This is a genomic window from Aliiruegeria haliotis, assembly GCF_003003255.1.
Taxonomy (GTDB): domain Bacteria; phylum Pseudomonadota; class Alphaproteobacteria; order Rhodobacterales; family Rhodobacteraceae; genus Tropicimonas; species Tropicimonas haliotis.
Genome location: NZ_PVTD01000001.1, coordinates 856231 through 913483, shown reverse-complemented (window position 1 = coordinate 913483; position 57253 = coordinate 856231). Strand labels below are relative to the sequence as shown.

Sequence of the window (57253 nt, the reverse complement as noted above, 5' to 3'; positions counted from 1 at the left end):
ACGGCAAGCCAGTGCCCTGACGGGCATGCCTACGATGCCCAGTCGGGCAGCTGCGTGAAGCTGACCACAAGCTGACAGGTCGGGAACACGAAACCACCGGGGCGCGGTTTCCTCTCGGGGTAACCGCGTCTTAAGACGGGACTTCTAGGGTCGCGGTCGCAGACCATTCGGAGTTCTTCGTGGACACCCCTATCGCTCCCATTCCCATGGCCGGGTTGCCCGGCCTTGCGCCCTTGCCGGCGCTGAACGGGCCCGGTTCAATTCCCTCTCCGCCACCAACCGCCAGAATGTCGTTGTCGCGACGGCAGAAGGCTGCAGTGATCGTGCAGCTTCTGGTCCACGAGGGGGTGAAGGTCCCGCTCGACAACCTGCCCGACGACCTGCAGGAACTCCTGACAACCGAAATCGGCGCAATGCGCACGGTCGACCGGGATACGCTCGGGGCTGTTGTCGCCGAGTTCGCGGAAGAAATGGATTCCATCGGTCTGACCTTTCCCGGCGGCATCGAAGGGGCACTCGGCGCGCTCGACACCTGCCTGAGCCCCGCGACTGCGGCACGTCTTCGCCGGGAGGCGGGCGTTGCGGCGCGCGGCGATCCATGGAAACGGCTGGCCGGGCTTGAGGCGCCTCGCCTCGTGCGGGTGCTGGAGGAGGAGAGCACCGAGGTGGGGGCGGTTTTGCTATCGAAGTTGTCCGTGTCGCTCGCTGCCGAGTTGCTCGGCCAGCTTCCCGGTCCGCGTGCGCGGGAGCTGTCCTACGCGATCTCCCGAACCGGGCGGGTCGAGCCCGAAACCGTGCGCCGAATCGGCCTGTCTCTGGCGGCACAACTTGATGCCGAGCCGGTTTCGGCCTTCGAGGAGGGGCCGGTGCAACGGGTCGGTGCGATCCTTAATTCCAGCCGCGCGGCAACCCGCGATGACGTGCTTGAGGGCCTCGACGAGGCCGATGCCGAATTCGCCGCCGAAGTCCGTCGCGCAATCTTCACCTTTGCGAATGTGCCCGCGCGCATCACGCCGCGTGACATTCCACGCATTGCCCGCGGGATCGATCAAAGCGTGCTCGTGATGGCCCTCGCCTATGCCGGTCAGGACGCCACAACTAAGGACGCGCGGGACTATGTGCTGAACAACATGTCCAAGCGGATGGCCGACAGTCTGCGCGAGGAAATCGAAGAGGTCGGCGCGGTCAAGGAAAGCGATGGCGAGGACGCAATGGCCGCCGTTGTGGGAGAGATCCGACGGCTGGTGGAGGCCGGGGAACTTCTGCTGGTTGCGGAGGACGAATGATCGAAAGGTCGCCGGTACCACAGCCCGGGGGCATGACATTTTCAGCAGTGCGACACCGCACGGCTCGCCAGCCGCCGGCACGGTGTGTAGCCGGTGGCAACGAGCCAGAGGCTTGGACGGGACAGCGGCGCAGCGGGACAAGGCGCCACGTCAATAGTCGGCCACTCCCTTCCTTTTTTTGCGCCAGCCCCCGGTTGCCCCCAACTGCAACAGCACTTGGTTGACCGGAACTTCCATCCGGAATGCGCCCTGCCCGGGCGTATCCGAGAGTTGCCGCGATGATCCAGGGCCGCGCCCGGCTTGTGATCGGACGCCGCTGGCCCTATGTCTCCCCCACAAGCGAGGGGCCATGGCGACAAGCATTCAGAAAGAGCCGGGAACCGGCGGCAGCACCGGCGACTGGCTCCAGGACCGTTCCCTGCGGGCGATGATCTGGTCGGCCCGCCGCCTGCCCTACAGCGCCCGGATCCCTGCATTTGGCGCTCTGGCACGCTCCGCAATTGCGCCCCTGGCGGGCCACTATCGGCGGATCGAGGAAAACCTCGACTACATCTTCCCCGACATGGCGGACGCGGATCGCAAGGACATTGCCCGCCAGTCGGCAGACAACACCGGTCGGGTCCTGATCGAGAACTATTCCAGCGATGAACTTGCCGCCCGATCCGCGCGGATCGAACCGGCGGGCGACGGGCTCGCGGATCTCGAAGCGGCGCGTAAAAAGGGCCGAACCGTCATCCTGCTGTCCGGCCACTATGGGAACTACGAGGCGGCGCGGGGTTGCCTGATTGCCCGCGGCTATACCGTCGGCGGGATCTATCGCCCGATGAAGAACCCCTACTTCAACGCCCACTACATCGAGACGCTTCAGATCCCCGGTGGCGGGCCGGTGTTTCCGACCGGGCGCAGCGGCACCAAGGGATTCGTGGACTACCTGCGGGGCGGCGGCATCGCGATGCTGCTGAACGATATCTATATTGGCAAGGGCGAGGACCTGCCCTTCCTCGGGAAGCCGGCGATGACCAGCCTTTCGGCGGCAGAGATGGCCTTGAAATTCGACGCCGCCCTGGTGCCCGTCTTTGCGACCCGCGCGAACAACGGGCTGGATTTCACGGTCGAGGTTGACGCCGAGATCCCGCACAGCGACCCCCGGACCATGACACTTGCATACAACGCGGCGCTGGAAACCAGGGTTCGGGAGAATCCCGGGCAATGGTTCTGGACGCATCGTCGTTGGAAACGCAAATGGAACAAGGGCGCAGGCGCAGCGCCGGACCTTCACCCGGCCGCGCAATCCACCCGACAGAAATCCCGCTAGCGGTTCAGTCTACTCGGGCCGCACCGAGGATCCGGCCGTGGCCTGCGGCCTGCAGGATCACCGCGGCGGCCTCCGGCCCCGGAACCGGCACCTCCGCCACAAGATCTGCTTCGCCCGACCATTCGCCGACCACATCCCAGGCGGTGACGATGTTGGAATAGGAGATCGTCTTGCCCTGGTTCTCACCGCGATCGATCCGAACCGTCTTTTCGGGCATGAAGCGGACGAGTTGGAGCACGGCGGTGCCACCGGGCAAGGTGACGGCAGGCACCACCACCTGTAGCCGGTCGCCGTCACGTTCGGCCGAAACCCGGGCGATGGGTCCGGACGCTGCGTGTTTCATGATGGCATCGGCGAGTTCCATCGGGCGGGTGCCGACGATCTGCTCATCGCCGGACACGATCATCTGCGGCGTGTATATCGTCCGGCTGCCGGCCACATGGGCATAGGCCTTCTGCCGCTTGGTATGTTCCGGGCGGGCGAAACTGTCCGCCCAGCCGATGTAGTCCCAGTAGTCGACATGTAGCGCCAATGGCAGCACATCATCGCGCGCGGCCATGCGCGTCAGCAACTCGTCGGCCGGCGGGCAGGACGAGCATCCCTGTGACGTGAAGAGCTCGACCACCACCAGGTTGCGGGGCTCTGCCACCGCCGTGGCGACTGCACCGAGGAGCGCCGCGCCCGCGAACAAGCCGGCCAGTAAGGTGTTGCGCTTCATGACTCATCTTTCGTTTGCCCGTGCCCATCACTCTTAGCGGCTGTGCATTGCAACAACCAATCAAGACTCTGTGGGCATGCGTGAGAAGTGTCTTCCCGTGGCAAAGGGGTCAATCCGGGGCGGGGGTCAGTCCGGGTGATAGATCGTCCGGTACGGATCGGGCACCCCGGGCACACCATACTTGTCGTTCCAGTCCTTCGGGATGCCACCACTGGCGCGTTCGTATTCAGCCGCGGGAATGATCCGCATCACGGGCAGCATGAGGTCACGGACAGCCGCGCGAGACTCGACCTCCAGCTTGCGGATCACAGATCCGACCCATTCCTGCACCCGCTCTTCGGAGACGTCGAGGCACACGGAGATTTCGCGGTTGATGCGACCGTCGAGCACCATCTGCAACGCCACATGCTCTGCGGGCGACATCGCGTGGAGTGCCGCGACCAGCCCGGGCGGGACCCCTGCCGCGATCGAGCCGAGCGCGTTGTAGAGGCCCATCATCCGGTCGATCTTCTCTTCTATCCGTTTCATGTGCGCCGCCTGCGCATCGAGCCGCGCCAGTACCGCGCCCAAGTCGGCGGTGTCTTTCGGATGTGGATTGTCTGACATCTGCTCCTCCGGGTGTCGTCCGTGCCGCGCGACCTGCCTACGGTTTCGGCGCAGGCGTCGCGGCTTCCTCTTGCCCGTGTTTTCCGACAGCATCGCGCCACACGCAATGGTCCAGGTCAAAGTGACCGCGCATTCGCACGATTTCCGCGTTTCGGCCGGAGCCACCTGTCCCGCGCCCGGGTCCGCCTGCTGAGCCGGCGGCGAAACGCGGAGGGCGGATCGACCTTGATCGGAGTGCGCCACTCGTGTCACTCCAGTCACAGCAAACCCCGGACCTGAAGGGAGGCCACGCCATGGCGATCAACGTCGGCACTGACACCGCGAATACCCGCAAGGAGCTTGTCGTCGGTGACAAGACCTACGCCTACTACTCGATTCCGGCAGCGCAGGAGGCCGGCCTCGGAGATTTCTCAAGACTGCCCGCCGCGCTGAAGGTGGTGCTGGAAAACATGCTCCGATTCGAGGATGCCGGCTTCACGATCTCAGTCGATGACATCAAGGCCTTCGCAGAATGGGGCGCGAAAGGCGGTCGAAACCCGCGCGAGATTGCCTATCGTCCGGCCCGGGTGCTGATGCAGGACTTCACCGGCGTTCCGGCGGTCGTCGATCTTGCGGCCATGCGGGACGGGATCGTCGGGCTCGGCGGCGATGCGCAGCAGATCAATCCGCTGAACCCCGTCGACCTCGTCATCGATCACTCGGTGATGATCGACGAGTTCGGCAACCCGCGTGCGTTCCAGATGAATGTCGACCGCGAGTACGAACGCAACATGGAACGCTACACGTTCCTCAAGTGGGGGCAGAACGCGTTCAACAACTTCCGCGTGGTGCCGCCCGGAACGGGCATCTGCCACCAGGTCAATGTCGAATACCTCGCGCAAACCGTCTGGACCGACACCGATCAGAACGGCCAGAACGTCGCCTATCCCGACACGCTGGTGGGCACCGACAGCCATACGACGATGGTGAACGGCCTTGCGGTGCTTGGCTGGGGCGTGGGCGGTATCGAGGCCGAAGCGGCCATGCTGGGGCAGCCGATCTCCATGCTGATCCCCGAGGTGGTGGGCTTCAAGCTGACCGGCGAGATGGTCGAGGGGACCACGGGCACCGATCTTGTCCTGAAGGTGGTCGAGATGCTCCGCGCCAAGGGGGTCGTCGGCAAGTTCGTCGAGTTCTATGGCTCTGGGCTCGACCGGCTGCCGCTGGCCGACCGCGCCACCATCGCCAACATGGCACCCGAATACGGTGCCACATGCGGCTTCTTCCCTGTGGACGGCGAGACCCTTCGATACCTGCGCAACACCGGCCGCGACGAGGACCGTATCGCGCTGGTCGAGGCCTATGCCCGGGAGAACGGTTTCTGGCGCGATGGGGACTATGACCCGATCTACACCGATACGCTGGAACTCGACATGGGCACGATCGTTCCCGCGATTTCCGGTCCCAAGCGCCCGCAGGACTACACGTCGCTGGACCAGGCCGCGACGGCGTTTCTGGACGTGGTCAATGAATACCGCGGGATCGACACGACCGACGCGGCGGAGGACATGGCAGCCGAAGGCCCCGCCCCGATCGAACCCAGCGACCCGCGAAAGTCGGCGCCCGTCGAGGGCGAAGCGTACACGTTGCGGGATGGCTCTGTCGTGATCGCGTCGATCACCTCCTGTACCAATACGTCCAACCCCTACGTGATGATCGGCGCCGGTCTCGTGGCCCGCAAGGCGCGCGCCCTCGGCCTGACCCGCAAGCCTTGGGTGAAGACCTCGCTGGCGCCGGGGTCGCAGGTCGTGTCGGCCTATCTGGAGGCCGCGGGTCTGCAGGAGGATCTCGACGCGATCGGGTTCAACCTTGTCGGCTATGGCTGCACCACCTGCATCGGCAACTCGGGACCGCTGCAACCGGAAATCTCGAAGGCGATTGCCGATGGCGATCTGGTGGCGACTTCCGTTCTTTCAGGCAATCGGAACTTCGAGGGCCGGATCAGCCCTGACGTGCGTGCCAACTACCTGGCCTCGCCGCCGCTGGTCGTGGCCTACGCGCTGGCCGGTGACATGAACATCGACATCACGACCGAACCACTTGGGCAGGACAAGGACGGCAAGGACGTGTTCCTCCGGGACATCTGGCCCAGCAATGCCGAGATCGCGGAACTGGTCAAACAGACCGTGACCCGCGAGGCATTCCAGTCGAAATACGCCGATGTTTTCAAGGGCGACGACAAGTGGCAGGCGGTGGAGGTCACCGATGCGGAGACCTACGACTGGCCCGCGAACTCGACCTACATCCAGAACCCGCCCTATTTCCGGGACATGGGGATGGAGACGAAGGCCATCGAGGACATCGAAGGTGCCCGGGTCCTTGCCTTGCTGGGGGACATGATCACCACCGACCACATCTCGCCCGCGGGGTCCTTCAAGCAGGACACGCCAGCGGGCAAATACCTCGTCGACCGGCAGGTGGCGCCGCGGGAGTTCAATTCCTACGGCTCGCGTCGTGGCAACCACGAGATCATGATGCGCGGCACTTTCGCCAACATCCGCATCAAGAACGAGATGCTGGACGGGGTCGAGGGCGGTTACACCCTCGGGCCGGATGGCGCGCAGACCTCGATCTTCGAGGCCTCCATGGCCTATCAGGAGGCCGGCATCCAGCTGGTGGTCTTCGGTGGCGAGCAATATGGCGCCGGATCCTCCCGCGACTGGGCGGCCAAGGGGACCAACCTGCTCGGCGTCAAGGCGGTGATCGCCGAAAGCTTCGAGCGTATCCACCGGTCCAACCTCGTCGGCATGGGCATCATTCCCTTCGAGTTCACAGACGGGGACACGCGCAAGACCCTTGGCCTGACGGGCGACGAGACAGTTTCGATCCACGGCCTCGTCGGTGTCCAACCCCTGCAGGAGGTGCCCTGCACCATCACCCGCGCAAACGGAGAGAGCGTGCAGATCATGCTGAAATGCCGGATCGATACCGCAGTGGAGATCGAGTACATCGAGAACGGCGGCGTCCTGCAATACGTGCTGCGCAACCTCGCGCGTGCGGCTGGCTGACACCGGTCAACACGCGCAAATACAGGCCCCCGGCCCGCATGGTCGGGGGCTTTCTTTCGGCGTGATGAAGGTTGCATGGTCGCCGTTCCGGAGGGTGTTGGCATCCCCACGCCACGGCGATAGCGTCGCGGCATGCGCTTGCCTGTTCTCCTGCTGGCCGCTTCCCTCGGCGGTGTTGCCTTTGCCCTCTACGATCCCGATTTTGCCAACCTGATCTTTGTTGCGGGACTGGCGGCTTTCGCCAGCTTTTACCTGCTCGTCTGGCGCTGGATGTCGCGCGAGCCGCAGCACAGCGTCATCCTCCTCGACGGATCGAACGTCATGCACTGGAACGGGGGCGAAGCCAGGCTGGAGACGGTCAGGGACGTCCTCACGCGGCTGACCGCCCTCGGCTTCACACCCGGCGTGGTTTTCGATGCGAATGCGGGCTACAAAATGGCGGGAAGATACCTAGGCGACCGGATGCTTGCCCGAGAGCTTGGCCTGCCTTTGTCACGTGTCATGGTGGTGAGCATAGGGACCCCGGCCGACCCGGTGCTGCTCGCCGCCGCCCGGGATCTCGGTGGTCGCGTGGTCAGCAACGACCGGTTTCGAGACTGGCGTCCCGACCATCCCGAACTGAGCGAACCGGACCATGTGATTCGCGGAGGATATCGCGATGGGAAGCTCTGGCTGGACGTGGACTCACCCTGACCTGAATCGGGCCGGAGCAGCACCGTCACCCGGAGCACCCGCAGGCTAGACGTCGCGCCGATAGCCGAACCGGGCGGCCAGATCCCAGTCGATCTCTCGGTCAATCAACTCCCATGCCGGGTCAGGAATGTCGTCGCGCCAACGCGCCTTTCCGTAAAAATCAGCGTAGTAGGCCGCATCCTCATCGCCCCCCTTCGTCGATTTCTCCAGGAGCGTCGGGTTTTCCTGCGGGCTGTGCAGGAACGGCGCCAGCCGGGAAAAAACGGCGCGCTGGTCCACGGCGAAGTCTTCGAACAGGATGGTCTGGTGCGCGATCCCCGCCCTGTCGAGTTGAGTCATGAAGTCACCGTAGCTCGTCAGTTTGGCATTGAAGAGCGCCGCGGGATGCATCGGGCGCCCCCCAAGGTTCTCTCGCCGAAAGGTCGGAACCTCGGTACACAGAAACGCTGTCAGGTCGGGTGCGGCCTCTCGCGCAGCCGTCACGTGGTAGGGACTGCGGTAGAGCGCGCGTAGCCAGCTTGCCGGGTGCCGGACGCAAAACACCACAAGCGCACCGTCGAGAGAGGACAGATCGTCAAAATACGTCGCGGCGTGTTTCCATGCAAAAGCAGGCGGTTGTCCGGCGAAGTTCCTGTCCGCCAGACGCTCGACAAAGTGTGTCCCCCAGCCGAACCGGTGCATCGAGTGCAGCAGCAGCCCGGATGGGTTTCGCAGGTCCCGCGCCATCGAGGGCAGCACCCGGGAGGCGGAGTTGCTCTCGATCAGCTGCCTGAGCGCATTGGTCGAGGTGTTCCGCTCCCCGAAGATTTTCACCCGACGCGGCATCCGCCCCGCCCGTGTGCGGCGCGCGTCAGCCGCTTTCCCTGAGCCGCTTGAACAGGCTGGAGGTGTCCCAACGCCCGCCACCCATCTTCTGCACATCCTTGTAGAACTGGTCGACGATCGCCGTCACCGGCAGGCTGGCGCCGGTTTCGTTGGCCGTGTCGAGGCAGATCCCAAGGTCCTTGCGCATCCAGTCGACCGCAAAACCGTGTTCGAAGTGATCGTCCAGCATGGTCTCAAAGCGGTTCACCATCTGCCAGGACCCGGCGGCCCCGCCCCCGATCACGTCAATGACTGCGCGCCCGTCGAGACCGGCCTTTTCCGCGAAGTGCAATCCTTCGGACAGCCCCTGTACCAGTCCTGCGATACAGATCTGGTTGACCATCTTCGTCAGCTGTCCGGCGCCGCTGTCGCCCAGCCTGCGACAGGCCTTGGCATAGGCGTCGATAATCGGCTCGGACCGTTGGTATGCCCCTTCGTCGCCGCCGCACATGACCACCAGTTGCCCGTTCTCGGCCCCTGCCTGGCCACCGGAAATCGGCGCATCGACGAAGCAGACCTGGCGTTCGTCGGCAGCCGCGTACATCTCCCGTGTCACCTTCGCGGAAACAGTCGTGTGGTCCACGAAGACCGACCCGGCCGGCATCGTCTGGAAAGCGCCGTTTTCACCGGTGCAGACGCTCCGAAGGTCGTCGTCATTGCCGACGCAGGACATGACGAAATCCTTGCCCTCTGCCGCCGCCGCCGGGGTGGGTGCACTCTGGCCGCCAAACTCGGCAACCCAGGCCTCCGCCTTCGCTGCGGTCCGGTTGTAGACAGTGACCTCGTGTCCGGCCTTGGCGAGATACCCGGCCATCGGATATCCCATTACGCCGAGCCCAAGAAATGCGACTTTTGCCATGTGTTTGCCCTCGTCCCGTTTGCTGGATCCGGGCACATCGTTCATGTGACCGGAAAAACCGGTTCCCCCGGTTATGGATGCACTTTAGGTTCCACCCAGACCTACCCGGATGCGGAGACGGGTCAACAGGAAGAGGCAGGATGGAACGCGTTTTTCGCTGGACGCTCAGACTTTTTACCGGCACCGCCCTGCTGATCGCGGGCGGGCTGGCGCTGATCTATTTCTTCGCCAGCCGGTCGATCCCGGACTACGACGCCAAGTGGACGGTCGACGGGATCACGGCGCCGGTGGAGATCGTGCGCGACAACGCCAATGTCCCGCATGTCTTTGGCGAAACGGATGCCGATGTCTTCTATGGTCTCGGGTTCGCGCACGCGCAGGATCGGCTGTGGCAGATGACGCTGTTGCGCCGGACGGCGCAAGGCAGGCTGTCAGAGCTGTTCGGCGCGCGCACCGTGAAGACCGACGAGTTCCTGCGGCGGCTGGATCTGTACCGCGCGGCGAACGCCTCCTTCGAGGTGCAGGACGACGATGCCAAGGCGGCGCTGCGCGCCTATGCGGCCGGGGTGAACGCCTGGATTGCCAAGGTCAACTCCGAGGCCCTCGGGCGCGGCGCGCCGGAGTTCTTTCTGTTCCGCCCGGAAATCGCCTTCTGGCAACCGGCGGATTCCATTGTCATCGCCAAGATCATGGCGTTGGATCTCGCGGGGCAGATGCAGGACGAGATCCTGCGTGCGCAGGCTTCGCTCCTGCTCTCGCCGGAGCGCCTTGTGGACCTGATGCCGGATGTTCCCGACGCGGAAGCCGCCGCACAGGACTTTGGCGCGCTTTTTCCCGGCCTGCCGCGCAAACCCGCGGCGCCGGGATGGCAGGGCGCGCCACTTTTGCCGGTGAAACCGGTCGGTATGGGGGGCGCGTCCAATGCCTGGGCCGCGGCGCCCTCCCGATCCGCAGCAAACGCACCCCTGTTGGCCAACGATCCGCACCTCGGTCTGACGGCCCCGACGATCTGGTATCTTGCCCGCCTCGAACTGGAAACCGGCGGCGTGATCGGGGCCACGATCCCGGGAATGCCGGTGGTGCTCGCCGGTCGTTCCGCGAAGCTGGGCTGGGGGATCACCTATGCCTATGTCGACGATCAGGATCTTTTCATCGAGGAACTCAACCCCGCCAATTCGGAGGAATACCGGACACCGTACGGCTGGGCCCCTTTCCGGACTGAGCGATCGATCATCTCGATCGCCGATGCCGATCCGCTGACCATCACCATGCGCTGGACGGAAAACGGCCCTGTCCTTCCCGGCAGCCATTTCGACCTCGACAGGATCACCCCGCCGGGCCATGTCGCGGCGCTGGCATGGACCGCGCTGAGCCCGCATGACACCAGCCTCACCGCCGCAATCCGGCTGATGCGCTCCGGCTCGATCGATGACGCCATAGATGCCACAGAAGGTTTCATCGCCCCGGCGCTGAACCTTGTGCTGGCCGATGCCGATGGGGTGGCAATGCAGGTCATCGGTGCGCAACCCGCCCGCGACCCCGGTCATGTCAGCCAGGGCCGGCTACCGTCGCTTGGCTGGCACATCCGGAACCGCTGGAACGGGCGCCTCGACTACGAGAAGAACCCTCGCGTGCTGTCACCCGAGGGTGGTCTGGTCGGAAACACCAACAACCGGACCTCGACCAAGCCTTTTCCGGAGCATGTCAGCTTTGTCTGGGGCGACACGCAGCGGATCCAGCGGCTCGACAAACTGATGGCCGAACGGGAGGTCCACACGCGGGAGAGCTTCATCGCCGCGCAGCTCGATACGGTGTCTGTCACCGCGCGCAGCCTTTTGCCGCTTATCGCGCGGGATCTCTGGTACACCGGCGAAGCCGCTCCCGATGGCACGCCCGAACGCCAGAGGCAGCGGGCGTTGGACCTGCTGGCGAACTGGAACGGCGAGATGAACGAACACCTCCCCGAACCGCTCATCTACGCCGCCTGGTTGCGGCAGCTTCAGCACAAGCTCATCGAGGACGACCTAGGCCCCTTGTCGCAGGCCTATACCCATGCCGATCCGATTTTCATCGAGCGGGTGTACCGCAACATCGACGGCGCTGCGGCGTGGTGCAACATCAAGCAATCGGCGATGGAGGAAACCTGCGCCGACATTGCGCGGATCGCGCTGGACGAGGCGCTGCTCTGGATCGGCGAAACCTATGGCACGGCGCTTGAAAGCCTCCGCTGGGGAGATGCCCACGAGGCGGTGCACAAGCATCAGGTTCTGGGAGATGTCCCGGGGCTGAAGTGGATCGTGAACATTCGCCAGTCGACTTCCGGGGGCGACAACACGCTTCAGCGGGGCAAGACGAGCGGCACCGGTCCCAATCCCTTCCTCAACACGCATTCTGCCGGCTACCGTGGCGTCTATGATTTCGCCGACCCCGACGCTTCCGTCTTCGTGACGGCAACCGGCCAATCCGGCCACCCCCTCAGCCGGCACTACGATGACCTTGGCGAGTTGTGGCGGCAGGGCGAGTATATCCCGATGACGCTCAACCCCGAACTGGCCCGGGCCGGTGCGGTTGGCATCACGCGTTTGATGCCGCAGCCCTAACGGACACAGGGGCGGCTCGGGCCGTCGCGTTCGGATAAGATCCCATGGTTGATTGAGACTGCGCGCCCTTTGCGAAGACGGTGCCCGGACAGGCTTTGAACCACTATCCGTCCAGTTTCGGGGCGAAGATGTTGCCCTCACCAACGGGATCGGCTCCGACGGCGCGATATCCTTATCCCGAACAGGATCGCCAGCCCTCAGGTCAAGGCAGAACCGAACCGCGATGCCCCGCAACGGGGATCGATCCGGTCATTTGGCCCAAGATGTTGCGAACTCCGGACGACAATCGGGGTGTTGTGTCTGCAAGCAGCAGAAACCGACTGGACCCGGGCCGCGTCCACGGGCGGATCACTTCTCGACGTGCACGCGGCTGCCTAGAGTTCAGCGTAGCGCCGGGCCTGTTTCGCCGTCCAGCGGACGTCCAACTCCCAGCCAAGCTCACCTTGGCGTTCGGCCTCCACGATTTTCTGCTCATGAAGCCAGGCGCGTTTCCGCCCCTCTGCGAAAGCCAGCTGCAGAGTCGCGTCGGTCCGCGCCCCGTCGAGGGCGGCCGTCACCGCTTCGACCAGCGTATCCATCCCGGCACCGGTCCAGGCAGAGAGCGTCAGCACCTCCTCCCGCCGGTCGGCAACGTTCTGCAAAGACTCCCGGTCGGCCTCCGGCACCAGGTCCATCTTGTTCCAGATTTCGAGCCGCGGGATGTCCTCGTCGACACCAAGATCTTTCAAGATGCTCTCCACGTCCGCTGCCTGTGCCGCGGTTTCCACGTGGCTGATATCCCTGACATGCAGGACAAGATCGGCGGAAAGGACCTCTTCAAGCGTGGCGCGGAATGCGGCGACAAGCTGGGTCGGCAGGTTGGAAATGAAGCCCACTGTGTCCGACAGGATGACCTTCTGACCGGTGGTCAGCGTCACCCCGCGCATGGTCGGGTCCAGCGTCGCGAAGAGCATGTCCTTCGCCATCACATCGGCCCCCGTCAGCCGGTTGAACAGCGTCGATTTCCCGGCATTGGTGTAGCCAACAAGCGCGACAACCGGGAACGGCACCTTGGCCCGTGCCGCACGGTGCAGGGTCCGGGTCTTCACTACCTTTTCGAGCTGCCGCCGGATCCTCGTGATCGCATCGTCGATGGCGCGACGGTCGGCCTCGATCTGGGTTTCCCCGGGGCCGCCGACGAATCCGAGCCCGCCGCGTTGCCGCTCAAGGTGGGTCCAGGCACGCACCAGCCGTGTCCGTTGGTAGCTCAGGGCGGCAAGTTCGACCTGTAGCACGCCTTCCCGAGTTGCGGCCCGGTCGGCGAAGATCTCCAGGATCAGCCCGGTCCGGTCCAGGAGCTTGACGCCCCATTCCTTTTCGAGATTGCGCTGCTGTACCGGCGTCACCGGTCCGTCGATCAGGACGAGACCGACATCCAGCGCCTCGATTCGCGCTTTCAGCTCTTCGAGCTTGCCCGATCCAAAAAGCGTTCCCGGTTGCGCCTGCCGTACAGGCACGACCTCGGCTCCCGCCACTTCGAGCCCCGGCAAGGCAACGGCAAGCGACACAGCTTCATCGAGACCGGACTGCGCGGGGCGCCGGTCTGGATCGGTCTGAATGTCGGGGTGCAGGACGAGGGCTCGTTCCATCGGGCCCGAGGCCCCCTCCTCCCCGGAGTGATGCTGGCTCAGTCTTCGTTCTCGTAGAGGCTGATGGGTTGTGCCGGCATGATTGTCGAAATCGCGTGCTTGTACACAAGCTGCGACGCTCCGTCGCGGCGCAGGAGCACACAGAAATTGTCGAACCAGGTGATCACGCCCTGCAATTTCACGCCGTTAATTAAAAAGATTGTCACCGGAACCTTGGTCTTGCGAACGTGGTTCAGGAATACATCCTGCAAGTTCTGCTTATCTGCAGCCATTATTCTTGCCTTGTTTTGTTATACTTGGCGTAATGCCAGTCTCGTTTTCCGGGCGGCAAACCACCCGTCAGACCTCACTATGGTATGTGTTGCTGACAGATTCCAGCCCGAACCGACACTCCCACCGCGGCGATTTGCGCCCGCAGCAACACCGCCCGGTCAATTGCGCCAGAATTGCGGGTTGAACAGCGCCAGAAGCGCCAGAGTTTCGAGCCGCCCCAACGCCATGGCCATCGCGAGGATGATCTTTCCCGGATCGTTCAACGCGGCGTAGGTGACCGGATGATCCAGCACCACGCCCGCCGCCGGTCCGGTGGTGGAAAGCGCGGCGACACTCATCACCATCGACTCGTCGAATTCCGTACCGGTCGTGGCCAGCAGCATCGCCACCACGGCGAGCGTCAGCGCAAACAGCATGAAGAAGATCCAGGCGACGTAGGCGCCTTGTGTGCGGATGCGACGGGCGACCTTGCCCGACCCTCCGACGGACGACGGGTAGATCAGCCGCTCCATTTCCCGTTCGGAATGCTTGTAGAGCGCGTAGACCCGCAGCAGTTTCACCCCGCCCGCGGTTGTCGCGACACCGCCGCCGATCAGCCCCAGCGCAAGCAGGACGATCCCCGGTGTCTGAAGTCCGGACCAGGCCGAGGACACGTCCCATTCCGCGCTGACGAACCCCGCTGTCGACAGGAAGGACAACACCGAAAAGGCCGCCCCCCACAAGGCCCGCGTGGCGGAGGGCAGCTCGCCCACCGTATCGACCTCGTAGGCGCCGACCCAGTGGCGCAGGAACAGGAAGCTCGGTACCAGAATCAGCAGGCCGAGGCCGATCCGCGCCTCCGGATCCTCGAACAGGCTGCGCGCGCCGTAGGGGGTGAAATCGCCGGAGAATGTCACGCGTGAGATCGCGAAGGCGAAGAAAATGAAGATCAGAAACTCTCCGGCCAGACCGGCCTTCGCATATTCCATTCCACCAACCGGGCTGATCCCGGAGGTCGAAAGCGTCGACATGGCGTGGCAGACCGCGACCAATGGTGTTTCACCCAGCATCACGAGACCCAGCCAGAGTGCGGCGGTCAGCCCCGTGTATATTGGCAGGAGTTGCACCGAGTATCGCAACAGGCGATCACGCGGGTCGCCCATTCCGATCCTGCCACGGCGGCCGCCGCGTGTGGCGGATCCCATGCGCATGGGCGAAACCACCTCGAAACCGCCGAGGTTCATCGGCGCCAGTATGGCGATTGCCGCAACCCAGATCAGAAACCCTCCGAGCCACCCCACTAGGGCTCGCCACAGATGCACGGCCGGGGGCAGGCGATCGGCAGGGAACAGCGTCGCGCCGGTCGTGGTGATGGAGGACACCATCTCGAACCAGGCATTCAGGTAGGTTGTCGATCGCACGGCCTGCTCAAACGGCACCGCGAGGATCAGCGGAAGCAGTGTGTAGGCCGCAACCAACGCGGCAAGGTGGCTGCGCGCAAGACTGCGTGGCTGGTAGTTCAGCACCGCAATGGCGAGGATCGCGGTCACGAAGGTGCACAGCACCCCGGACAGGCCGAAGGTATGGGCCAGCCGGAAATCCCCGGTCCACATCGCATATCCCGCCGGCACGAACATCGCCAGCGACCCGATACCGGTCAGGATCACGATCAGGGGCAGATCGAGGAGCCTGCGCATGGTTCAGAAGAAATCCACCGTGACCTGCAGGAGACGTTCCACCTCCGGCACATCGTCGGCCAGTGCGAAGATCATCACGATATCGCCTTCGAGGATCCGGGTGTCACCGACGGGCTTGATGATGTCCTCGTCCCGCTTGATGGCCCCCATCAGGGCGCCTTCGGGGAAGTCGATTTCCCGGATCGCCTTGCCGGAGATCGGCGAGGTCGAGAGCACCTGTGCCTCGATCACCTCCGCCTCGGCATCGCCGATGGAATAGACCCCGCGTACACGGCCATGCCGAATATGCCGCAGGATCGAACTCACCGTCGTGGCGCGCGGATTGATGTAGGCGTCGATATCCAGCGGCTCCATCAACGTCACCAGTGTCGGGTCGTTGACCAGCGCGATGGTCATCTTGCAGCCCGCCGTCTTGGCCCGCACCGCCGCGAGCAGATTGACCTTGTCATCGTCGGTCACACAGATCACCGCGTCGGCGCGGTCGATGCTGGCCTCCGCCAGCGTTGCGCTGTCCATGCCATCGCCATGCAGCACGATTGTCCGTTCCAGCGCGTCGGCGGCGCGTTCGGCCGCAGCCCGATCCCGCTCGATCATGCGGGCGCGGATCCGCGTCTCCGAGCGTTCCAGCGACTTGGCCACGGAGAGCCCCACATTGCCTGCACCGATAATGACCACCCGCTCTGCCTTCTGGGTCAGCTTCCCGAAAATATCGAGGGTTCGGTCCACGTCCTCATGCAGCGCAGCAAGGTAGACCTGGTCGCCGGAAAACAGCTGGTCCCGCGGCTCCGGAGCAAACAGGGTGCCATCCCGGCGCACGCCGACAACGACCGCACGCAGCGTCGAGAACAGGTCCGTCAACTGGCGCAGCGGGGTGTTCAGCACCGGGCAATCATCGTCCAGCGCAATCCCCAGCAGCTGCACCCGATCATCGAGGAAGCTCTCGGTGTCGAAGGTCGCCGGCGCCGCAATCCGTTGCAGGGCGGCCTCTGCCACCTCCCGCTCCGGGCTTATCACTACGTCGATCGGCATGTGATCGCGCTTGTAGAGGTCGCGGTAGATTGCCTCCAGGTAGCTTTGAGCCCGCAGGCGCGCGATCTTCCGCGTAACGCCAAAGACCGAATGGGCCACCTGACAGGTGACCATGTTGACCTCGTCCGAGTGGGTTGCGGCGATGACCATGTCGGCATCCTCCGCCCCTGCCCTGTCGAGCACATCGGGATAGCTGGCGTGACCGACAACGCCCTGGACATCCAGTGTGTCCGTCGCCCGGCGCACCAGTTCCGGGTTGTTGTCGACCACCGTCACATCGTTCTGTTCGCTGGATAGGTGCCGGGCGATCTGCCAGCCTACCTGGCCCGCCCCGCAAATGATGACCTTCATGGTCGTGCCCCGGCTTCATCTCGGATGTGACAGCCATGGCAGAGCCCGGGCGGAGCGTCAACGCCGCCGGGCGCGCCCGTTCGGTCTGTGTTGCGCTTATTCGGCGGCCTGCGCCGCATCCTCTATGTGGGCGACACGGCTGCCCGCCTTGGAAGATGTGACGACGCCCAGCGACTTCAGCTTCCGGTGCAGGGCCGACCGTTCCATGCCAACAAAGGTCGCGGTGCGGCTGATATTGCCACCGAAACGGTTGATCTGTGTCAGCAGGTATTCGCGCTCGAACAATTCCCGCGCTTCGCGCAGCGGCAGGGTCGCAAGGGCGCCGGACAGCACCACACGCCCGTCTTCCGTCTCGCCCCGTTCCACGCCTTCAAGCTCCCGAGGCAGGATTGGGTCGGAATTTTCCCCAAGGATCAGAACGCGTTCTATGACGTTCTTCAATTGCCGAACATTGCCCGGCAGGTGCATGGTCTGCAACAGCGCAACCGCGTCATCGCTCAACTCCCGCTGCGGCAAACCCTGGCTGGTATTGAACCCCTCGATGAAATGCACAGCCAGTTCGGGAATGTCCTCGCGCCGTTCCTCAAGCCCCGGCACGCGGATCGGCACAACGTTCAGGCGGTGGTAGAGTTCCTGCCGGAAGGACCCCGCCTCGATCTCCGCCTCCAGATCGCGATTGGTCGAGGAGATCACCCGGATATCCACGCGCACTTTCTCGCCACCACCGACGCGCTGGAACTGCTGGTCCACCAGCACCCGGAGGATCTTGGATTGCGTGCCCATTGGCATGTCGGCGATCTCGTCGAAATAGAGCACACCGCCATGCGCTTCCTCCAGCAACCCTGGTTCAACCCCGCGTTCGTTGGTTTCGCGTCCGAAGAGGACCTCTTCCATCCGCTCCGGTTCGATGGACGCGGAATTGACCGAGACGAACGGCGCGGTGGAGCGGTTCGAATTGGCATGGATATAGCGTGCGGCCACTTCCTTGCCGGCGCCGGCCGGACCGGTCAGCATCACCCGGCCATTGGACTTGGTCACCTTGTCGAGCTGGGATTTCAGCGCTTTGAAGGCGGCGCTGGTCCCGATCATTTCAGCGGTGGAAACGTCCTTGCGCCGCAACTCTGTGTTTTCCCGCCGCAGGCGCGACGTTTCCATGGCGCGACGGATGACCACCAGCAACTGGTCAATGTTGAACGGCTTTTCGATGAAATCGTAGGCACCCTGCTTGATCGCAGCGACTGCGATCTCAATGTTGCCATGGCCCGAAATGATCACGACCGGGATTTCCGGATGATCGCGCTTCACCGATTTCAGGATGTCGATCCCGTCCATCGCGCTGTCTTTCAGCCAGATGTCGAGGATCATCAGCGCCGGCTTCTCGTCATCGATCGCGCCCATGCATTCCTCGGAATTGGCCGCCAACCGGACAGAGAACCCCTCGTCGCGCAGGATATCGCCGACAAGTTCGCGAATGTCCCGTTCGTCATCGGTGATAAGAATGTCGCCCATGCTCTTGATCTCCCTCGTAATCTACTCGGCTGCCTGGCCGAGTCCGACTGCTGCAGGCAGCCGGATGATTGCCTGCGCACCGTGATGCGCGTTGCCTTCGAACACCGGGGCGTCGACAAGTTCCAACGTGCCCCCGTGTTCCTCGATGATTTTCTTGACGATGGGCAAACCCAGACCGGTGCCCTTCGCTCGCGTCGTGACATAGGGTTCGAACAACCGCCCGCGATCTTCGGGCAATCCGATCCCGTTGTCCGAAACCCGCACCTCGGCCTGGCTTCCCAGCCGCTCCAACGTCACGCGGATTTCCGGGACAAAGCCGCTGGGAGCCCCTTTTTCTTCAAGGCTCTCGATAGCTTCGCCGCCGTTCTTGATAATGTTCGTCAGTGCCTGGCCAATCATTGTCTCGTCCACGTGCACCGGTGTCGGGCCGTCGGGCAATTGCCAATGCAGCGCCTTGCCCAGTTGCTGTTTCTGCAAGGTCACCGCGTTCTCGACCAGCTCCGTCAGGTCAGCGTCGCGACGGTCCGGTTCCGGCATCCGCGCAAACTTCGAGAACTCGTCGACGATCCGGCGCAGGTCGTTGGTCTGGCGCACGATCACGTCGGTCATCGTGCCGAGGCTCTCGGCGTCTTCTTCGTCCAGTTTGCGCGTGAACTTCCGCTTCAACCGCTCGGCTGAGAGCTGGATTGGTGTCAGCGGGTTCTTGATTTCATGGGCGATGCGGCGGGCGACATCGCCCCACGCCGCCATCCGCTGTGCCGTGACCAGTTGCGTGACATCGTCAAACGCCACGACGTAGCCTTCCAGCTCGCCCTCCGACGACCGGCGTTCGGCCAGCCGCACCAACAACGTTTCCATCGCCCGGTCCCGGGTAATCTTGATCTCTTCCTGGGTCACGCTGCGTTCGTCCACGCGCAGGCGCGCCAGCAGCCCGGCAAACTCGGGCACGGTCTTGGCCAGTGCATCGTGGTGGTCGCCGGCATCCAGCGGCAGGTTCAGCAGGCGGATCGCGGCCGGGTTCATGAAATCGACCCGGCCCTCCGCATCCAGACCGATGACGCCCGCGGTGATCGAGGTCAGGACCGCCTCGAAGAGCCGCCTGCGGGTTTCGATCTTTGCGTTGGTTTCAAGGAGTTCGTCACGCTGAACCTTCAACTGGCGGGTCATCTGGTTGAACACCCGGCCAAGGATGGCGATCTCGTCGTCGCCGCTTTCCTCGCGAACCTGAACGCGCAGGTCGCCTTCGCCCACCTTCTCCGCCGCCGCGGCAAGCCGCCCGATCGGCCGCGACAAGCGTTCTGCGAACCACAGCCCGAGCCAGATCGCGGCAAGGATCAGGATCAGCGCAAACCCGAGGTACAGAAGGCTGAATTCAAACAGAATTCTCCCCCGCTCATCCTCAAGCTGGTTGTAGAGCAGGATGGATTCCGTCGTCTCGTCGAGAAGTGACAGGATATCGCCATCCACTTCCCGGCTCACGTAGAGGAATCGATCGAGGAAGGATGTCAGCTTGATCAGGGCGCGGAATTCATTGGTATCCCAATCCTCGATGATCACGACCTCGCCGTCGGCGGCACGCTGCATCTCCACGGGGCTCGGTTTCTCGAAGTCGAACAGATAGGACCGTTCCCCACGTGCCCGAATTTCTCCTGACCCATCAATGACATATGCCTCGCGCAGGCCCCGCTGAACCTGCTGCTGGCCCTGGGTCAGAACCTGCCGGATCTCCCCATCGGAGAGTGTGTAGCGGGCGGAGCGTGCGACATTCAGATAGCCCGCGAGCACCGCCGTGTCCTGCCGAAGGTCGCGCACGTGTTCCTGTTCATAGGCCTCCGCCGCCGACAGCGAAGCGCCAACGACGTTCCGGACCCGGTCGGAGAACCACCCCTCAAGGCCAATATTGATCGTCAGGCCGGCGAAGATCGCCACCAGCACCGTCGGGACAAGCGCGATGGCCGTGAAGACCCCGGTCAGGCGCATGTGGAGTTTGGACCCCGCCGACTGATCGCGGCGTGCGCCGATCATGGTTGCAACCCGGCCAAGGACCAGCGCCGCAACAACAAGCACGTAAACGATGTCGGCCAGCAAGATCAGCCGGAGCGAGGGCGAGTTTGCCCCCTGCTCCAGCGGGCCGAGCATCAGGAAGGTTGAAATGACGAGGATGGGGCCGAGCACCACGAGGGCAAAGCTCGCCGCCGTCTGAACCCGTCGTCTCCGACGCAGACGCGCAACGCCTTCCCAGTTCAACCGCCTTAGAGCGCCTGCCAAGGTTTGCCTCGTGATGTTCCTGCCACCCAGATCTGGTGGATCCGGGCAGCGCTACCGCCATATTCCGTGATCGTTCCCCAGGGCGTGCCCCGGATGCCACGGCTCTGTTGCGGTTTTACATCAACTTGCGGCGTCGTGTCACGCGAATATCGAGATCGGTGATCTTCTTGCGCAAGGTATTGCGATTTATGCCAAGAAGGTCGGCGCATTTCGCCTGATTGCCGCCAGTTGCATCCAGCGCGATCTCGATCAGCGGGATTTCCACCTCCTTGAGGATTCGCTGATAGAGACCCGGCGGCGGCAAAACACCACCGTGCAGGTCGAAGTAGCGGCGCAGGTGTTTCGCGACCGAGGCAGACAGCTTTTCGCCGTCGCCCCCGCCGACCAGCGGCTCGATTTCCGGCTGGTTGCCCAGAACAAGCTCCACCTCCGAGCGGCCAATCTCCTCCTCCGAAGAGGTGATGACCAACCGGCGAATGGTGTTCTCCAACTGGCGCACGTTGCCCGGCCAACTGTAGGCCCGCACCAGATCCATCGCGGAGGAGGACAACCGGCGCGGGTTGGCCCCGTCGCGTTCCGCGCGGGCGAGGAAGTGTTCGGCCAGAAGCGGGATGTCATCCACCCGTTCTCGCAGTGACGGGACATTCAGCGTCACGCCGCCAAGGCGGTAGAACAGGTCCTGTCGGAACGTCCCCGCCTCCATGCGCGGCATCAGGTCCCCCTGGCAGGTCGCCATGACCCGAGGGGCCGTGTCGGACAGCGCGTCCAGCATCCGGACGATGCGGCCCTGCGTCTCCATGTCGAGATCGGCAACCTCGTCGAAAAGCACCGAACCGCCGCGGGCGCGGGACAGGATCGTTGCCGGGCCGTCGAGCGTGGCGAGTTCCTCTGCCCCGGCGACCACGAAGGGCAGCGTGCGGCGGTCGGAGAAGTCGTGGATCGCTCGCGCGATGAGCGACTTGCCGGTGCCGGACTCGCCGGTGATCAGTACCGCGAGATCGGTGTTCATCACCCGCGCCACCAGCCGGTAGAGTGCCTGCATCACCGGCGTCCGGCCCACGAGCGGCAGGTCGTCGGTCCCCTCGGGCACAACCGCAGGCTCGTTGCGGGCGATAGGCGCGCGGCGTTTGGTCTCCAGCGCCTTGGCCGCCCGTTTCATCAGATCCGGCAGGTCGAACGGCTTGGGCAGGTAGTCGTAGGCATCCGCCTCTGCCGCCTGGATCGCCGTCATGATCGTGTTCTGCGCCGAGATCACGATGACCGGCAACCCGGGCCGCTCCTCGGATATCTTTGGCAGCGTTTCCAGGCCGTTGCCGTCTGGCATGATCACGTCCGAGATCACCAGGTCGCCCTTGCCTTCCTCGACCCAGCGCATCAGCGTCACGAGCGACGAGGTGGCGTGCACCTTGCAGCCCGCGCGGGTCAGCGCCTGGGTCAGAACGGTGCGGATTGTGCGGTCGTCATCCGCAACGAGAATGGTTCCGTCCATCGTAGTTACTCCTCGTTGCCCTTCTTCTTGTTTGTCACGGCCACCGGCAGGGATACGCGGAAGACCGTCTTTCCGGGCACGGATTCTACTGAAATCCAGCCTTTGTGTTCGGCGATGATCTTGCTCACCAGCGCCAGTCCGAGCCCGGTGCCGTTCTCACGGCCGGACACGAACGGTTCGAATATGTCGTCGGAGATCTCGGGCGGCAGGCCGGGACCGTTGTCCACGATCTCAACTTGCAGGGGCACGCGCGCAGCGTCCTCCCCGCCACGCCGCACCCGGAGGCTCGGTTCGTAGAAGGTGCGAATCCGGATCTCGCCCGCCTCGTCACCGGCGGCCTGCGCGGCGTTCTTGAGCAGATTCTGGAACACCTGAAGCAACTGGTCGCTGTCGCCCAGGGTCGGCGGAAGGGAGGGATCGTACTCCTCCTTTATCTTCATATGCGCGGCGAATCCGACCATCGCGGACTTGCGGGCGCGATCCAGCACGTCGTGGATGTTCACGTCCCTGACCTGCGGGGGGCGCAGGTTGCCGAACTGCTCCACCTGGTCGAGGAGTTTCACGATCCGGCGGCTCTCAGCCACGATCAGGTCGGTCAGCTCCAGGTCTTCCGCCGGAAGGTTCATCGACAGCAGCTGTGCCGCGCCGGTGATGCCGGCCAGCGGGTTCTTGATCTCGTGGGCCAGCATCTCCGCCATGCCGATCGCGGATTTTGCCGCTTTGTCGGCGGAGATCGAACGGCCAAGCCGGCCGGCAATCTCCCGCGGGGAAATCAGGAACAGGGCCCGCTCCGTATCGTTGGAAATCGGGGCGATCTGGATGTTGCATTGCACCGGCGCCTTGTCGCCCATGCCGACATCGACGTCGTTGATGAACAGGGGCGAGCGGTTGGCGCGCACCCGGGCAAGCGCCTCCTCGACGGGGGCATTGATGGCGATGCGATCATAGACGAGGTCGCCCTCCAGCGCCTTGATCGTCTTGTTCAGGAACAGTTCGGCTGCCGGGTTGATCGCGGTGATGCGGTCGTCCGGGGCTAGCACCAGTGCCGGAATGGGCAGCGAGGCCCAGATGGTTCCACTGCCTGGCATCAGGCGGCCTCCCTTTCGTTCGCCCCGAAGGCCTCCGGCAAGAGCCGCAGGACTTCCGCGCTGTCGGTTTCGGTCTGGAGCCGGCGGCGGAGCCCGGCAGGATCGCCGGCCCGATCGAGGTACCAGCCGAGGTGCTTGCGGGCAATCCGGTTGCCCAGCACCTCGCCATAGAAAGACAGCATGGCCTCGTAGTGCCCACTCACCAGATCCGCCAGGGCATCGCCCTTCGGGATGGTTGGCGCCGGGGTGCCGAACAGGTCCGCCGCGATCCCGGCCAGCAGCCACGGCTGACCCTGTGCGCCGCGCCCGACCATCACACCATCGGCGCCCGATTGCGCCATCGCCGTGCGCGCGGCGTCACTGTCGATGATATCGCCGTTCGCGATCACGGGGATGGAGACGGCGTCCTTTACCTCCCGGATCGCGCGCCAATTGGCCTGCCCCTTGTAGAACTGCTGCCGGGTGCGGCCGTGGATGGTGACCATCCGGATGCCGGCATGCTCCGCCCGGCGGGCAAGCTCGGCGGCATTGCGGGTGTCATCGTCCCAGCCCAGCCGGGTCTTCAGCGTCACCGGCACCGATACCGCCCCCACGACCGCTTCGATCAGGCTCAGCGCATGGTCGAGGTCGCGCATCAGCGCCGAGCCGCTGGCGCCTGCGCCGGAGCTGCTGGTGACCTTCTTGGCCGGGCAGCCCATGTTGATGTCGATCACGCGGGCGCCGTTCGCCTCCACCATGCGGGCGGCTTCGGCCATCCAGTGGGCTTCCCGCCCGGCGAGCTGCACCGAGGTATTCGCGATCCCGAATCCAAGCTCCGCCCTTTCGCGGACACCGGGCTTGGCCTGCACCATCTCCTGGCTGGCCACCATCTCCGACACCACCAGCCCGGCACCGAACCGCGAGACCAGCTGGCGGAACGGCAGGTCGGTGATTCCCGCAAGCGGGGCCAGCAAAACCGGAGGTGTCAGGGGCAAGTTTGCCACGCAAACCGTCAAATGATTAATCCTTGTGCATCACCAGCGGGGATAGCCCGAAGCGCGGCCGGGTTCCAAGGTTGATCCTTTTACAAATTTGCCCAAAAACAAGAATTGCACAATTTTTGATCACTCAGACCCGGCGCAGGCTTGCCCGTTGCCCTGCTCGCAGTCACCTATTAGACGGATCGCATGACGCAGAGCCAGACCACAGGGGCGGAAGCTGCCGCGCCGCGCGAGATAGCCGCCGTGATCGTTGCGGCTGGTAGGGGTGTTCGCGCAGGAGGTCCTGTTCCAAAGCAATATCAGAGTGTTGGCGGCAAGCCCGTGCTGTTGCATACGGTGGAGCGGTTCCGTGCTCACCCCGGTGTCAGGTCGATGGTCGTGGTGATCGACCCGCAGCAATCCGACCTCGCGGCGGCCTTTTTGCCTGCAGATGTGGCATCTGTGCCCGGCGGTGCCAGCCGGGATGCCTCTGTCGCCGCGGGCCTGGCCGCATTGCCTGACTCGGCGACTCACGTTCTGATCCACGATGGCGCCCGTCCGCTGGTGCCGGCGGAGGTCATCGATCGCGTCCTTGCTGCGCTGGAGGACGCCCCGGGAGCGGCCCCTGCCCTCGCAGTTACCGATGCGCTCTGGAAGGGCGAGGACGGCTGCGTCCTGCACCCCACGGCCCGCGATGGCCTCTTCCGGGCGCAGACACCGCAGGGCTTCGACCTTGCCGCGATCCGCGCCGCCCATGCCGCCCATCCCGGCGGTGCGGCCGACGACGTGGAGGTCGCTCTCGCCGCCGGGCTGGAGGTTCGGATCGTCGAGGGGCATGAAGACAACATGAAAGTGACGATGCCGGGCTGTTTCGCCCGCGCGGAACGGATCCTCGCGAAAGGAACGACGATGGATGTGAGGTTGGGCAACGGCTACGACGTGCACCGCTTCGGCGCAGGGGACCACGTGGTGCTTTGCGGGGTCGAGGTGCCACATGCGAGGGGTCTGCAGGGCCACTCCGATGCCGATGTCGGGATGCATGCAGTCACGGACGCGATATACGGCGCGCTGGCGGATGGCGATATCGGCCAGCATTTCCCGCCGTCGGACCCGCAGTGGAAGGGCGCTGCCAGCGAGATCTTCCTGCGCCATGCCGTGGATCTTGCCGCGGAACGCGGCTTCCGCATCGGCAATGTCGATTGCACGCTGGTCTGCGAGCAACCCAAGATCGGCCCTCATGCACCTTCAATGCGCAATGCGCTGGCTCGGATCATGGGGTTGGACGTCACGCGGATATCGGTCAAGGCGACCACCTCGGAACGGTTGGGTTTCACCGGCCGGGAGGAAGGCATCGCCGCCATCGCCACCGCAACGCTGGTGTCCGAATGACCGCGCCACGGTTTGTCGCCACGTTCTTCGGTGCGGGCCTTCTGCGCCCCGCGCCCGGCACATGGGGGACACTGGCAGCCCTGCCCTTCGGGTACCTGTTGCACGGGCTGGGCGGGTTTCCCCTGCTGGCGGCCGCCACATTCGCGCTGTTCGGGATCGGCTTGTGGGCCACGGCGGCAGAGACCCGGGGCCGCGACGATCACGACCCGTCGGAGATCGTTATCGACGAGGCGGTGGGAATCTGGATCGCACTCTGGCCGCTGTCTGCTGGTCTGTGGCATGCCGGCGCGGATCCGTGGCTTTTTCCCTACCCGGGCTGGGTCGGCGCCTTCGTCATGTTCCGGCTTTTCGATATCTGGAAGCCCTGGCCCGTGTCCTGGGCAGACCGCAAGCACACGCCGTTGGGCGTCATGCTGGACGACGTGATCGCCGGGGGCATGGCGGCTGTAGTTGTTGCCGCGGCGGCGGCGGTCTCACATGGTGTTTTGATGCAATGACAGAACTGACCCATGCCGTCGAAATTGGCGTCCTGCATGCCGAGACCCTTCTGGAAAAGGCCCGGACCAAGCGTCACCTCGTGGCGACGGCAGAAAGCTGCACCGGCGGGTTGATCGCTGGCGCGATTACGGAGATCCCAGGGTCTTCCGATATCTTCGATAGAGGCTTTGTCACCTATTCCAACGCCGCCAAGCGGGAGATGCTGGGCGTCAGCGCAGACACCCTGGAGGCGCATGGCGCCGTCTCGGAGCAGGTCGCGCAGGAGATGGCAGAGGGGGCGCTCGCGGCCTCCGTGGCGGATATCGCGGTCTCCGTCACCGGCATCGCCGGTCCGGGCGGCAGCGAACACAAACCGGAGGGCCGCGTCTGTTTTGGCCTGGCGCGGCGCGAGCACATCACGGTGACCAAGACCATCGATTTCGGCGCGCCGGGCCGCGTTGCAGTGCGTCAGTTCACCGTGAACCACGCGTTGGAGCTTTTGATTGGAGGGTTGGACGACGCCCCGCCGCCGAGGGATCGTCCGCTGCTGAGCCGGGAAGGCTGAGTTTCCACGCTCACTGTCGGCCCCAAGCCACTGAATTGGCGATAAACTTACCCCTGACGCGCATTCCGTTCAACGATTGCGCGAGTCTAGTCACCCTTTGGCTTTTGGTTGGCACGGATCGCATCGGCTTGGGGATTGTCCGCACGCGCGGTTGCGGTGCCCGCCGATGATATGGTCACCGACGCTGCCTTTGCCATCGATCACCAGAATCGCAGCAGGGTTCAAACGTAGTGAGTCGCAGCCGACCATCCACCGACCCGGTCAACGGTTGCAGCCGGCCCCTGCCAACCCGACCGCACGCGGTCGATGAAAGTCAGCGGTAGAGCACTTTTGCCCGCTTCTCGAACGCGCCCATGATCTGCCGCTGAGCATCGGTAAAGAACACACCGGCCGCCTTTTGCAGGATCTTGTTCTTGAACTCGAACTCGACATGGTAGTCGACCTCGCAGCCGCCTTCGACGTCCTTGAAAGCCCATTTGGAGATCAGGAACTTGAACGGACCGTCGATGTATTCGCTGACGATGGTATGCGCTTTCTTGTCCAGCGTCACCTTGGTGCCGAACTTCTCCCGGAACACCTTGAAGGAGATGACCATGTCCGCGATCTCGACCATCTTGTCGCCGTCTGGATGCCGTCCGCGAATGCGCGTGGCAGCCGTCCAGGGCAAAAATTTCGGATAGGACTGGATATCCGCCACCAGATCGTACATCTGCTGTGCGGTATACGGCATGACGCGGTTGTCGGAATGAGTGAGCATCGTGCGGCGATTGGCCTCTGTCGCTTCGGGTCTTCTGGTTGGGCATTCATGTCGTAGACTTCGCAGGCAAGTTCAAGGGAAGCCTATGTCCTCGCGACCATACGTCATCGACCAATTGATCTCGGCAAAGTCCATTGCCGCCAGAATCGAGGATCTCGCACGCGAGATCGAGGAGAATTTCGCCGACACCGATAAACTTGTCGTGGTTGGCCTTCTGCGGGGGTCGTTCGTCTTCATTGCCGATCTCGTGCGCGAACTGGACCTTCCGGTTGAAGTCGACTTCCTGGAGGCGTCGTCCTACGGCAACACCATGAAATCGAGCCGCGAGGTGCGGATCCTGAAGGATCTGCGCGGAGAGGTCGAGGGCCGCGACGTTCTGGTGGTGGAGGACATCATCGACACCGGCCACACCATGACCCGTGTCGCCGCCTTCCTGGAAGCCCGCAATCCCAAGCGGCTGCGCACCATTTGCCTTCTGGACAAGCCCGCCCGCCGGGAGGTCGACTACAAGGCAACCTGGACTGGGTTCGAGATCCCCGACAAGTTCGTCGTCGGCTACGGGATTGATTTCGCCCAACGAAACCGGAACCTCCCATATATCGGCGCCGTCCGCTTCATCGACGAACCGGAAGCGGAATAGGCACCCCTCCACACTCTCCGGCGGCCAATGCCACGGTGCGCGATGGTCGCGGATAGCGCAACCACGATTGACGTGGCGAAACCTTCACCCCAGCGTGCGGTTGCCGGAATTGGTCGGATGGGAGGGATGGATCGCGACAGCTGTATTTGATGGCCTGCTTTTGGGCGTGTCCGAAGAAAACATCGGCGCTGTCCGCGATGCCCGGATTGAAAAGAGCGTGCACACCGGTCTCGACGACGTCGTGGTGGCAAACGAGAGCGGCGACACGACCTAAGCTTCAGACCAGCTATCGGTCCGTGTCTGGTCAACGACGAAACCTGACCCTTTGGGCCGCTACGAATACGAGGTGTCAGCCACGGACTATGGCTGCGACTGGAGCCGTTTTCACGTCCAGTACCTGACCTGGGGATAGGATAGTGCGGCCACAGTGCTGACGTTCGAACGCTATGGCGGTCACCGCGATACGATCGCCATTTGGCGGGTCGACGGGGACTCGCTTCCTGACAGGCAGGACAAGGCCGCGGTCGCGTCGTTCCTCTCGTCCCTGAAGAATGCAGACACATTCGGTGGGCCCTATGATGTGGGGACCGCTCAGCGGTTTGCCCAGCCTCGGCGGTCTGTTGGAGGACGACCTCTTCCCGCCGACCCGGTCCGGCGACGAAGGGCCACAAACCTTGGCAGGCGGCGGTGGCGCCGACATCCTCAAGGGACACAATGGAATTGACCTGCTGTTTGGTGGGCGCGGGAACGATCACATCATTGGCGATGGGGACATCCACAAGGGCGGCACCTATCGTCCTGGAGACGATCGCATCTGGGCGGGCAAGGGCAACGATCAGGTCTTCGCCGGTGCGGGATCGGATATTGTCCAAGGTGGCGCGGGTGCCGACGTCATTTTCGGCGACACGGACGGACGTCCTGACGGCTAGACCTCCTTCATCTACAAGGCATGGGAAAACGGTGAAGTGCTGGATTTTATCGAGCAATCTCCGAGCGTTTTCTTCGACTTCAATTGTGCCTCGCCCCATGACACACACCAACACGCTCTATGGCGGAGCGGGAAGTCATCGTCTGTTCGGCATTGTTGGCAACGACAGGCTTGTCGGCGGTCGCGAAAAGGACTGGCTTGATGGTGGCAAGGGTGCGGACAAACTGGATGGCGGCAGGGGTCGCGACGTTCTGATCGGGGGCAAGGGGAACGACATTCTGGCCGGCGGTGCCTACCGCGATGCTTTTGTCTGTGACCGGAGATCCGGCAAGGACATCATCCGCAACTTCGACGTGGCGAACGACAGGTTGGTGTTGTGGCTGGAGACCCGTGTGATGGAGAGCGATGTCTACGAAACGTGGTACGCCAAACCTTGGCTGGCCCCCAATGGTCTGGAGGCAATCAAGTCTTCGCCAGTGGTTACGGCCAGCCAGGTCGCAAAAGGTACGCTTGTCGATTGGGGCAACGCCTATGTCCTGCTGGAGAATATCGCGCTGGACGCGTATCTTGCCTCGGCAAACGTCGTGGTTGCCTGATCCCGTTCGGGGACGGAGCGCCGGGGGGAGAAGGATATGTTCGGACCGCACTGGCTCTTTCGCATGAGGCGTTGGGTACACTCCCCGCCGTCAACGCGCCGGGTGCTGATCGTCCTTGTCGCGGTGGGTCTCTGCGTGGCGCTCTACGCGCTTGAGCACTTCGGGTTCTGGCCGGAAGGGCTGACCGCTGACCGCGCGCCGCATCGTTTGCGCTTCTGACGCCGGGACAATCAAGTTTCGACTGCAGTTGCAGCATCCCTTTGCCCTGACTTGCCAAAACGCCTAGGGTCGCACCAGACGAGGCATGGCCTCCCGACCGAAATCCACAGCCGAGGCACCAATGGGCCGCTTTCTTTCCCTCCTCCTGCTGGCCTGCGTGCTGGTTGGCGGTGCGCTTTTCTGGATCTCCCGACCGAAACCGATCGCCGATGGGGATTTGCCCGCCATGACCGGAGACGCGGAGCGAGGGCGCGATGTCTTCCTCGCCGCGGGATGTGCGTCCTGCCATGCCGATCAAGGATCGGAGCCGGTCGCGAAGCCGCTGCTGTCCGGCGGGCGTCGGCTGACCACCCCTTTCGGCACTTTCGTGGCGCCCAACATCTCCCAGGATCTGCAGCATGGAATCGGTGGGGCGAGCCTCGCCGAGCTTGCGAGTGTCCTGCAGCGCGGCGTCGGCCGCGACGGGCGCCACCTCTATCCGGTGATGCCCTATGCCTCCTACACGCGAATGACGCTGCCGGATATCGCCGACCTGAAAGCCTACCTAGAGACGCTGCCGGCCGATGACACACCCGACGGACGGCACGACCTTCCGGTTCAATACTCCATTCGTCGGAGTATCGGCCTCTGGAAGGAACGTTACATGGATCCGACCTTTGTTGGCGCCGCGCCCAGCCCGACACTGGAACGCGGACGGTACCTCGTTGAGGCGCTCGGCCATTGCGCGGAATGCCACACGCCAAGGGATCGGTTCGGCGGGCTGGACCGCACCCGGTGGATGGCGGGCGCGCCGGAGATTTCCGGGCGGGGGGCGGTCCCGAACATCACGCCCGCGGCGCTGGACTGGAGCGCGGATGAAATGGCCTGGTACCTGGAAAGTGGCTTCAACCCCGACCACAAGGAGGTCAGCCGCGACATGGAGGCCGTCATCGCCGGGATCAGCCAGCTTCCGCGTGAGGATCGCGACGCGATAGCGGCCTACATCGGTGGGCTGGCCCCGGTACAGTGAGTCGTGTCTTCGTTGGCAAACACGCTGCTGACATGAACGCTGAGAGCGTCGTCGCCAACGTGACTGCGATGACACCCGCGCCCGTTTCTCGCAGCCAGACGACGCCCTGCGACGGGATCGGTTGCACTGGGTGTCAGATCGGGGCGCCGACACATTCCGGTGGGCTCAATGGTAAACTTGCCGTGGTTCCGTGACCTCATACCGACAGGTTGGACGAACAGGCCGCACCTGCCTCGCGTCCTGCCCGGCGGACGCGTGGTCCGCCCCACCGGGGCGCGAAAGGTAGCGCGTCGTCAGCTTTGGTTGTGCTTGCGCAACCGTGCTTCGCGCAGCCGCGCGAAATCGTCCCCGGCATGATAGCTGGAACGGGTCAGCGGCGTGGCGGAGACCATCAGGAACCCTTTGCCAAAAGCCGCCTTTTCATAGGCCTTGAACTCCTCCGGTGTCACGAACCGTTCGACCGCGTGGTGTTTCGGCGTCGGTTGGAGGTACTGGCCAATGGTCAGGAAATCGATGTCGGCGGCCCGCATGTCGTCCATGACCTGCTGCACACCCTGCTTGTCCTCGCCCAGACCGACCATGATGCCCGACTTGGTGAACATCGTCGGGTCCAGTTCCTTCACCCGCTGCAACAGCCGCAGGGAATGGAAGTAGCGCGCGCCGGGCCGCACCGTCGGATAGAGCCCCGGCACGGTTTCCAGGTTGTGGTTGAAGACATCGGGCTTCGCCTCGACCACGATCTCCAGCACGGAAGGATCGCACTTCAGGAAGTCCGGCGTCAGAATCTCGATCGTGGTCTCCGGAGACCGATGGCGAATGGCGCGGATTGTCTGTGCGAAATGGTCGGCGCCGCCATCTTCGAGGTCATCGCGGTCCACCGAGGTGATCACGACATGCTGCAGGCCGAGTTTATGTACCGCGTGGGCCACCCTGCCCGGCTCGAAAACATCAAGCGCGTCAGGTCGCCCGGTGGCGACGTTGCAGAAGGTACAGCCCCGCGTGCAGATCTCTCCCATGATCATCATGGTCGCATGACCCCTGCTCCAGCATTCCCCGACATTGGGGCAACCCGCTTCCTCGCAGACCGTCGAGAGACCATGATCCCGCATGATCTTGTGCGTGTCGTTGTAGCCGGGCCCGCCGGGGGCTTTCACCCGGATCCAGCTGGGTTTCTTCGGCTGGGCATTGTCCGGGCGGTGGGCCTTTTCGGGATGGCGTTCGCCGGGGATCTTCAGGTCGCGCATCGTTTCACCTCGCAATTCAGGTAAACATATAGGCTCGGGTCACTGAAACCAATTGCCATATACGCCGCGCATGCCTGCTATGCGATGTACCCGGGGTCACGCAGGTCCGGGACCGGCGCTTGGAAAACCGGCATCAAGGCATAGGTACTGTCCGGGCACAGGGTTCGCTCGCTGGCCGACGGTGGTTTTATTCAAGTGCAGCACCGCGGCGGGACGGGAAAGCCCTGTGTTCGGCCCTTCCCATTTCTCCGTTCCCGCACGGGATCACCCCATCGCATCCTCGACGCAGGAGAGCGTCTCTCCAACCCCCGTCAGCAGCGTCGCCTCCTTGCCCTTGACCCAGAAGGAGATCGTTTTGCCGTCCCAGTTATCGGTCTCGTAGTGGCTGCCGGACCCGGATTCGACCCGCGGTAGCACGACGGCCACATCTCTCCAGCGCAGGGTGACCAACGGTTCGGATGTGTTGACAAAGACCGCGCTGACCAGAGCGCCGAACCCCTCGCAGGCATAGGGGAAGGGGCCGAGCGATGCGCCCTCCTCGCTCCGGGCATCCGCGTATCCGGTGCGCAACTCGTCTATTCGGAAGGCGTATTCATTTGCGATGCAGGTCTCCAGCGGGAAGCTGGATTTCCAGCATTCGTCCCGCCCCTTGATCCAGCCGCGCTGCGTGGCCTTCAACTCGTCCAGGCGGTCGGCCGTCATGTTCGGGCCTTCGACCGCCAGGGCGTAGAGGCGCGCCAACTCCCGGTCGAGTTCACCCAGCGCCTCCGACCCGCAAATCGCCACCTCTGCGTCGCTTTCAGCCTTGGCGCAATCGAAGGCTGGCTCCGCAGCGGCCATGCCAGCGCCGATGCCAAGCGCGACAACAAGGCAAGAAATCCGAAGTTTCATCATGTTTCTCCATTCCCTCGCGCCGAAGGTGGACTCGCACGGCTGCGAATGCAACGCCCACCGCACCCGCTGTCAGCCCCCGCACCCGGCGGCAAGCCGCTTGACCACGCAACCGGACCACTCATCCGCATGACCGCAATCCAGATGCACGCCCGTGTTGCCATTGATCGCCAGCGTTGTCCGAAAGACCTTCATCTTCGGATGATCGAGCGACAGTCGCCATTTCCCGGCGCCAAGGTTGGGAAACTGTACACGCCCAGCAACCGGGCGGCTGCTTTGGCTGGCCTGCCCGGAGGCCGACAGTCGCAGCCGGGTTTCCTTTCCGGCTGGCTGGTCGTTGACGGTGACCCGAAGGCAGAGATCCGCAGCCCTGACCGGGTCGGTCGAGGCAAACACAAGCAACAGGACCGCTGCCAGCCGTGCCGTTCCGGAAAATGATCTCTGCACCACCTGCATTGCTCCTTCGAGGGTTTCAGAAAGCCTAGCCCATCGCCCCGACGCGCCGGGAAACATCTGCGTGATCAGATCAGTGGTCGTCAGGCGTGGCGAAACGCCGTTGCCGCAAATCGGGGGCGCAGCGCAATTGGTGCCCGGGATTGCATACCTGACGTGCCGTCCCGAGGTGCAGGCCCCTCCCCGGCTGATCCCCGCCGCGAGGAGCGCCAGCTGTTGGGCCGTGCCAATACCAAATCCCTGTGTCTGCACGCGGCCATTGTAAGGTCGGTTCGCGCCACGAAGGCCGTCAGGGCCTCGCTCCTGCGGCCGCATCAGGATGAGCAACACGCCCCACGACCCGGCAGCCCATAAGCAAACGGGCGCCCGGTTGCCCGGACGCCCGCTTGATTTCAGGTCAGACTACCGGCGTTCAGCCGATGATCGCGTTGAGCGTTGCGCTCGGGCGCATCACCTTGGCGGTCTTGGCCGGATCCGTGTTGTAGTACCCGCCCAGATCGGCCTCTGGCCCCTGTGCGGCGGCCAGTTCTCCGAGGATTGCCTCTTCACCATCGGCGAGGGCCTTGGCAATCGGCGCAAAGTGGTTCGCCAGGTCGGCATCGTCGGATTGCGCGGCCAGGGCCTCGGCCCAGTAGCGCGCGAACCAGTAATGGCTGTCACGGTTGTCCGGCTCGCCGACCTTGCGCGAGGGCGACCGGTTGTGGTCGAGGATGCCCTGCGTGGCGGCCTCGGCCGCGGCGCCGAGCACGGCAGCCTTGGCGTTACCCTTGGTATCGGCGAGGAAGTTGAAGCTCTCCCCCAGGGCGCAGAATTCCCCCATCGAGTCCCAGCGCAGGTGATTCTCGGCCACCAGTTGCTGCACATGCTTGGGCGCTGAGCCGCCGGCGCCGGTCTCGAACAGGCCGCCACCGTTCATCAGCTTCACGATGGAGAGCATCTTGGCCGAGGTTCCCAGTTCCAGGATAGGGAATAGATCGGTCAGGTAGTCCCGCAGCACGTTGCCGGTGATGGCGATGCTGTCCTTCCCGGACGTGATCGTTTTCAGCGACTGGGCCGTGGCTTCGCGCGGGGCCATGATCATGAACTTGTCAGCAACGCCAGCGGCTTCCAGCGTAGGCTTGACGTATTTGATCAGCTCGGAATCATGTGCGCGGTTCTCGTCAAGCCAGAAGATCGCCTCGGATCCGGTCAGGCGCTGACGGTCCATGGCAAGCTGGATCCAGTTCTCGATCGGGGCTTTCTTGACCGTGCAGGCGCGCCAGATATCTCCGGCTTCGACCTTGTGCACATGCAGGGTGTCGCCATTGGCAAGCACGATGCGGATCACGCCATTGCCCGGAGCCTCGAAGGTCGTCGGATGGGAGCCATATTCCTCGGCCTTCTGTGCCATCAGGCCGACGTTGGCGACCGATCCGGCCTTTGTCACATCCAGCGCACCGTTGGCTTTGAAGAAATTGATCGCCTCGTCATAGACTGGCGCGTAGCAGCGGTCGGGGATCACACAGTTGGTGTCGCCCTTGGCGCCGGTCTCGTCCCAGCCCTTGCCACCGGCGCGGATCACCGCCGGAATGGACGCATCGATGATGACGTCCGACGGGACGTGCAGGTTGGTGATGCCCTTGTCGCTGTCGACCATGTACATCGACGGGCGCTCGCCGGCCACGGCCTCGATGGCCGCCATGATGTCGGCATTGCCCTTCACACGCTCCAGCAGATCGCCCATGCCGGAATTCGGGTTCACGCCAAGCGCTTCCATCTCGGCGCCGTACTTCTCGAACACCGGGGCGAGCCAGGCTTTCACCGCGTAGCCGAAGATGATCGGGTCGGAGACCTTCATCATCGTCGCCTTCATGTGCAGCGAGAACATCGTGCCATCGGCCTTCGTGTCGGCGATGGCCTCGGCCAGGAAATCGGACAGCGCACGCACCGACATGAAGGTCGCATCGGCAACCGTGCCCTCCTCCAGCGGCCAGCCGTCCTTGAGCACGGTGACCGCGCCGTCTTTGGCCACGAACTCGATCTTCGCGTCGCCGGCCTGCGCCGCGGTGATGGTCGCGGATTTCTCGTTGGCGAAGAAGTCGTTGCCGGACATCGAGGAGACCTTCGTCTTGCTGTCGGCGGACCACTTTCCCATGGAATGCGGGTTGGCCTGGGCGTAGTTCTTCACGGCCCTTGCGGCGCGGCGGTCGGAGTTGCCCTCGCGCAGGACCGGATTCACGGCGGAGCCCTTGATGGCATCGTACTTGGCACGAACCGCCTTCTCTTCATCCGTCGAGGGTTCTTCCGGATAGTCCGGCACAGGGAACCCCTGAGACTGCAACTCCGCGATCGCGGCGGTCAGCTGCGGCACAGAGGCCGAGATGTTGGGCAGCTTGATCACGTTGGCGCCAGGGGTTTTCACCAACTCGCCCAGTTCGGCCAGGTCATCGGACACGCGCTGCGCTTCGGACAGGTATTCCGGGAAGGTCGCGAGGATCCTGCCGGCAACGGAGATATCCTTGGTTCCGACCTTGATGCCGGCGGCATCGGCGAACTTGCGAATGATCGGAAGCAGCGAGGCGCTGGCGAGCTCGGGGGCTTCGTCTACCTTGGTATACAGAATGTCCGGTGTCACGTTTTCGGCCATGATTTTAGTACCTTTCAGCGATGTTCTCTGATGCGTGGCGGCGTTGCGACATCCCGCGCAATCTCCGTCTCGTCCCCCCATATCCACTGCCGGCGACCTCTAATGGCGTGCCGGGAGCAGCATTCCGCCCGTTCTTTAAGGGGTTATTTCGACGTTTGCAATTCGCTGCGGTGCAACAGGACGCCCGCGCCAAAACCGAAACTCCATGCGTCGGACGCAGATCCGCCATATCCCGCTTGCATGTCCCTGTTTGGAGATATCAAACCGCCTTGAACCCGAAACGAAACGCCACTCAAGAGATGGCGGCGGTCACTGCTACACAATGGCGCTGCGCGATATTGTTCTTTTTATTGCGACAATGTTCTCAATGTGATAGCCGGTTTCGACTGCCCACACACTTGTCCGGTGTTTGTCTCAACCGATCGCACAACGATAGTGTCGACGTGGCCCGATGGCGCATAGACACGGACCGTCGACTGACGCGATACGTCATCGCGAACCCATAGGCTTCGGCCCCAAACAGGACGCACACCATGGATCCTGCCACGCTCGCCACGAATTCGCCGCACCGCCGTTTCAACCCGCTCAAGGGGGAATGGGTGCTCGTCTCTCCGCACCGCACGCAACGCCCCTGGCTTGGACAGGAGGAGGACACGGCCGGAGAGGAAAAGCCGCGCCACGATCCAAAGTGCTACCTGTGCCCCGGCAACACCCGGACCAGCGGCGCGGTGAACCCGGACTTCGTCGGTCCTTTCGTGTTTCCCAATGATTTCCCGGCGATGCTGGACGACACACCCAAGGGAGGAACGTCCGACAACCCGTTGTTCCAAGCCGAAAATGTACGCGGCACCGCGCGGGTGATGTGTTTTTCCGAACGCCACGACCTGACCTTGCCGGAACTGCCCGTCGATGCCATCCGCAAGGTGGTCGATACTTGGGCCGAACAGATCGAGGATCTTGGCGCCACCTATGATTGGGTCGCGGTGTTCGAGAACAAGGGCGCGGTAATGGGCTGTTCGCAGCCGCACCCGCATGGGCAGATCTGGGCATCCGACTTCCTCCCGAACGAAGTCGCGACCGAGGACGAGACCCAGTCGCGCTATCTCCGGGAGCACGGCCAGAACCTGTTGCTGGAATACGCAACCGCCGAATCCGCGGCGGGTGAACGCACCGTGGTAGAGAACGAGCACTGGATCGCTGTCGTGCCCTACTGGGCGATATGGCCTTTCGAGACGCTGGTGCTGCCCAAGGCACATGTGCTGCGCCTGCCCGACCTGTCGGGGGAACAGCGACAGGCACTCGCCGACCTGCTCAAGCGGTTGACGACCCGCTATGACAACCTGTTTCAGACAGAGTTTCCCTACACCATGGGCTGGCACGGTGCCCCGACCCGCGCGGGCACGTTCGACCACTGGCAATTGCATGCCCATTTCTATCCGCCGCTCCTGCGCTCCGCGACGGTGCGCAAGTTCATGGTCGGGTTCGAGATGCTGGCGGAGGCGCAGAGGGATCTGACCGCCGAAACTGCTGCGGAGCGGCTGCGCGACCTCTCCGATGTTCACTACAAGGCTGCGCGCGCCCTGGGAGGACAGGCATGACCGGACCGGATCAACTGAGCGCGGTTGCCACCGCATATCGCGGCCATTTCGGGGACGAACCGGAGGTGCTGGCCTCCGCCCCGGGGCGGGTGAACCTGCTGGGCGAGCACACAGACTACAACGGCGGCTATGTCCTGCCGATGGCCCTGAACGGGCTCGGGGTGTCGATTGCCATCGGACGCGGCCCGGCGCCGGGTGTTGTGGAGGCCTATTCCGACACGTTCCACGCATCGGAGACCCGCAATATCACCGACAGCAAGGAAGGCCGCTGGTCGGACTACGTCCTAGGCTGCCTGAAATTCGCAGCCGAAACCGAGGTTGCGAAGACCGGAGTGCGCATCGCGCTGATCACCACGCTTCCGATGGGCGCCGGGCTGTCGAGCTCTGCGGCGCTGGAGGTGGCCAGCATTAAGGCCGTCACCGAACTCTATGGCAAACAGATGTCGGCGGTCGACACTGCCATCATGGCCCGCGCGGTGGAGAACGACTTCGTCGGCATGCCCTGCGGAATCATGGACCAGTTTGCCTCCGCCGTTGGCGACCCCGGCACGGCCCTGTTCCTCAACACCCGGACGCTGGCGTTCGATCCGGCCCCCTCGCCCGTTGGCGCCAGCTTCGTGATCGTGCATTCCGGCGTCAGTCACCAGTTGACCGACGATGGCTATGCAACCCGCGTCGCCGAATGCAATGCCGCCTGCGCCGAACTGGGGGTCGATATCCTGAGCGACCTCGGACCGGCGGATCTGGAGCGTATCAACGCGCTTTCCGACCCGCTCGACCGCCGTGCCCGGCATATCATCACCGACAACCAGCGCGCACTCGATGGTATCGCGGCCCTGAAAGCCGGCGATCTGCCTGAATTCGGCGCGCTGATGGTGAGCAGCCACGCCTCTCAGCGGGACGATTTCGAGATCACCGTGCCCGAAACCGATGCCCTGGTCGAAGCTGCGATGGCGCTTGGCGCGATCGGCGCGCGCCAGACCGGCGGCGGTTGGGGGGGATCGGTCGTCGCATTGGTGAAGGATTCCGATATCGAGCGGTTCAGCGCCGGGATCGTCGAAACCTCCGAACAGGCACGCGTACTCGCCGTCACCTGACGGCCCCGCGCGCAACCGGGAGGGCACCGACCGGCTTGCGCCTGGCCTCTGCGCGTGGCTTGTTTCAGGAAATACGGAAACGCGACGAGGCCGCCATGACACCGCCCTTCCTCACACCCTTGTCGGCACAGGACCTTCGCGCCGCTGGCGTCCCGCCGGAATGGCGCTACGGGATCCGAGACCGCGTCCGGTTCTCTGAACTGGACGCACTGAACCATGTGAACCACACGGCCTACCTGCGCTGGTTCGAAAGCCTGCGGTTGCCCTATTGCCGCGCGTACGGCATCTCCGACTATGACGAGGCCTCTCCGGATCTGGTGCTGAAATCCGTCGGCGCCACCTATCATGCGCCGATGTTCATCAACGAGGATTACATCGTCACCGCCCGAACCACCCGGTTTCGCCGCACGAGCTTTCGTATGGAATACGCTGTTTTTGCACCGGAATGTCGGATCGAGGGATTCGCGCTCGTAGTGTTGCTTCAACGAAATGGCGAGGGGCGTTTTCCACTGACCGACACCATGAAGCAAACGCTCATCGAACGTGATGGTGCCGTTGCAGAGGCGTGAGCCCTCAATATGCGGTCACGTCATGGGTGTAGAGCCACTCGAAACGGTCCACCATGAAATCGGGTGAGGCTTGGCCGATCATGCGCAAGCCGGTATGCGCGATGGCCCGAATCGGGGCCGCGCGAAGGTGGTAGTTGCGGGCGTTGCTGGTTGCGGCATCCACGATCCGGCGCGCCCGCGGTGCACGGATATCCTGATACCAGGCCAGCGCGGCGGCGACGCTGTCGTGGGTCGCGAGGGCATGGGCGAGAACCCAGGCATCCTCCAGCCCGAGACACGCGCCCTGTGCCAGGAATGGCAGCGTCGGATGCGCGGCGTCGCCGGCCAACACTGCATTCCAGCCATACCATTCCGTGGCGACAGGATGCTTGAACAGCCCCCAGACCATCACGTCCTGAACCTGCTCCAACCAACCGCGCACGGGGTGACCAAAATCCGAGAACACCTTGCGGAAGGTGTCCGGGTCACCGCGATGGTTCCAGCCCTCTTCTGCCCATTCCCGGCGCTCCTGCACCCCGACAAGGTTGAGCAGCGTACCGTCCCGCAGCGGATAGGCCACGAGATGTTTGCCCGGCCCCATGAAAACGTGCGCTTCCGGCGCCACCGACCCCTTTTCGATCGGCAACAATGCTCGCCATGCCACGTGGCCGGTAAACTCTGGTGTGGACTCTCCGGACAGCGCCGCGCGCAGGCGAGAATGCAACCCGTCCGCCGCGATCAGAAACGGGAGTCGTTCCGGATCCTTGCCATCCACGAAGATGACCGGCTCCCGGCTGTTGAGGTGAACCGAGGCGACGTGCACGCCAAGGTCGAACCGAACGCCCGCCTCCCGCGCGCCCTGCTCCAAGACCCCGATCAGGTCGGCCCGGTGTACCAGCCCGAAACGGCCGAATTTCGCCAGGTCCAGCCGCAGCACCTCCGCGCCACGGGCATAGTCTCGCAGGACCGCCCCCCGCGACGCGGTGGAGATCTCTTCGAAGGCCTTGCCCAGGCCGAGCGCTTCCAGAACGACCCCGCCATTCGGGGAAATCTGCAACCCCGCGCCAACCTCTGTGACCTCCGGTGCCTGTTCGATCACCCGCACCGACGCGCCACGCATGGCCAGCGCCCGCGCTGCCGCCAGCCCTGCCACGCCGGCACCCAGAATGGTGATCTCGCGTCCAATCAGATTCATCCTGCCTCCAACAGAAAACGCCGGGTGTCGCGCCCGGCGTTGACCTTCGAATGCTTCAACATCCGGTTCTGGAAGTCTTACAGGCCGCTTTCCGGCCGCGCCACAGCGCTCAATCGTCGCGGTGGACCTTCTCGCGCCGCTCGTGGCGCTCCTGCGCCTCAAGGCTCAGCGTGGCGATCGGGCGTGCGTCGAGACGCTTGAGCGAAATCGGCTCGCCCGTGTCCTCGCAATAGCCGTATTCGCCCTCGGCGATCCGGCGCAACGCGGAATCGATCTTGCCCACGAGCTTGCGCTGGCGATCCCGGGTCCGCAGCTCAAGCGCGCGATCGGTTTCCTCGCTGGCACGGTCGGCGACATCGGGAATGTTGCGGGTGCTGTCCTGCAAGCCCTCGATGGTGTCGCGACTATCTGCCAGAAGGTCTTCCTTCCAGGCCAGAAGCTTGCGCCGGAAATACTCCAGCTGCAGCTCGTTCATGAAAGGTTCGTCTTCTGCGGGACGGTAGTCGTCCGGCAAAAAGGTTTCCTGTTTCATCCCTGCTCCCTCTCGCGCTGGATCCTGCGGTACGGGGTCTTCACCGTTGTCCGGCTTCAATTCTGGCACTTGGTCTTCCGTCACAGGCATCGTGGCTCCCTTGGCGCGGTTCCTACTCCAAGCGTAGCGGGTTGTCACTGACAAAAAGCAAAGGCAGTGTAGCGCAATCGCGTGACGGGGTCCGCGTGAGGTTTGTCAGTCAAAAGGCCGGAAAGTCACATGAAATTCGCAGGCACCGAGTCGTATGTCGCCACGGAGGACCTCAAGGTCGCCGTGAATGCCGCAGTCACTCTCGAACGGCCCCTACTGGTGAAGGGCGAACCGGGCACCGGAAAGACCGAACTCGCCCGTCAGGTCTCTGCCGCGCTCGGTCTGCCGATGATCGAGTGGCATATCAAGTCGACCACCCGCGCCCAGCAGGGATTGTACGAATACGACGCCGTCAGCCGGTTGCGCGACAGCCAGCTCGGCGAAGAGCGGGTGCATGACGTCGCCAACTACATCAAGCGCGGGAAACTTTGGGACGCCTTCGCGGCAGACGGCAAGGTCGTCCTGTTGATCGACGAGATCGACAAGGCCGATATCGAGTTTCCGAACGACCTTTTGCAGGAACTCGACCGGATGGAATTCCACGTCTACGAGACCGGCGAGACCGTCCGTGCCGTCAACCGCCCCATCGTCATCATCACCTCCAACAACGAGAAGGAACTGCCTGACGCCTTTTTGCGCCGCTGCTTCTTCCACTACATCCGCTTCCCCGACATGGAGACGATGAAACAGATCGTCGAAGTCCACCATCCGGGCATCAAGCAATCGTTGCTGACCACGGCGCTGACGCAATTCTACGAGATCCGGGACCAGCAGGGACTGAAGAAAAAGCCCTCGACCTCGGAGGTGCTGGACTGGCTGAAGCTGCTGCTGGCAGAGGATCTCGACGCGGGCGACCTCAAGCGGGACGGGGCCGAAACCCTGCCACGGCTCCATGGCGCGTTGCTTAAGAACGAGCAGGACGTGCACCTTTTCGAGCGGCTTGCCTTCATGGCGCGGCGCCAACGCTGAGCCGGACAGGCTGCCCGCCATGCCACCGGGGGTCGGGCCCGGTCCCGCCGCGCAGCGGGTTTTCCTCGCCGGAGCGATCCGATAGTCTGCACCTTCGAGAGCAAGGGTTTGAGAGCATGAGCGTGTCGATTCTCGACAGACTGGAGGCGAAGGGCCTTCGCATGACCGGGCAGCGCAAGGTGATCGCAGAGGTGCTCTCCTCGGCGACGGATCATCCCGATGTGGAAGAACTCCATGCCCGCGCCACAGCGCGCGACCCGCGCATTTCGATCGCCACGGTCTACCGGACGGTCAAGCTCTTCGAGGAGGCCGGCATCCTGGACCGGCTGGAATTCGGGGACGGGCGCGCGCGCTACGAGGACGCCGACCGGGAACACCACGACCACCTCATCGACATGAATTCGGGCGAGGTGATCGAGTTTTGCGACCCCGAGATCGAGGCCTTGCAGGAAAAGATCGCAGAGCGCCTTGGCTATGACCTGAAGGGCCACAAGCTCGAACTGTACGGCGTGCCACGCAAGCGGCGCACCTGACGGCGCCTGCCAAGCGCATTGTACACGCCGGTACTTGCTGTGGCCCAAGCCTATCTGGACCTTGTCAGTGATCGGCACGCCGTCTTGCCCGACATTCGGTGCTGTTTTTCAACGTCCCTGCCCCAAATATCTTCCGTCCTGTTAGCTACCCCGCCGCAACAGAGGATCCAGGGTCAGCCGGACCAGGTCCTTGCGGCCGTTGCACGGAGAGGCACTTTTGCAGCGTTCGACAGCGGGACCGTTGCATCCCATGCAGGGCGGGTTTTCAGGCCCAGCGGCGCTTTGGCGCTTTGTTATCGCCCCCAAACCGGTCTAGAGAGCGCTAAAACGCGGTTTCATGGCCCAAAGGTCCCGGATTTTCCGAATGAACAACCTGCGCGGTGCGCTTCTGATGATCGGTTCCATGGCCGGGTTTGCGCTCGCCGACATGCTGATCAAACAGGTCTCCACGCGGCTGCCCGTCGGACAAATCCTGCTGATGGTCGGCGCCGGCAGTTCGCTGCTCTTCGGCGCGCTGGTCCTCTACAATCGGCAGTCGCTTGTGCCGCGCGAGATCCTGCATCCGGCCGTCATCATCCGGAACCTGGGCGATGTCGTGGGTCCGCTCTGCTTCATCACGGCCCTGACGATGATACCGCTGTCCGTCGCGACGACGATCCTGCAATCGGTGCCGCTCCTCGTGACATGTGGTGCCGCCCTGATCCTGGGCGAGTCGGTGGGATGGCGGCGGTGGGCGGCAATCGGTGTCGGGATGGCCGGTGTCCTCTGCATTGTCCGCCCGGGCTACGAGAGTTTCCAGCCGGCGACGCTTCTTGCGGTGATCGCAGCCGTCGCGCTGGCCGCCCGCGATGTCGTCACGCCGCTTGTGCCGCCACGGCTTTCGGCGCTCCAACTGTCGCTCTGGGGCATCCTGATGATGATTCCCACGGGTGCCGCGCTGCTGGCAACCGGCACGCCGCCGATCCCCGTCGCCCCGGAGCTTGGCCTGTCCCTGGTCGGAATCATCCTTCTGGGAGGTGCGGCCTACATGATGATCACGCAGGCAGTCCGGATCGCCCAGCTCTCCGCCGTGGCGCCGTTTCGCTACTCGCGGCTCATCTTCGCAATGGCGCTCGGGATGCTCGTGTTCGGCGAGCGACCGGATGCAATGACCTTCCTTGGTGCCGGCATGATCGTCGGCGCCGGGCTCTACACGCTTGCGCGGGAACGCGCACTTTTCACGGAGGCCCGACAAGGGTAAGAGGGCCTCAAGTTTCATGACCTTACGGAAAGGACCGTCGCAATGAGCACCATCATCGACATTCACGGACGCGAGATTCTTGATAGCCGGGGCAACCCGACCGTCGAGGTCGACGTCACTCTCGAAGACGGCACCATGGGCCGCGCCGCGGTTCCCTCGGGCGCCTCGACCGGCGTGCACGAAGCCGTGGAAAAGCGGGACGGTGACAAGTCCAAGTTCGGTGGCAAGGGCGTCACCCAGGCCGTGGCCGCAGTCAACGGCGAGATCGCGGAGGCGCTGCTCGGCTTCGATGGCCTCGACCAGATCGGCCTCGACAGCGCGATGATCGAACTTGACGGCACCGAGAACAAGGGCCGCCTCGGCGCCAACGCCATCCTCGGCGTCTCGCTCGCCACCGCCAAGGCCGCGGCCGAGTATTCCGGCCAGCCGCTGTATCGCTACGTTGGCGGCACCGCTGCCCGCACGCTGCCGGTCCCGATGATGAACATCATCAACGGCGGCGAGCATGCGGACAACCCGATCGACGTGCAGGAATTCATGATCATGCCCGTCTCTGCCACGTCGATCCACGACGCCGTGCGCATGGGCTCGGAGATCTTCCACACCCTGAAGAAAGAGCTTTCGACCGCGGGCTACGCGACCGGCATCGGCGACGAGGGTGGTTTTGCCCCGGCGCTGTCCTCCACCCGTGACGCGCTGGACTTCGTGCTCAAGTCGATCGAGACCGCCGGCTACAAGCCCGGCGACGACATCGTGCTGGCACTGGACGCTGCCTCCACCGAGTATTTCAAGGATGGCAAGTACGAGATGGCCGGCGAGGGTCTGTCGCTGAGCTCCGAGGAAAACGTCAAGTACCTTGAGGCGCTCTGCAACGACTACCCGATCTTCTCCATCGAGGACGGCTGCGCCGAAGACGACTGGGATGGCTGGAAGCTGCTCACCGAGGTTCTCGGCGACCGCGTGCAACTCGTCGGGGACGACCTCTTCGTGACCAACCCTGCCCGCCTGAAGATGGGCATCGAGAAGGGCGTCGCCAACTCGATGCTGGTGAAGGTCAACCAGATCGGCTCGCTGACGGAGACCCTGTCGGCCGTGGAAATCGCCCACCGCGCCAAGTACACCAACGTCATGTCGCACCGCTCCGGCGAGACCGAGGACGCCACCATCGCCGACCTCGCCGTCGCCACGAACTGCGGCCAGATCAAGACCGGCTCCATGTCGCGTTCCGACCGCCTCGCCAAGTACAACCAGTTGATCCGGATCGAGGAACAGCTGGGCGAGACCGCTCTCTATGCCGGCAAGTCGATCCTGAAGTGATCTGCCGGGGGCGTCTCTCACGGGCCGTCCCCACGCCACGCTGAACACGTCCCGAAAGGGCCGGTCTCCGATCCCGGGACCGGCCCTTTTTGCGACCTCCCGTCCGGTATGATGTCGACGGGGTGCCCACACTTCGGAACAGACTGGTCGTCCAACCGGACGCACGGCCCGATTCTCCCGTTTTGGCTGGGGCCGGAAGGCGCGAGTCTGTCCCGAATGACATCAACCGGCCACCCGATGGGCCCGAAGCGACGGCAGCAAGGTGGGCAGGCTGCCACGCCTTGCGTTTCAGCCCATCTGAGAAAGGCCACTGTACAGGTTTGCCCTCTGCGGGCAGGTCCAACAAGGGAAGTGGCGGCGAGAGCCGGCAATGGTCCGCAGGCGCCATCACAAGATGCGGTCGCCCCCGCCCACGGGCCTTGAGCGTGGCGCTCACCAAATCGCGTGACCCGATGCGGGATCGCGCCTCGCGCGCGGACCACGACGGCAAGCGGGTTTGCCTCTGCCTGCCAGCAACGGCATATTCTGCCCAGACCTTTTGTCACCGCCCCACGCCGGAATCGCACTGGCCATCGGCACCGCCGCCACGAGGAACCCCACATGCGAACCACGGCCGCCCCCTGCCTTCACGTTCTGCGACCCAGCCGCGGCGACGGTCCCCTCAGCCCCATGAGCGTTCACGAACACTGCTTTCTCAAAGCACCCACCCATGGCTGAGCCACTCTACAACGATGCCCGGATTGCCTCCTTCTACGATCTGGAGAACCGCTGGGCACCGGACTTCGACCTCTGCACGGCGCTGGCCGACGGCGCGGGGTCGGTCCTGGATCTTGGGTGCGGCACCGGAGAGCTGGCCGCAGCCCTTGCCCCGGGTCGCCGTGTCGTCGGTGTCGATCCGGCGCCCGCCATGCTCGCGATCGCAGCCAGTCGCCCCGGCGGCGGTGCCGTGACCTGGATCGAGGGCGACGCCCGGAAGCTCTCTCTCGGGGGCACATTTGAATTGGTGTTGTTGACCGGACATGCCTTTCAGGTCTTCCTGACCGAAGCTGACCAACTCGCGGTCCTGAAAACGATCCGCGACCACCTCGCACCGGGAGGGCAGTTCATCTTCGACACACGAAACGCAGCACTTCAGCCCTGGGAGCATTGGCAGAAGAACGACCGCAAGCGCTTGACCCATCCCGAGCTCGGCCCGGTCACGATCTGGACGGAAACCACTTTCGACGCCGCACGTTCGGTGGCTCGGTACGTGAAACATTTCCACATCGAGTCCACCGGGCAAACCCTTTCTGCGCCATCAGAAATCCGGTTCGACGATCAACCGCATATTGCCGATGTCCTCGCCCGATCCGGGCTTGCGCCCACCCGATGGCTCGGCGACTGGTACGGCACCGATTGGCGGCCGGACAGCCCCGAGATCATTCCCGTCGGAACGCTCGGATGATCAACACCAACGCGCATCCTTCGCTCGCGGGGTCGGGCGCCGGTGCCCGGCCCTACCCCACGGAGACCCGACATGACGCCTGAACAGATCATCACGCGCCTCGGCCTTGAGCGCCATCCCGAAGGCGGTTGGTATCGCCAGACCTGGGTGGAGGGCGGCACCTCCGGACGCCCTGCGGGAACCGCCATCTACTACCTGCTGGACCGCGATCAACGCAGCCATTGGCATCGGGTCGACGCGACCGAGATCTGGCACTTCTATGCCGGCGCACCGCTGATCCTTGCCCTGAGCGAAACGGAGGACGGCCCCGCGCAAGAGCATATCCTCGGCCCGGCGCTTGCGGATGGTCAGGCCCCGCAGGTCATCGTGCCCGCCAACCACTGGCAGTCGGCACGACCGGAGGGAGGCGGCTGGACACTGGTCGGCTGCACCGTCTCTCCCGGGTTCCGTTTCGATGGGTTCACGCTCGCGCCGCCGGGGTTTGACATTCCCCGGCGCTGAACGGCATCGCTCCCCGCTCGCGGAGAATCTCCGCCCGCTCTCGCGCCGTCCGCGGGAACGGCCGAGACCCGGCACACCGGATCCCGCGCAGGCGCCGGTTTATCCCCGCGCCAGGAACCCGTGCATCCGCTCCACCGCGCGCTCGATATCCTCCTGGCTCGCGGCGTAGCTCAGGCGTATGTATCCCTCGCCGAGAACCCCGAAATCCGGTCCGCCGATTGTCGCCACCCCGGTTTCCTCCAGCAAAGAAGAGGCCAGGTCCTTGGCCTTCCATCCTGTCTCCGAGATGTTCGGGAAGGCATAGAAGGCCCCCTTGGGCGTGATGCAGCTGACCCCGGGCAAACCGTTCAACAGCTCGACCACCAGCTTCCGCCGGGCATCGAATGCCGCCACCATCTCGCCCACGGCATCCTGAGGGCCGGTCAGCGCCTCCAGCGCAGCGAACTGCGCCGGCGCGTTCACGCAGGACCAGGCATTGACCGCGAGTTTCCGGGCCTTGTCATAGAGGTCATCGGGCCACACCGAATACCCCAACCGCCAGCCGGTCATCGCGTAGGTCTTCGACCATCCGTTGAGTAGGATCAAACGGTCGCGGATCTCGGGGTAGCGCAGCAAGGTGACGTGTTCCTCGCCGTCATAGAGCATCTGGTCGTAGATCTCGTCCGACATCACCGCGACTTGCGGGTGCTCCGCCAGGCCGGCGACCAGCTTGTCCACCTCGGCTTTTGGCGTGACGCCTCCACAGGGGTTGGCGGGGGAATTCACGATCAACAGCCGTGTCTGCGGCGTGATCAGCGACAGTGTTTCCTCCGCCGAGAAGCCAAACCCATTCTCCTCCCGGATCGGGACCGGAACCGGGCGCGCGCCGGTGAACTCGATCATTGAGCGGTAGATGGGAAAGCCCGGATCGGGATAGAGGATGTCGACGCCCGGTTCGCCGAACATCAGGATGGCGGTGAACATCGTCACCTTGCCCCCCGGCACTACCAGCACGTTGTCGGGCGAGACCTCTTCGCCGAACCGCCGATCTAAGTCGGCCGCGACCGCCTCCCGCAGCGCCGGGATGCCCACGGCCGGCGTGTAGCCATGCTGCCCGTCCCGCAGCGCCTTGATTGCCGCCTCCACGATATTGGGCGGGGTCGGGAAGTCCGGCTGACCGATTCCGAGGTTGATGACATCCATTCCGCTCGCGGCCAGCGCACCTGCTCGCGCGAGGACGGCAAAGGCGTTCTCCTCCCCGATCCGGTCGAATCCAGCGATTGTCTGCATGCCTGCCCCTCCGAATTTCTGTTGCCCTCACAGACCCTTTCCGGCCCCGGTCGTCAAGCCGATGGCTCAGCGCTGCAGGATCGCATCCTGCCATTCCGACAGGAACCGTTTCCGCTTCAACGGATCGAGAAAGACCAGCAGCCCCGGACCGATCCGGATGGGGCGCCGCGCGCCCGGATCGCCCCCTTCGCCGCTCGCAAGGATCGGGGCAAAGGGCGTGCCATCGCCCTGTTCCAGCCACTCCCAGTTCGCCGCGATCAGGAAATCCACAAAGCTCCCCGCAAGCGCGGGGCTTTCGGCGCTGGTGGGGATGACCGCAGTGCGCAACATGACAGTGGTGAAATCCTGCGGCTCGACCACAACGATCGGATCGCCCAGTGCCTGCCGCGCGCGCGCGTAGCTACCGAGCACGTTGTAGGCCACGGCGATGTGCCCCTCCGCCACGTCCTGGATCATCTGCGAGGAGCAGCAATAAAGCTCGGCCCCCATCCGGCCAAAGACCTCCGTCAGGCGCCAGTAGATCTCCGAATTCCGGGAATCCTGCGTGGCGAAAAGATATCCCAGCCCGCTCTCGCGCACGTCATAGGTTCCGATACGGCCCTGAAAACGCTCCGAATGGCTCCGCAAGAGCGAGATCAACGCCTGTCGGGTGCGCGGAACCTCCAGCCCGTCGAAGGCGCTCGGAGAGACGACGATGGTCGCGGGCTCCTGCGTGAACGCAAAGACCTGGTCGCGCCAGTTGGCCCAATCGGGCAGCCGCTCCGTATCCGCCGACCGATGGGTACGGACCAACCCGTCGTTCGCCAGCTTGGTCTGAAGATCCATCGCCGAGGACAGGGCGATGTCGAATGCCGCCCCCTCCACGCGGAGCGCCCGGTCAAGCTCGGCGCTGCTGACCACGGAATAGTCCACTGCAACTCCCGGCGCCTGCGCCTGAAAGGCCGATGCTAGGGGGGTGAAGATCTCGGTATCGGTGGTGGAAATCACCTTCAGCACGGCACCGTCTGTGCCGTCGGGCGACGGGAAGAGCCGCTGCTCCTCGATCTCGAACGCCTGTGCGGCGGCCGTGACCACGACGCTCAGCGCGATGCCAAGACCAACGAGACGCATGCGCCCTTCTCCCCTGTACGGTTCCGGAGGCCCAGCCCGCCGCCATGGGCGCGGGCCACATCCTCCGCGATGGTCAACCCGAGGCCGGATCCCACTGTGCCTTCCGAATTTCGACCGCGCGCGAAACGACGGGTCGCATTGTGAAGGTCTTCATCGCCGAATCCCGGCCCCTCGTCCAGCACCCGCACCACGGCACGCTCCGACCCCGCCTCAAGCTCTACCTCGATGTCGCTTTCTGCAGGCGAATACTTGATCGCATTGTCGATCACGTTGCCGATCGCGCTCTGAACGAGGATCGCGTCGCCCGGGATCGACAGGCGATCCGGCGAGGTTACCGTGACCACGATATCCTTCAGACCGGCCACCGGTCGCAGCCGCTCGACGGTTTCCATCACCAACTCTCGCAAGTCGATCTCCCGATGTTCGAGCTGGTCCGATCGGAAGGTGATCATGGCGTGGTCGAGCAACTGCCCCGCCGCGCGCGAGCTTTCGTCGATGGCCCGGATCATGTCCTTGAGCGACTGGCGGTTCTCCGGTTTCTCCACCCTTTGAAGCGCTACCTCGGCCTGCGCCCGGACTGTCGCCAGAGGCGTTCGGACACGGTGCGCGGCCTCCGCGATGAAATCCTCCGACCGGCTCAGCGTGATCTTGAGCCGCGCGATGAACCGGTTGAGCGACCGCACAAGCGGCACCATCTCGCTGGGCACCGAGCCGGTCACCGGGCGCAGGTCCTGTGGCCCACGACGCGACACCGATCCGGTCAGAACATTCAACGGCCGCACCGTCGATTGCGCCGCCAGAACGGCAAAGAGCGCGGCAATGGCGAAGAAACCGATCCCGAGCACCAGCGAATCGCGCGAGATCTGCCGGATGCGCCGCATGTGGCCGCTGCGGGTCTGCGCGACGGAGACGACGACCTCCACCGGCCCTCCTTCAAGCGCGATGCGGCGACTGGCCGACACCATTCGAACCGACTCGCCGGCATAGGTTCCGGTTGCCGCCACGCTGCCGATCTCACCCTCCGACAGCCCCATATCGGGCAGATCCGCATAGCCCGTCAACATCTCTCCATTGGCAAGAATGCGATAGAACACCCTGTCATCGCTCACATTTCCCAACATCGACAGCGCCGAATAGGGGATATCGGCTACGATTTCTCCTTCCTGGACCGTCACTGCATCAAGGATCGACGTGACCGAGGCCAGCAGTACGCTGTCCTGCGATTCCTCGGCCACCTCGCGGGCGAAATTCTGCACCACGGCAAAGAGCAACCCCGCGAGAAGTGCGGCACTGAAGAGAAGTTGCAGCGTCAGGCGTCGGCGGATCGATCCACTCGGTTGGACGTCGGCGGTCATGCCCAGGGCCCCTCAGATCCGACAACAGGCAGCGCCAATGCGGGCACACCTTCCGGAGCAACAATGGTCACGCCCTTGCCCACAGCGAACGCGGCCAGGCACGAATGCTGATTCGGTCGGCCGTTGAATTGGCGATACACACCATTCTGATGTGATGCTTCCACCCCACAGACAATCATGGCAGGCGTCAGAATCGCATCGGCTGCGCCGGTGGGAACGCCTCTCGCACCCCGCGATCCAGTTGAAGACGCCGGAAAGGAGATGCGCGGGGAGCTCGGGAACAGCGGCACTCCTACTCGCTCAATCCTCGGCCCTGCTTCGGCGCGCTCCATGCAATTAATTATTACTCTTTCACAATGACCTGAAAGTATTTCTTCACGTTGATCAGAATTCGCTCCGATCCCCCCGACCGGCGCGGGGGATTGCCCGTATTCCCTCGAACGAAGATGGCCCATCGCTCCTCCCCCTCGCAACCTGACACTCCGTGACAGGATCGTGTCAGGTTCACGTGTTTGCCTAGGGCATTCCGAAAACGGCGGCATCAGACCGCCATGCGTACCATAGTGGGAGGACACCATGACGCAATTCAACCTGACCCGCCGGGTCATGATGGCAGCGACCGTCGCCGCGTTGTCGCTGGGCGCCAACAGCGCGACCGCCGAACAGGTCGTCGACAGCATTCACTTCCTGATCCCCGGCGGCGCCGGCGGCGGCTGGGACGGCACCGCACGCGGCACCGGAGAGGCGCTGACCAAATCGGGCCTCGTGGCGAATGCGTCCTACGAGAACATGTCCGGAGGCGGCGGCGGCAAGGCCATCGGCTTCCTGATCGAGAATGCCGACAGCCAGCATGGCACGCTGATGGTGAACTCCACCCCCATCGTGATCCGGTCGCTGACGGGTGTCTTCCCGCAGAACTTCCGCGACCTGACACTCGTGGCCGGCACCATCGGTGACTACGCCGCGATGGTCGTGGGCAAGGACAGCCCGATCAACTCGATGACCGACCTCATCGCGGCCTACAAGGACGACCCGCGCGGCACTGCCATCGGCGGCGGCTCCGTTCCCGGCGGGATGGACCATCTCGTGGCGGCGATGGCGTTCAAGGCGGCGGGCGAGGATCCCACGGCGGTGAAGTACATTCCCTATGATGCCGGCGGCAAGGCCATGGCGGCACTCCTGTCGGGAGAGATCTCGGCACTGTCCACCGGCTTCTCGGAGGCTGTCGATCTGGCTAATGCCGGCGAAGTGAAGATCATCGGCGTGACCGCTGACGAGCGCGTTGACGCCTATGCCGATGCGCCGACGATGAAGGAACAGGGTATCGACACCACCTTCGTCAACTGGCGTGGCTTCTTCGCCGCCCCGGGCCTGCCCGAGGACAAGCTGGCCATGTACCAGGACGCGATCGCCAAGATGTACGACACTCCGGAGTGGGAAGAGGTCCGTGGCCGCAACGGCTGGGTCAACATCCACAACAATGGCGAAGACTTCCGCACCTTCCTGGAGGAGCAGGAACAGGTCATTGGCGACCTGATGAAGGAACTCGGCTTCCTCTGATCCGTCACGAACAACCCCTGGCGTGCCCGCCCCCGGCGGGCGCGTCGACCGTCCTGACCGCCTCGGCTGAACCAATCGAACCGCCGCGCATGCAACAGGACACCGGGACAACGTGTGGGCGGCTGCCGCCCACGACATGCCCAATCACCAACACAACGAAACGGGAGGGGACCAATGGCGCTGGATCGCTGGATCGCGCTGATCATCCTGATCATCTGCATGGCCTACGGATACGCGGCCTTCTTCACCATGGACGCCGACCTGCCGCCCTTCATGAGACACAACCCGATCTGGCCGAGCACCTTTCCAAAGGTCCTGTCCGTCATGGCCATTCTGACCTCGCTGGTCATCCTGCTCGGGCTTGAGAAACACTCGGGAGAGGCCAAGGTCCCCGACATCGATCATACCCGTCTGCTTGAGTACAACCTGGCACCGGCGCTGGCATTGCTCGTCCTCATGGTCGCCTATGCATTACTGCTGCGACCTGCCGGGTTCATCCTGTCCACCTCCGGCTTCCTGATCCTTGGAGCGGCGATCCTCGGCGAGCGAAAGTTCCAGTACCTCATTCCCATCGCGCTCCTTGCCACCGGCGTCGTCTGGTACCTTGTGCAAGGCGTGCTTGGCATCTTCCTGCGGCCATTGCCGTACTTCATGGGCTGAGGAGAGAGACATGCTCGAAGGAATTCTCATCGGCCTGTCGACGGCCCTCTCGATCACCAACATCCTGATGGTCATTGGCGGATGCCTGATCGGCACCTTCATCGGCATGTTGCCGGGGCTGGGGCCGATGTCGATCATCGCCATCATGATCCCCGTCGCCATCTCCATGGGCGACCCGGCGGCCGCGCTGATCCTGCTTGCCGGGGTTTACTACGGCGCGATCTTCGGCGGCTCGACATCCTCGATCCTGCTCAATGCCCCGGGGGTGGCCGGCACGGTCGCGTCGAGCTTCGATGGCTATCCGATGGCCCGCGCCGGGAAGGCCGGCAAGGCCCTCACCATCGCCGCCATCGCCTCCTTTGCCGGGGGCACCATCGGCGCGCTGCTGTTGATGGTCTTCGCGCCCATGCTCTCCTCTGTCGCGCTGCTGTTCCACTCTGCCGAGTATTTCGCGCTGATGGTCGTCGGGCTGTCCGCCATCGCGGCCTTCGCCGGAACCGGGCAGGTCGCGAAGGCACTTCTGATGACGCTCCTGGGCCTGATCATGGCCACCGTGGGCGAAGGCGCGCTCTTCAACATGCCGCGTTTCACCATGGGTATCATGGACCTCCAGTCGGGCTTCGGTTTCATCACGCTCGCCATGGCGATGTTCGCCCTGCCGGAAGCAATCTTCCTCGTTCTGAAGCCCGCGGATGCCCATGGCGACGGCGGCAAGATCACCGAGTTGCGGATTTCCCGGGAGGAAGGCCGCAAGATCGCACCCGTCATCGGCCGCCAGTCATTGCAGGGATTCTTTATCGGAGTACTGCCGGGCGCCGGCGCCACCATCGCCTCTTTCCTGGGCTACGCGGTGGAGCGCAATATTGCCACCAAGGAGGAACAGGAAGAATTCGGCAAAGGCTCCATCAAGGGGCTCGCGGCGCCGGAATCCGCAAACAACGCGGCCTGTACCGGCTCCTTCGTGCCGCTGCTCACGCTCGGCATTCCGGGCTCCGGCACGACTGCGATCCTTCTGGGGGCGCTGATCGCGCTCAACGTCACCCCCGGCCCGCGCCTGATGATCGACGAGCCGCAGATCTTCTGGGCGGTGATCATCTCGATGTACCTGGGCAACCTTGTTCTGCTGATCCTGAACCTGCCCTTGATCCCCTACATCGCCAAAGTGCTCGAAGTGCCGCGCAACTACCTGATACCCTTCATCCTCTTCTTTACGTTGATGGGGGCCTATATCGGGCAGAACAACGCGACCGAACTTCTGATCCTCGTGGGGTTCGGGGTCTGCGCCACGGTGCTGCGCTTTGCGGATTACCCGCTCGCCCCGCTGCTGATCGGGTTCATCCTGGGGTCCATGCTTGAGGACAATTTCGCCCGCTCCATGCAGCTCTTCGACGGTGTCAGTTTCATTTGGGAACGCCCGATGACACTGGGTCTGCTGGTGATCGCCGCCCTTCTGGTGGTGCTGCCGAGCTACCGGGCCCGCCGGGCCCGCGCCCGACAGCAAGGCGTTGCCGACGGCGATTGACATCTCCGGTGCAGGCGGGAAACTTCCGCCTCGCCATCCACCGCCCGCACCCAGACCACGGGCGCCAAGCAGCGCGAGGCAGTCCCCTGCCCGGCCAACCACCCGAGTGATCCATGACGCCCGCCCCCCTCTCCGGTATCCGCGTGCTCGACCTGACCAATGTCCTGGCCGGTCCCTATGCCTGCTACCAACTTGCGCTTCTTGGCGCCGAGGTGATCAAGGTCGAGCGCCCCGGCACCGGCGATCTCGCCCGGCAACTGGGTGCCGATCCGGCACGCAATGCGGCCAACATGGGCATTTCCTTCCTCGCCCAGAATGCCGGCAAGAAATCGGTCACGCTCAACCTCAAGGCAGAGGCCGGGAAGGACCTGCTCAAGCGGCTTGTCCGGGAGGCCGACGTGTTGGTGGAAAACTACCGTCCCGGTGTGATGGATCGCCTCGGGCTGGGCTATGGCCCCCTCTCTGCCGAGGCCCCCGACCTGATCTACTGCGCGATCACCGGGTTCGGACAGGCCGGCCCGTGGAAGGACAACCCGGCCTATGATCAGATCGTGCAGGGCATTTCCGGTGTGATGTCCATCACCGGGGACGCCGACAGCGCACCGCTCCGCGTGGGCTATCCGCTGGCCGACACGATCGGCGGCATGTCCGCCGCCTTCACCATCGCGGCCGCGCTGAACGCCCGTCCGCGCGGGGCCTTCCTCGATATTTCCATGACCGATTCCGTCATCTCGACGATGGGATGGGTGGTATCCAACCACCTCATTGGCGGGGTTGAACCGGCGGCGAACGGGAACGAGAACACGACCTCAGCCCCCTCCGGGACCTTTCGCACCCGGGATGCGCCGATCAACATCGCCGCAAACCGGGACGAGCAATGGCAGAGCCTGGCCCGGCATCTCGGACGGGAGGACCTGCTGCATCACCCCGACTATCGCACCCGGGAGGACCGCAAACGCAATCGCCATGCCTTGCGCGACGAACTGGAGCGCGTCCTGATCACCCGTCCGGCCGCCGATTGGGTGGCGGACCTGTCCGCGCTTGGCGTCCCCGCCGGCCCGGTGCATACGGTGCCGGAGGTGCTGGCCTCCGAACAGATCGCGGGGCGCGACCTCCTGGCCCGATATGACAGCCCAGAAACGGGCGCGATCGAGGTCACAGCAGCCCCGGCGCTGATCGACGGCATTCGCCCCAAGGCGCTGGCGCCGCCGCCTGAACTGGGCCAGGACAACGCCGCCATCTACGGCGCGCTCGGCCTCTCCCCCCGCGAAATCGCCGAGCTTTCAGAAAAGGGCGTGATATGAGCTCCGACACTGCCTCCGGGCGCAATGACGTCGCCGATTGGTGGCGCACCTCGATCATCGACATGGAGCCGGGACGCATCGCCTTTCGCGGCACCGAGATCCAGGACCTGATCGGAAAGGTCTCCTTTCCGGAGATGATCTGGCGCATGACCCGCACCGACATCCCTACGCCCGGGCAAACCCGCCTGCTGGAAGCCGCCCTCGTGGCTGCCGTGGATCACGGGCCGCAGGCGCCCTCCATCGCCACGGCGCGCATGGCCGTGACCTGCGGACTGCCGCTCAACAATGCCATGGCCAGCGCGGTCAACACGCTGGGTGACGTTCACGGCGGCGCCGGGGAACAGGCGGTGGAACTTTATGCCCATGTAGAAAGCTACGACGGCCCGGTGAGCGCGGCGCTCGACGCATGGATCGCGGCGCGCGGCAAGATCATCCCCGGCTTCGGGCATCGGTTCCACAAGCCGGTCGACCCGCGGGCGCCCCGCTTGCTGGCCCTTGTCGAGGAGGCTCGCCAGCAGGGCGCATGCGACGGGTGCCACGCCGCGATCGCCACCGCCATCGAGGCCGAACTAGCCGACCGCAAGGGCACGCCCGTTCCGATGAACATCGACGGCGCCACCGCCGTCATCTTCGCTGAACTTGGGTTCGCCGCACCGCTGGCGCGGGGGATCTTCTGCCTGTCGCGGTCCGTCGGAATCCTCGCCCATGCGTGGGAACAGATGCAGCAGGGGGGCCGCAACAAGGGTCCGACACCGCCGGCCTACCGCTGGACATACGATGGCGACTGACCGGGGTGCGCTGCGCGACCTCGGCGTCACGTTGGCACTCTCCGGTCTCGGCGCGGGTCTCTTTGCCGTTGTCGGCATGCCCGCCCCTGCCCTGACGGGGTCGGCGACGGCGGTGACACTCGCGGTGCTTGCCGGGCTGCCGATGCGTATCCCGACGTGGCTGCGCGATCTCTGCTTTGTCACGCTCGGCCTCAATATCGGGTCCTCGGTCACTCCGGACGTGCTCAGGGCGGCGGCCACATGGCCGCTCAGTTTTGCCGTGCTGGCGGTGACCCTGTTCTGCTCCCTTTTTGCCAGCCGGGCCGTGCTGGAGCGTGGTTTCGGCTATGACCGCACGACCGCCACGCTCGCCTCGACCCCGGGTCACCTCGGCTATGTTCTGGGCCTGACGGCGGATATGAAGGCGGATATCGTCACCATCAGCCTTGTCCAAAGCACACGGGTCCTGTTCCTGACCCTCGTTGTGCCACTTGTCGTGACGCTGCTTTTCGAGCCCACCGGCGCAACGGTGTTGCCGCGCAGCGTGGTCACCCCTCTCTCTCTGGGTCTGCTCTATGTCGCCGCATTCG

52 protein-coding genes (2 of these 52 running past the window's edge) are annotated in these 57253 nt (G+C 64.1%); 29 read left to right on the top strand and 23 right to left on the bottom strand.

All coding sequences use genetic code 11. The features are described 5' to 3' along the window. The 3 genes from CLV78_RS23770 to CLV78_RS04130 all read left to right on the top strand — a co-directional run. Positions 1–75, top strand: the final stretch of a protein-coding gene (locus CLV78_RS23770) for a hypothetical protein (protein ID WP_158263414.1). The gene continues 99 nt to the left of window position 1, outside the view; 75 of the gene's 174 nt are visible here — the last part of the coding sequence; the start codon falls outside the window, past its left edge; its stop codon occupies positions 73–75. A gap of 104 nt (positions 76–179) precedes the next feature. Next, positions 180–1286 (top strand): flagellar motor switch protein FliG, encoded by a 1107-nt coding sequence (locus CLV78_RS04135; protein ID WP_245924824.1) that lies wholly within the window; start codon positions 180–182, stop codon positions 1284–1286. 349 nt (positions 1287–1635) lie between these two features. Beyond that, a complete protein-coding gene (locus CLV78_RS04130) occupies positions 1636–2601 on the top strand; it encodes a lysophospholipid acyltransferase family protein (protein WP_106203468.1) in 966 nt (321 codons plus the stop codon). Between the two features lie 4 nt (positions 2602–2605). Here CLV78_RS04130 and CLV78_RS04125 read toward each other — a convergent pair whose 3' ends face one another. Both CLV78_RS04125 and CLV78_RS04120 read right to left on the bottom strand, forming a co-directional pair. Then, positions 2606–3319, bottom strand: coding sequence for a DUF1223 domain-containing protein (locus tag CLV78_RS04125; RefSeq protein ID WP_106203467.1), 714 nt, complete (start codon positions 3317–3319; stop codon positions 2606–2608). 126 nt (positions 3320–3445) lie between these two features. Then, positions 3446–3925, bottom strand: a complete 480-nt coding sequence (locus tag CLV78_RS04120) for a LuxR C-terminal-related transcriptional regulator (protein ID WP_158263413.1) — start codon at positions 3923–3925, stop codon at positions 3446–3448. Between the two features lie 293 nt (positions 3926–4218). Between CLV78_RS04120 and acnA the strand changes: the two genes are divergently transcribed. Then, positions 4219–6972 carry an aconitate hydratase AcnA gene (acnA, locus tag CLV78_RS04115; RefSeq protein ID WP_106203465.1) on the top strand — a complete coding sequence of 918 codons (2754 nt, stop codon included), beginning with the start codon at positions 4219–4221 and terminating at the stop codon, positions 6970–6972. 132 nt (positions 6973–7104) lie between these two features. Continuing rightward, complete coding sequence (locus tag CLV78_RS04110; protein WP_106203464.1) at positions 7105–7665, top strand: NYN domain-containing protein; 561 nt, start codon at positions 7105–7107, stop codon at positions 7663–7665. A 45-nt stretch (positions 7666–7710) separates the two neighbouring features. Here CLV78_RS04110 and CLV78_RS04105 read toward each other — a convergent pair whose 3' ends face one another. Both CLV78_RS04105 and CLV78_RS04100 read right to left on the bottom strand, forming a co-directional pair. Further along, complete coding sequence (locus tag CLV78_RS04105) at positions 7711–8478, bottom strand: hypothetical protein (protein ID WP_146136629.1); 768 nt, start codon at positions 8476–8478, stop codon at positions 7711–7713. Between the two features lie 37 nt (positions 8479–8515). Continuing rightward, complete coding sequence (locus CLV78_RS04100) at positions 8516–9388, bottom strand: NAD(P)-dependent oxidoreductase (protein ID WP_106203761.1); 873 nt, start codon at positions 9386–9388, stop codon at positions 8516–8518. A 140-nt stretch (positions 9389–9528) separates the two neighbouring features. On the opposite strand from CLV78_RS04100, the gene CLV78_RS04095 reads away from it, so the two are divergent. Continuing rightward, positions 9529–11988, top strand: coding sequence for a penicillin acylase family protein (locus CLV78_RS04095; protein WP_106203462.1), 2460 nt, complete (start codon positions 9529–9531; stop codon positions 11986–11988). 374 nt (positions 11989–12362) lie between these two features. Here CLV78_RS04095 and hflX read toward each other — a convergent pair whose 3' ends face one another. From hflX to dusB, 9 genes are all read right to left on the bottom strand, one after another. After that, complete coding sequence (hflX, locus tag CLV78_RS04090; RefSeq protein WP_106203461.1) at positions 12363–13616, bottom strand: GTPase HflX; 1254 nt, start codon at positions 13614–13616, stop codon at positions 12363–12365. A 38-nt stretch (positions 13617–13654) separates the two neighbouring features. Beyond that, positions 13655–13888, bottom strand: coding sequence for an RNA chaperone Hfq (hfq, locus tag CLV78_RS04085; RefSeq protein WP_106203460.1), 234 nt, complete (start codon positions 13886–13888; stop codon positions 13655–13657). Between the two features lie 159 nt (positions 13889–14047). Next, complete coding sequence (locus tag CLV78_RS04080) at positions 14048–15565, bottom strand: TrkH family potassium uptake protein (RefSeq protein ID WP_106203459.1); 1518 nt, start codon at positions 15563–15565, stop codon at positions 14048–14050. A gap of 3 nt (positions 15566–15568) precedes the next feature. Next, a complete protein-coding gene (trkA, locus tag CLV78_RS04075) occupies positions 15569–16945 on the bottom strand; it encodes a Trk system potassium transporter TrkA (protein ID WP_106203458.1) in 1377 nt (458 codons plus the stop codon). A gap of 96 nt (positions 16946–17041) precedes the next feature. Continuing rightward, the gene (gene ntrX, locus CLV78_RS04070; RefSeq protein ID WP_106203457.1) at positions 17042–18454 is read right to left on the bottom strand and encodes a nitrogen assimilation response regulator NtrX; all 1413 of its coding nucleotides are present in this window, start codon (positions 18452–18454) and stop codon (positions 17042–17044) included. Positions 18455–18475: 21 nt separating this feature from the next. Then, complete coding sequence (locus tag CLV78_RS04065) at positions 18476–20722, bottom strand: sensor histidine kinase NtrY-like (RefSeq protein WP_106203456.1); 2247 nt, start codon at positions 20720–20722, stop codon at positions 18476–18478. A 115-nt stretch (positions 20723–20837) separates the two neighbouring features. Further along, positions 20838–22211, bottom strand: coding sequence for a response regulator (locus tag CLV78_RS04060; protein ID WP_106203455.1), 1374 nt, complete (start codon positions 22209–22211; stop codon positions 20838–20840). Between the two features lie 5 nt (positions 22212–22216). Continuing rightward, on the bottom strand, positions 22217–23299 hold the full coding sequence (locus tag CLV78_RS04055) for a two-component system sensor histidine kinase NtrB (RefSeq protein WP_106203454.1): 1083 nt from the start codon (positions 23297–23299) through the stop codon (positions 22217–22219). After that, entirely contained in the window at positions 23299–24303 is a 1005-nt protein-coding gene (dusB, locus tag CLV78_RS04050; protein WP_425427916.1) for a tRNA dihydrouridine synthase DusB, read from the bottom strand. Before dusB ends, CLV78_RS04055 begins: the two co-directional genes overlap by 1 nt. 162 nt (positions 24304–24465) lie before the next feature. Between dusB and CLV78_RS04045 the strand changes: the two genes are divergently transcribed. Genes CLV78_RS04045 through CLV78_RS04035 form a run of 3 tightly spaced genes read left to right on the top strand, consistent with a single transcriptional unit; the run spans position 24466 to position 26689 of the window. Beyond that, complete coding sequence (locus tag CLV78_RS04045; RefSeq protein WP_106203452.1) at positions 24466–25647, top strand: bifunctional 2-C-methyl-D-erythritol 4-phosphate cytidylyltransferase/2-C-methyl-D-erythritol 2,4-cyclodiphosphate synthase; 1182 nt, start codon at positions 24466–24468, stop codon at positions 25645–25647. Beyond that, positions 25644–26144 carry a phosphatidylglycerophosphatase A family protein gene (locus tag CLV78_RS04040; protein ID WP_106203451.1) on the top strand — a complete coding sequence of 167 codons (501 nt, stop codon included), beginning with the start codon at positions 25644–25646 and terminating at the stop codon, positions 26142–26144. Before CLV78_RS04045 ends, CLV78_RS04040 begins: the two co-directional genes overlap by 4 nt. Before the next feature lie 32 nt (positions 26145–26176). Next, the gene (locus CLV78_RS04035; RefSeq protein ID WP_425427915.1) at positions 26177–26689 is read left to right on the top strand and encodes a CinA family protein; all 513 of its coding nucleotides are present in this window, start codon (positions 26177–26179) and stop codon (positions 26687–26689) included. Between the two features lie 313 nt (positions 26690–27002). Here CLV78_RS04035 and CLV78_RS04030 read toward each other — a convergent pair whose 3' ends face one another. Then, on the bottom strand, positions 27003–27419 hold the full coding sequence (locus CLV78_RS04030) for a type II toxin-antitoxin system RatA family toxin (protein ID WP_342751788.1): 417 nt from the start codon (positions 27417–27419) through the stop codon (positions 27003–27005). A 112-nt stretch (positions 27420–27531) separates the two neighbouring features. On the opposite strand from CLV78_RS04030, the gene hpt reads away from it, so the two are divergent. From hpt to CLV78_RS04000, 5 genes are all read left to right on the top strand, one after another. Continuing rightward, the gene (gene hpt / locus CLV78_RS04025; RefSeq protein ID WP_106203448.1) at positions 27532–28086 is read left to right on the top strand and encodes a hypoxanthine phosphoribosyltransferase; all 555 of its coding nucleotides are present in this window, start codon (positions 27532–27534) and stop codon (positions 28084–28086) included. A 575-nt stretch (positions 28087–28661) separates the two neighbouring features. Next, on the top strand, positions 28662–29015 hold the full coding sequence (locus CLV78_RS04015) for a calcium-binding protein (RefSeq protein WP_106203446.1): 354 nt from the start codon (positions 28662–28664) through the stop codon (positions 29013–29015). 97 nt (positions 29016–29112) lie between these two features. After that, a complete protein-coding gene (locus CLV78_RS04010) occupies positions 29113–29610 on the top strand; it encodes a calcium-binding protein (protein WP_106203445.1) in 498 nt (165 codons plus the stop codon). 36 nt (positions 29611–29646) lie between these two features. Then, the gene (locus tag CLV78_RS04005; protein ID WP_106203444.1) at positions 29647–29829 is read left to right on the top strand and encodes a hypothetical protein; all 183 of its coding nucleotides are present in this window, start codon (positions 29647–29649) and stop codon (positions 29827–29829) included. Between the two features lie 121 nt (positions 29830–29950). Further along, entirely contained in the window at positions 29951–30838 is an 888-nt protein-coding gene (locus tag CLV78_RS04000) for a c-type cytochrome (protein ID WP_106203443.1), read from the top strand. A 293-nt stretch (positions 30839–31131) separates the two neighbouring features. Here CLV78_RS04000 and lipA read toward each other — a convergent pair whose 3' ends face one another. The 4 genes from lipA to CLV78_RS03980 all read right to left on the bottom strand — a co-directional run bounded on the left by lipA (position 31132) and on the right by CLV78_RS03980 (position 36052). Further along, the gene (gene lipA / locus CLV78_RS03995; protein WP_106203442.1) at positions 31132–32082 is read right to left on the bottom strand and encodes a lipoyl synthase; all 951 of its coding nucleotides are present in this window, start codon (positions 32080–32082) and stop codon (positions 31132–31134) included. Between the two features lie 264 nt (positions 32083–32346). Beyond that, entirely contained in the window at positions 32347–32973 is a 627-nt protein-coding gene (locus CLV78_RS03990; protein WP_245924822.1) for an MliC family protein, read from the bottom strand. A gap of 72 nt (positions 32974–33045) precedes the next feature. Then, the gene (locus CLV78_RS03985) at positions 33046–33423 is read right to left on the bottom strand and encodes a hypothetical protein (protein WP_146136627.1); all 378 of its coding nucleotides are present in this window, start codon (positions 33421–33423) and stop codon (positions 33046–33048) included. Between the two features lie 415 nt (positions 33424–33838). Next, on the bottom strand, positions 33839–36052 hold the full coding sequence (locus CLV78_RS03980; protein ID WP_211300933.1) for an NADP-dependent isocitrate dehydrogenase: 2214 nt from the start codon (positions 36050–36052) through the stop codon (positions 33839–33841). Between the two features lie 533 nt (positions 36053–36585). On the opposite strand from CLV78_RS03980, the gene CLV78_RS03975 reads away from it, so the two are divergent. The 3 genes from CLV78_RS03975 to CLV78_RS03965 all read left to right on the top strand — a co-directional run bounded on the left by CLV78_RS03975 (position 36586) and on the right by CLV78_RS03965 (position 39316). Next, complete coding sequence (locus CLV78_RS03975) at positions 36586–37650, top strand: UDP-glucose--hexose-1-phosphate uridylyltransferase (protein ID WP_106203438.1); 1065 nt, start codon at positions 36586–36588, stop codon at positions 37648–37650. Continuing rightward, positions 37647–38747, top strand: coding sequence for a galactokinase (gene galK, locus CLV78_RS03970; RefSeq protein ID WP_106203437.1), 1101 nt, complete (start codon positions 37647–37649; stop codon positions 38745–38747). The genes CLV78_RS03975 and galK overlap by 4 nt, the downstream gene beginning before the upstream one ends. A 95-nt stretch (positions 38748–38842) precedes the next feature. Further along, entirely contained in the window at positions 38843–39316 is a 474-nt protein-coding gene (locus CLV78_RS03965; protein WP_106203436.1) for an acyl-CoA thioesterase, read from the top strand. Between the two features lie 4 nt (positions 39317–39320). On the opposite strand, the gene CLV78_RS03960 is transcribed toward CLV78_RS03965, so the two are convergent. Together CLV78_RS03960 and dksA are read right to left on the bottom strand one after the other, a co-directional pair. Then, positions 39321–40490 carry an FAD-dependent monooxygenase gene (locus CLV78_RS03960; RefSeq protein ID WP_106203435.1) on the bottom strand — a complete coding sequence of 390 codons (1170 nt, stop codon included), beginning with the start codon at positions 40488–40490 and terminating at the stop codon, positions 39321–39323. 109 nt (positions 40491–40599) lie between these two features. Then, positions 40600–41022 carry an RNA polymerase-binding protein DksA gene (gene dksA / locus CLV78_RS03955; RefSeq protein ID WP_106203434.1) on the bottom strand — a complete coding sequence of 141 codons (423 nt, stop codon included), beginning with the start codon at positions 41020–41022 and terminating at the stop codon, positions 40600–40602. A gap of 219 nt (positions 41023–41241) precedes the next feature. Here dksA and CLV78_RS03950 point away from each other — a divergent pair, with 219 nt between their 5' ends. The 6 genes from CLV78_RS03950 to CLV78_RS03925 all read left to right on the top strand — a co-directional run bounded on the left by CLV78_RS03950 (position 41242) and on the right by CLV78_RS03925 (position 47116). Continuing rightward, positions 41242–42081, top strand: a complete 840-nt coding sequence (locus CLV78_RS03950) for an AAA family ATPase (protein WP_106203433.1) — start codon at positions 41242–41244, stop codon at positions 42079–42081. A gap of 116 nt (positions 42082–42197) precedes the next feature. Beyond that, positions 42198–42614, top strand: coding sequence for a Fur family transcriptional regulator (locus CLV78_RS03945; RefSeq protein ID WP_106203432.1), 417 nt, complete (start codon positions 42198–42200; stop codon positions 42612–42614). Between the two features lie 364 nt (positions 42615–42978). Beyond that, positions 42979–43854, top strand: coding sequence for a DMT family transporter (locus tag CLV78_RS03940; RefSeq protein WP_106203431.1), 876 nt, complete (start codon positions 42979–42981; stop codon positions 43852–43854). Between the two features lie 42 nt (positions 43855–43896). Then, entirely contained in the window at positions 43897–45171 is a 1275-nt protein-coding gene (gene eno, locus CLV78_RS03935) for a phosphopyruvate hydratase (protein ID WP_106203430.1), read from the top strand. A 709-nt stretch (positions 45172–45880) separates the two neighbouring features. After that, the gene (locus tag CLV78_RS03930; protein ID WP_106203429.1) at positions 45881–46615 is read left to right on the top strand and encodes a class I SAM-dependent methyltransferase; all 735 of its coding nucleotides are present in this window, start codon (positions 45881–45883) and stop codon (positions 46613–46615) included. 72 nt (positions 46616–46687) lie between these two features. Further along, positions 46688–47116 carry a cupin domain-containing protein gene (locus tag CLV78_RS03925; RefSeq protein ID WP_106203428.1) on the top strand — a complete coding sequence of 143 codons (429 nt, stop codon included), beginning with the start codon at positions 46688–46690 and terminating at the stop codon, positions 47114–47116. Positions 47117–47215: 99 nt separating this feature from the next. On the opposite strand, the gene CLV78_RS03920 is transcribed toward CLV78_RS03925, so the two are convergent. The 3 genes from CLV78_RS03920 to CLV78_RS03910 all read right to left on the bottom strand — a co-directional run bounded on the left by CLV78_RS03920 (position 47216) and on the right by CLV78_RS03910 (position 50850). Continuing rightward, on the bottom strand, positions 47216–48385 hold the full coding sequence (locus CLV78_RS03920; protein WP_106203427.1) for a pyridoxal phosphate-dependent aminotransferase: 1170 nt from the start codon (positions 48383–48385) through the stop codon (positions 47216–47218). A gap of 66 nt (positions 48386–48451) precedes the next feature. Beyond that, complete coding sequence (locus tag CLV78_RS03915; RefSeq protein WP_106203426.1) at positions 48452–49495, bottom strand: ABC transporter substrate-binding protein; 1044 nt, start codon at positions 49493–49495, stop codon at positions 48452–48454. After that, a complete protein-coding gene (locus tag CLV78_RS03910) occupies positions 49465–50850 on the bottom strand; it encodes a sensor histidine kinase (protein WP_106203425.1) in 1386 nt (461 codons plus the stop codon). Before CLV78_RS03910 ends, CLV78_RS03915 begins: the two co-directional genes overlap by 31 nt. 576 nt (positions 50851–51426) lie before the next feature. On the opposite strand from CLV78_RS03910, the gene CLV78_RS03905 reads away from it, so the two are divergent. The 6 genes from CLV78_RS03905 to CLV78_RS03880 all read left to right on the top strand — a co-directional run. Further along, positions 51427–52410, top strand: a complete 984-nt coding sequence (locus CLV78_RS03905) for a tripartite tricarboxylate transporter substrate binding protein (RefSeq protein ID WP_106203424.1) — start codon at positions 51427–51429, stop codon at positions 52408–52410. Between the two features lie 174 nt (positions 52411–52584). Then, positions 52585–53070 (top strand): tripartite tricarboxylate transporter TctB family protein, encoded by a 486-nt coding sequence (locus CLV78_RS03900; protein ID WP_106203423.1) that lies wholly within the window; start codon positions 52585–52587, stop codon positions 53068–53070. Positions 53071–53080: 10 nt separating this feature from the next. Continuing rightward, positions 53081–54592 (top strand): tripartite tricarboxylate transporter permease, encoded by a 1512-nt coding sequence (locus tag CLV78_RS03895; protein ID WP_106203422.1) that lies wholly within the window; start codon positions 53081–53083, stop codon positions 54590–54592. Between the two features lie 113 nt (positions 54593–54705). Further along, the gene (locus tag CLV78_RS03890; protein ID WP_106203421.1) at positions 54706–55896 is read left to right on the top strand and encodes a CaiB/BaiF CoA transferase family protein; all 1191 of its coding nucleotides are present in this window, start codon (positions 54706–54708) and stop codon (positions 55894–55896) included. Beyond that, positions 55893–56684 carry a citryl-CoA lyase gene (locus CLV78_RS03885; RefSeq protein WP_106203420.1) on the top strand — a complete coding sequence of 264 codons (792 nt, stop codon included), beginning with the start codon at positions 55893–55895 and terminating at the stop codon, positions 56682–56684. Before CLV78_RS03890 ends, CLV78_RS03885 begins: the two co-directional genes overlap by 4 nt. Beyond that, positions 56674–57253, top strand: the 5' portion of a protein-coding gene (locus CLV78_RS03880; protein ID WP_106203419.1) for an AbrB family transcriptional regulator. Its footprint extends 461 nt past the window's final position; only the first 580 of its 1041 coding nucleotides appear in the window; it begins with the start codon at positions 56674–56676; its stop codon lies off the right edge, out of view. The genes CLV78_RS03885 and CLV78_RS03880 overlap by 11 nt, the downstream gene beginning before the upstream one ends.

What these genes read in the sequence shown, in the direction of transcription:
- CLV78_RS04130 (WP_106203468.1), top strand. Translation starts at nt 1,636, where the DNA reads ATGGCGACAAGCATTCAGAAAGAGCCGGGAACCGGCGGCAGCACCGGC.
- CLV78_RS04125 (WP_106203467.1), bottom strand. Translation starts at nt 3,319, where the DNA reads ATGAAGCGCAACACCTTACTGGCCGGCTTGTTCGCGGGCGCGGCGCTC.
- CLV78_RS04120 (WP_158263413.1), bottom strand. Translation starts at nt 3,925, where the DNA reads ATGTCAGACAATCCACATCCGAAAGACACCGCCGACTTGGGCGCGGTA.
- acnA (WP_106203465.1), top strand. Translation starts at nt 4,219, where the DNA reads ATGGCGATCAACGTCGGCACTGACACCGCGAATACCCGCAAGGAGCTT.
- CLV78_RS04110 (WP_106203464.1), top strand. Translation starts at nt 7,105, where the DNA reads ATGCGCTTGCCTGTTCTCCTGCTGGCCGCTTCCCTCGGCGGTGTTGCC.
- CLV78_RS04100 (WP_106203761.1), bottom strand. Translation starts at nt 9,388, where the DNA reads ATGGCAAAAGTCGCATTTCTTGGGCTCGGCGTAATGGGATATCCGATG.
- CLV78_RS04095 (WP_106203462.1), top strand. Translation starts at nt 9,529, where the DNA reads ATGGAACGCGTTTTTCGCTGGACGCTCAGACTTTTTACCGGCACCGCC.
- hflX (WP_106203461.1), bottom strand. Translation starts at nt 13,616, where the DNA reads ATGGAACGAGCCCTCGTCCTGCACCCCGACATTCAGACCGATCCAGAC.
- hfq (WP_106203460.1), bottom strand. Translation starts at nt 13,888, where the DNA reads ATGGCTGCAGATAAGCAGAACTTGCAGGATGTATTCCTGAACCACGTT.
- CLV78_RS04080 (WP_106203459.1), bottom strand. Translation starts at nt 15,565, where the DNA reads ATGCGCAGGCTCCTCGATCTGCCCCTGATCGTGATCCTGACCGGTATC.
- trkA (WP_106203458.1), bottom strand. Translation starts at nt 16,945, where the DNA reads ATGAAGGTCATCATTTGCGGGGCGGGCCAGGTAGGCTGGCAGATCGCC.
- ntrX (WP_106203457.1), bottom strand. Translation starts at nt 18,454, where the DNA reads ATGGGCGACATTCTTATCACCGATGACGAACGGGACATTCGCGAACTT.
- CLV78_RS04060 (WP_106203455.1), bottom strand. Translation starts at nt 22,211, where the DNA reads ATGGACGGAACCATTCTCGTTGCGGATGACGACCGCACAATCCGCACC.
- CLV78_RS04055 (WP_106203454.1), bottom strand. Translation starts at nt 23,299, where the DNA reads ATGCCAGGCAGTGGAACCATCTGGGCCTCGCTGCCCATTCCGGCACTG.
- CLV78_RS04045 (WP_106203452.1), top strand. Translation starts at nt 24,466, where the DNA reads ATGACGCAGAGCCAGACCACAGGGGCGGAAGCTGCCGCGCCGCGCGAG.
- CLV78_RS04040 (WP_106203451.1), top strand. Translation starts at nt 25,644, where the DNA reads ATGACCGCGCCACGGTTTGTCGCCACGTTCTTCGGTGCGGGCCTTCTG.
- CLV78_RS04030 (WP_342751788.1), bottom strand. Translation starts at nt 27,419, where the DNA reads ATGCCGTATACCGCACAGCAGATGTACGATCTGGTGGCGGATATCCAG.
- hpt (WP_106203448.1), top strand. Translation starts at nt 27,532, where the DNA reads ATGTCCTCGCGACCATACGTCATCGACCAATTGATCTCGGCAAAGTCC.
- CLV78_RS04015 (WP_106203446.1), top strand. Translation starts at nt 28,662, where the DNA reads ATGATGTGGGGACCGCTCAGCGGTTTGCCCAGCCTCGGCGGTCTGTTG.
- CLV78_RS04010 (WP_106203445.1), top strand. Translation starts at nt 29,113, where the DNA reads ATGACACACACCAACACGCTCTATGGCGGAGCGGGAAGTCATCGTCTG.
- CLV78_RS04005 (WP_106203444.1), top strand. Translation starts at nt 29,647, where the DNA reads ATGTTCGGACCGCACTGGCTCTTTCGCATGAGGCGTTGGGTACACTCC.
- CLV78_RS04000 (WP_106203443.1), top strand. Translation starts at nt 29,951, where the DNA reads ATGGGCCGCTTTCTTTCCCTCCTCCTGCTGGCCTGCGTGCTGGTTGGC.
- lipA (WP_106203442.1), bottom strand. Translation starts at nt 32,082, where the DNA reads ATGCGCGACCTGAAGATCCCCGGCGAACGCCATCCCGAAAAGGCCCAC.
- CLV78_RS03990 (WP_245924822.1), bottom strand. Translation starts at nt 32,973, where the DNA reads ATGAAACTTCGGATTTCTTGCCTTGTTGTCGCGCTTGGCATCGGCGCT.
- CLV78_RS03980 (WP_211300933.1), bottom strand. Translation starts at nt 36,052, where the DNA reads ATGGCCGAAAACGTGACACCGGACATTCTGTATACCAAGGTAGACGAA.
- CLV78_RS03975 (WP_106203438.1), top strand. Translation starts at nt 36,586, where the DNA reads ATGGATCCTGCCACGCTCGCCACGAATTCGCCGCACCGCCGTTTCAAC.
- galK (WP_106203437.1), top strand. Translation starts at nt 37,647, where the DNA reads ATGACCGGACCGGATCAACTGAGCGCGGTTGCCACCGCATATCGCGGC.
- CLV78_RS03965 (WP_106203436.1), top strand. Translation starts at nt 38,843, where the DNA reads ATGACACCGCCCTTCCTCACACCCTTGTCGGCACAGGACCTTCGCGCC.
- CLV78_RS03960 (WP_106203435.1), bottom strand. Translation starts at nt 40,490, where the DNA reads ATGAATCTGATTGGACGCGAGATCACCATTCTGGGTGCCGGCGTGGCA.
- dksA (WP_106203434.1), bottom strand. Translation starts at nt 41,022, where the DNA reads ATGAAACAGGAAACCTTTTTGCCGGACGACTACCGTCCCGCAGAAGAC.
- CLV78_RS03950 (WP_106203433.1), top strand. Translation starts at nt 41,242, where the DNA reads ATGAAATTCGCAGGCACCGAGTCGTATGTCGCCACGGAGGACCTCAAG.
- CLV78_RS03945 (WP_106203432.1), top strand. Translation starts at nt 42,198, where the DNA reads ATGAGCGTGTCGATTCTCGACAGACTGGAGGCGAAGGGCCTTCGCATG.
- CLV78_RS03940 (WP_106203431.1), top strand. Translation starts at nt 42,979, where the DNA reads ATGAACAACCTGCGCGGTGCGCTTCTGATGATCGGTTCCATGGCCGGG.
- eno (WP_106203430.1), top strand. Translation starts at nt 43,897, where the DNA reads ATGAGCACCATCATCGACATTCACGGACGCGAGATTCTTGATAGCCGG.
- CLV78_RS03930 (WP_106203429.1), top strand. Translation starts at nt 45,881, where the DNA reads ATGGCTGAGCCACTCTACAACGATGCCCGGATTGCCTCCTTCTACGAT.
- CLV78_RS03925 (WP_106203428.1), top strand. Translation starts at nt 46,688, where the DNA reads ATGACGCCTGAACAGATCATCACGCGCCTCGGCCTTGAGCGCCATCCC.
- CLV78_RS03920 (WP_106203427.1), bottom strand. Translation starts at nt 48,385, where the DNA reads ATGCAGACAATCGCTGGATTCGACCGGATCGGGGAGGAGAACGCCTTT.
- CLV78_RS03915 (WP_106203426.1), bottom strand. Translation starts at nt 49,495, where the DNA reads ATGCGTCTCGTTGGTCTTGGCATCGCGCTGAGCGTCGTGGTCACGGCC.
- CLV78_RS03910 (WP_106203425.1), bottom strand. Translation starts at nt 50,850, where the DNA reads ATGACCGCCGACGTCCAACCGAGTGGATCGATCCGCCGACGCCTGACG.
- CLV78_RS03905 (WP_106203424.1), top strand. Translation starts at nt 51,427, where the DNA reads ATGACGCAATTCAACCTGACCCGCCGGGTCATGATGGCAGCGACCGTC.
- CLV78_RS03900 (WP_106203423.1), top strand. Translation starts at nt 52,585, where the DNA reads ATGGCGCTGGATCGCTGGATCGCGCTGATCATCCTGATCATCTGCATG.
- CLV78_RS03895 (WP_106203422.1), top strand. Translation starts at nt 53,081, where the DNA reads ATGCTCGAAGGAATTCTCATCGGCCTGTCGACGGCCCTCTCGATCACC.
- CLV78_RS03890 (WP_106203421.1), top strand. Translation starts at nt 54,706, where the DNA reads ATGACGCCCGCCCCCCTCTCCGGTATCCGCGTGCTCGACCTGACCAAT.
- CLV78_RS03885 (WP_106203420.1), top strand. Translation starts at nt 55,893, where the DNA reads ATGAGCTCCGACACTGCCTCCGGGCGCAATGACGTCGCCGATTGGTGG.